Below are 57,671 nucleotides of genomic sequence, written 5' to 3' on the forward strand. Positions count from 1 at the left end.
GCGACCTTGGCCGGCACGCCGTCCTTGTCGTGGCGGCGGAAGTCGATCACCCGGTAGGCGCGCTTGTGTCCGCCGCCCTGGTGCCGGGTCGTGATCCGCCCGTGCGCGTTGCGTCCGCCCTTGTTGTGCAGCGGGCGGACGAGCGACTTCTCCGGCGTCGAGCGTGTGATCTCGGAGAAAACGGCGACGCTCGAGCCGCGGCGGCCCGGTGTCGTCGGCTTGTACTTACGGATTGCCATGAGTCTTGAAGTCCTTACCTTCTACGAGTTCCGGTGGGGTGAGCCGCGGCTCAGCCGACCGGCCCTCCGAAGATCTCGATGGGCTTGCTGTCGTCGGACAGCGTCACGAAGGCGCGCTTCGTGTTCTTGCGCCGGCCGTAGCCGAGGCGTGACCGCTTGCGCTTGCCCTGACGGTTGGCGGTGTTCACCGACGTGACCTTGACACCGAAGACCTTTTCCACGGCGATCTTGATCTGCGTCTTGTTGGCGTCCGGGCGCACCAGGAACGTGTAGACACCGTCCTCCATGAGCCCGTAGGACTTCTCCGAGACCACCGGTGCGACCAGGATGTCTCGCGGGTCGGACTTGATCTCCGCGATGCTCATGCCGAGACCTCCTTCGCTGCCGAGCTGCGGGCGGTCACGAAGCTCTCGAGCGCCGCGACGGAAAAGACGATGTCGTCGCTGCGCAGAACGTCGTGGGTGTTGAGTTGATCCGGTGCGATCAGGTGCGCGCCCTCGATGTTGCGCACGCTCTGCCACGTCACGACGTCCTCGCGCGGGACCACGACGAGGAACTTCGCGCGGTCGCTGAGGCGGCCGAGGAAGCCGAGCGCCTTCTTGGTGGACGGCACCTGGCCCTCGACCAGCTCGGAGACCACGTGGACGCGGTCGCTGCGCAGCCGGTCGGTCAGCGCGCCGCGCAGTGCGGCGGCCTTCATCTTCTTCGGGGTCCGCTGCGCGTAGTCGCGCGGCTGCGGGCCGTGCACGGTACCGCCGCCGGTGAACTGGGGTGCGCGGATGGAACCCTGGCGCGCGCGGCCGGTGCCCTTCTGGCGGTACGGCTTGCGGCCGCCTCCTCGGACCTCGCCGCGCGTCTTCACCTTGTGGGTGCCCTGGCGCGCCGCCGCGAGCTGCGCGGTGACGACCTGGTGCATCAGCGGGATGTTGGGCTCGACGTCGAAGATGTCGGCCGGCAGCTCCACGGAACCGTCGGTTCCGCCGGCCGGGACGTGGACGTCGAGGGTCAGCTTGACGGTGTTCTCGGCGCTCATGCCTGCGCACCACCCTTCACTGCGGTCTTGACGATCACGACGCCGCCCTTGCGGCCCGGGATCGCACCCTTGATCAACAGCAGACCGGCCTCGGTGTCCACCTTGTGGACGGTCAGGTTCTGCGTGGTCACGCGGTCGTTGCCCATCCGGCCGGCCATGCGCATGCCCTTGAACACGCGGCCCGGCGTGGCGCAGCCGCCGATCGAGCCGGGGCGACGATGCACGGCCTGTGTGCCGTGGCTGGCGCCCTGGCCGGCGAAGCCGTGGCGCTTCATCGTGCCGGCGAAGCCCTTGCCACGGCTGGTGCCGGTGACGTCGACGAGCGTGCCGTCGGAGAAGGCCTCGGCGGTGAGCTCCTGGCCCACCTCGTACTGGGAGGCGTCCGGCACCCGCAGCTCCACGATGTGGCGCCGCGGGGTGACCCCCGCCTTGGCGTAGTGGCCCGCGACCGGCTTGTTCACCTTGCGCGGGTCGATGGCGCCGAAGGCCAGCTGGACGGCGCTGTAGCCGTCGCGCTCCTCGGTGCGCACCTGGGTGACAACGCACGGACCGGCCTTGACGACGGTCACCGGGACGACCCGGTTGTTCTCGTCGAAGACCTGCGTCATGCCGAGCTTGTTGCCCAGAATGCCTTTGATCTCGGTATCAGTCATTGAATGTTCTCCGCTGCGTCTTCCCGGGCTCACTGAATGTTGACGTCGACGCTGGCAGGCAGGTCGATACGCATGAGCGCGTCGACGGTCTTGGGCGTCGGGTCGAGGATGTCGATGAGGCGCTTGTGGGTACGCATCTCGAAGTGCTCGCGCGAATCCTTGTACTTGTGCGGCGAACGGATGACGCAGTAGACGTTCTTCTCGGTGGGCAACGGCACCGGACCGACGACGCGGGCGCCGGTGCGGGTCACCGTCTCGACGATCTTGCGCGCAGACGCGTCAATCGCCTCATGGTCATAGGCCTTGAGCCTGATGCGGATCTTTTGTCCCGCCACGCTTGTAGTCCTTTGCTTGCCGTGTCGCGACGCCCGGGAGGCGCCGCTTCGTTCATTACCGGACCGATGGCAGCGGAATGTGGTCGAGTGGGGCCGGCCGCACACCTGTGATCGACGATCTCTCGTGATCGGCACCGCCGACTGCGATCAGCACCAGGGCTCATCGTCGCCGCTGTTCATCTGTCATGGTCCACCGGTACACGCGGTCGGGCGTGTCGCCCGTTCGCTTCTCACGCGACGCATTCCCCGGACACCGCCCCGGTGGGACGGATCCGCGCATCGCCGCGGAGAACGCACCGGTCGCGCCCGCCGGGCGGACGCTTTCAGGTACGTCGTACACAGGCCTTGATCGGCCGGGCGACCACTCTATCGGAACGGCCGCACCCGCCCGCACGCACCCCTGCCGACAGTCGGACGACCCCGACGGGACCGCCGCCACCGGCGCAGGACGCACTCAAGGCAACCCCGACAGTATGCCCGACTCGCCCGACCCTGCCAAATCGTGTCCGATCACACCCGCGGATGGCCCCCGTCGCAGCAGGCGGACGGGTCGCCATCGCTCGTCGCCGGAGGCGGACCGGGCATTTCGGCGGGATTCGCCGCGTCGGCCTGCCGGGATCGGGGCGACGGCTTATGCTCCTGGGATTGCGGCACCTTGAAATGGACGTCCGTTTCCGCGGCCCCGGCCGAGAACGCTCGGATTCCGCAGTGTCGTCGCACCGGGACGCCGGGCCTGGCGGACTCACTGTATACGCAGCACAAACCGTCGAAGGAATCACCTCGGCGGCCCCGATCACTGAATGGAGAAGACGATGAACCTCACCCGTTTCGGCCGCAACGCGGCCATCGCGGCCGTCTCCGCGGCGGCCGTCGCGGTCGGCGCCACCACCACTGCGGCCGCCGCCCCCGCGCCGGAGCCGGCGCAGACCCAACCGGTGGGAGACAGCGTCATCCTCGACGCCGGCGCGTTCTCCTTCACCTCCGGCGACGGCACCGTCGACGTCCGCGACGGCGCGGGCAACGTGGTCGAGTCGATTCCGCTCACGCTTCCGGGCACGGATATCGCCGCACCGATCGACACGGCCATCGGCGGGGGCGGCAAGACGCTCACCCTCCACCGCGTGGAGGCCGACGCGGTGGGGCAGTTCAACAAGCTCGTCGGCGAATGGCTCTGGGGCGTGCAGAACGGCGGGGCGTTCGGCGCCGCCATCGGCTCGGTCGTCGGCTGCTGGCTGCTGGTGTTCGGCTGCATCCCGGGACTGATCATCGGCGGCGCCATGGGCTCGCCCAACGCCGGCCAGATCCAGCAGACGTTCATGGACATGCTCGCCAACCGCTGACGAGCCCTCGTCCGGCCCGCAGGGCCGGACCCGGCACCGCCGCGCCCGCAGAACCCCGGGGCACGGCGGTGCCGTGCTGTGTGGACCGGCACACCCATATTACTTTCGAGTAAGGTTAGCTCGCGGCCTTCCGCAATGCCGCCTCCGTCGCCGCCTGGTCCACCGGCGGCGCGCCACACCACCTGCAGAGAGGGAAACCATGACCGCTCTCCCCGTCGACGGACCGACTCCTGTCGGCCCCACCTACGCCCTGCGCAAACGGCTGCCGTCGGGCCGGCTGGGCGACGCCCTGTTCTCCGTCGGCCTGTGCGCGCGGGTGCCGTACTTCGCCACGGTGCTGCCGACGGTGAAGGTCATGGAGCCGGGGCGCTGCGAGGTGACCGCGCCGAAGTGGTGGGGCATCCACAACCACCTGGGCACCTTCCACGCGATCGCCGCCTGCAACCTCGCAGAGATCGCGATGGGGATGTTGTGCGAGGCGACTGTGCCCACGACGCACCGGTGGATCCCGAAGTCCATGGAGGTCGAGTACCTGGCCAAGGCGACGACGGGCCTGCGGGCGATAGCCGAGCTCGCAACCGCTCCGGCAGTCGCCGGCCCCGGCCCGGAATCCGACACCGTCCCCGACTTCGACGCGATCGCCGAGGGCACGGAGATGGCGGTGCCCGTCCGCATTCTCGACCGCAGCGGCAAGCTCGTCGTGCGGGCGCGGATCACCACCTGGGTCACCGCCCGCTAGCCTGTCGACCGCCACTGCTGGCGGTGACCTGCTGCAACAGGTCCTGGCCCGTGGGGATCAGCCACGGATCGTCGGCCATCGGCGGGCCCACGGGCGTGCCGGCACGTGTCGCATTCCGCAGTCCCAGGTCATCGGGCCGCGGGGCGTTGCGTGAACCCCGCTGGGCCAGGTCCTCGCCGGGCGGGCAGTACAGGTCCAGGCTCGCGGGCCTGGCCGACGTGTCGCCGACCGCCCGCCGGGGCGTGTCGTAATAGCACACCGGCCCCTGCGTGGCGACGAGCACGAAATCGGCGCGCCCGTCGTGCAGCACGGACGTCAGCTGGTCGAGGGTCTCGGGGAACGCCGTCAGCCCTGCGCTCAGGGCGGCGTCCCTGTCTCCGAGGATCGCGCTGATCGTGTCGCCCGCGGCCGCCAATCCGGTGATGTCCGCCCGCGTGCCGGTCAGCAGGTCGCCCACTTTCTGCAGCGGGGCGGGCGAGTCCGACAGCAGGTGCGTCAGCGTGCCCCGGCGCTCGACGAGCTGACGGGTGATGCGGCGGGCGGCCGCCACCGCCTCGGGGAAGCCGCCGCCCGATTCGGCCAGGGCGTCGACGATCGGCAGCGTCCCCTCCACGAGTCCGGCGATCGTCGCGGCGTGCGCGTCGATCGCGGCCGTGAAGCGATCGGTGTCGTCGATCATCCGGCGCAGCACCGGCCCGGTGCCCTCGAACGCGGTGCTCAGGGTCGCGCCCAGGCTGTGCAACGACTCCGGATCGAGCGTGCCGAGCAATGCGGAGGCGTCGGCCAGCAGCGCGCCCAGCTGCTCGGGCCGGTCCTCCGCCGGCGCCGACACCGTGTCGCCGTCACGCAGGTAGGGGCCCTCATCCGTGTCGGCTGCGAGGTCCACCGAGCGGATTCCCAGCGCGCTCGCGCCCACCACGCGCGCCGTCGCGGACGCGGGTATCCGGACGCCGGGGTCCAGATCGGCCGCGATGGCCACCGCGCCGCCCGTCGGCTTGTCGTCGCCGGCTTCGTCGCCGGGCCCCGCCCCGCCGCCGATCGTGACCGAGGTAACGCGGCCTATCGGCACGCCCCGGTAGGTGACGGAGGCGCCCGCCCCCACCCCGGACGCCCCGTCCGCGGTGATCGTCACGCTGATGGCGCCACCGAAGCTCTGCGGCCCCGCGACGTACCGCACGCCGAACACGGTGGCGACCACCCCGATCACCACGAACAGGACCAGTTGGACGGCGACCCGGCGCCTCATCGCGGTCCCCCCGGCGCCGGCGGCGGTGGTGAGGGCGCGGCGGGCAAGCGCTCCCCCGCCCACAGCTCGAACAACGATCGGGGGATGTCCAGTGCGCCGTCGAAGAGCAGGTAGTCGCCGCGAATCGCCGACGTGAAGCCCGCGATGAACGCGTTGGCGCTGCGCAGCGTCTCGGTGTCGGTCGCATTGAACCGGCTCAGCGCCTCGAGGATCCGCGACACCTGGTCGATCTCCGCACCGATCCGCCCGGACGAGGTCGACAGCAGCGCGTCAGCGTGCGAGGCGATGTCCGCGCCGGAGTCGACGAGAGCTGCGATCCGGTCGTCCTGCGCGGCGAGCAACGCCGCCATCGGCGCGGCCTGTTCGAGCGCCCCGTCGATGTCGTCCTGGTGACGGGCCAGAGTGCCGGTCAGCGAGTCCATCGCCGCCAGCGTGCGGTCGATCTCCACGCGCTGCGAGTCGACGTCGCCGAGCAGCGCGTTCGCGTCGTCGATCAGCCCGCGGACCTGCGTGCCGCGCCCGCCGTACGCGGCGTCGAGCTCGGTCATCACCGTCTCCAATTGGTCGAGCCCGCTGCCGTTGAGCAGGAGGCCGAGGGTGGCCAGGCTCGACTCCAGTTCGGGCCCCACCCTCGTCCGCGCCAGCGGTATCGTGTCGCCGTCCGCGAGCATGCGTCCGCCCCCCACCGCAGGGCCATCCTCAACAGGCCCGTCCCCCGGAGACCGATCGGGTTCGATGCGCACGAACGGGTTGCCCAATGCGGAGGGCACCTCGATGACGGCGGCGGCGTCCGCGGGGATATCGACGTCGCTGCGCAGGCTCAGCCGCAGGTCCGCGCGGCGGCCGTCGGTGGAGAGGTCGTGGACCCGGCCCACCGTCAGCTGACCGATCCGCACAGGCGCGCCCGGCACCACACGGTCGGCGTGGTCGAACACGGCTGTCACGCTGTAGGAGTCCCCCTCCGCTTCATGCCCGACGGGAAGGTCCTGCAGCCCCGGCCCGCCGCATGCCGTCACCGCCATGGCCGTGCCGGCGGCCACCGCGGCGAACGTGCCGCGCAGCCGCACACCGCGGAGGCGGGAAGGCGTGTGCGCGGTCATCGGCCGTCCTCCCCGAATCGCTCCACCAGCGGGCCGAAGGGATCCGACCGGCTCAGCGGAATGGGCACGGGATTGGTGAGCCCCGGCGCGGAACACAGCGGGCCCGGGTGCTTTTCACAGATCCGCTGCGTCGTAACGAACTGGTCGCCACTGGACGAGATGTCGAGGCGCAGCCGGGCGCGCTCATCGGATCCGATGGCGCGGTCGATGTTCTGCATTGCCAGCGGGGTCAGATCGAGGAACTCGGCGAGGTTCGCAGGCTTGGACGCAAGGAGCCCGGTAACGGCGCGGGCATCGGCGATGGCCTCGGCCACGTCGCCGGACCGCGACTCGAGCAGCGCGCCGACCCTGTCGAACAGGCTGTTCAACTGTGCGAGGGGTGTGGCCACGTCGAGGTTCTGCCGCCGCAGCTCGTCGCCCAGCGCCGCGAGTGAGCGGACGGTGTCGGCGATCCGGCCCTGCCTGGCGCCGAAGGCGCCGGCGATGCGGTCGAGGTCGTCGAGCAACGCGCCGATCTGGTCTGCGCGCGCCCCCACGAGCGACGTGGCGGAGCCCACCTGCTCGATCGCCCTGTGCAGCGCGCCGCCCAACCCATCGGTGGCCTGGGCGGCCTGTTCGATCAGCGCGCCGACATCGCCGCCGTCCGGGCCGAGCGCGTTCGCGATCGTGTCGAAGCTGCCGAGCAGCTCGTCCCAATTGATCGGTGCGTGGGTCCGCGCCACCGGGATGACGTCGCCGTCGGCGTAGCGGGCACCGCCCCGGTAGACCGGACCCAGTTCGATGAATCGCGCGCTGATCACCGAGGGGTTCATCACGTAGGCGTTCACATCGGCGGACAGCACGATGTCGTCGCGCAGCGTCATCGTGACGCGCACCATGCCACCGCGCGGCCGCACCGATTCGACGTGGCCCAGCGGCACGCCGAGCACGTCCACCTTGCTGCCCGGGTGGACGCCCTCGACGTGCGTGAAGTCGGCGACGACCCGGCGCGTGTCCGCGCCGCGGAGGAACACGAACCACACCGCCGTCGCCGCCAGCGCCAGCACGCACAGCAGCGCCGCGGCGACGCGCCACGGGCGCCGCAAACCGGGGGTCACCGGCAGCCCTCCATCACGCCGAAAACGCACAGAAGCGTGTCGGGGATGGGCCCCGCCGGAGCCGACACGTCCACCCAGTTGCCGTTCCCGCTCGCGTCGACCACCGCACGGACCTCGGCCGGCAGCCGGTCGACGATCTCGCCGATGCGCGCCGAGTCGCCTTCCAGGGTGTCGAGTACGGAGTGCAGGTCGCCCACGAGCCGGTCGAGTCCGCCGGCCCCGTCCGGCCCGGCCGCATCCGCAGACGCCAGAACCGAGTCGGCCGCGCGGAGGATGGTGCGGAGGTCGTCGGTGAGCCCGCTGAGCGCCTTCCGTCGCGCGGCGAGCGACCCGAGCAGCGTCTGCGCCTCGGCGGAGACGGTGTCGAGCGACTGGTCTTGCCGCACCAACAGCCCGGTGAGCGTCTTCCCTGCGTCGAGCAGCGCTCCGAGCTGCGCGGAGTTCTCATTCATGGCCTCCGCCGCCGCGGACACGCCCGTGACCGCCCTGCGCAGGGTGTCCGGATTCTGCGGCAGCGCATCGCGCAACGCGTCGACCATGTCCTCCACCGCACCGACGTCGATGCCTTTCGCGGTGTCCATGGCCGACCGTGACGCCGCGTCGAGACTGTAGGGGACGGTGGTGCGCGCGAGCGGGATCGTGCTGTCCGGCCCCACCGCGCCGCCGCCGGCCGGGTCTACCGCCAGGTACCGCTTGCCGAGTATCGTCGCGAGTTGCACCGAGGCCGTCGTCCCCCCGCCCAGCGGCCGGCCTTCGTCCAGCCGGAACCGCACCTCCACGTGGTCCCCCGCGAAGTCGATCGATTCCACCTGGCCCGTGGGCACGCCCGCGACCAGTACCGGATCGCCGGTCTCGAGTCCCGCGGCATTGGCGAGTTCGGCCGTGTAGGGGTCGGTGCGCAGAAGATACCGTCCGTGCGGCAGCGCCACCGCCGCCAGCAGCACCAGGACCGCTGCGACGATCCCCGCGGCGCCGACGAGGACGAGTGCGCGCGAGCGTGCACGCTCCGATCCGCGGCCCGCGAACGCTGCGGCGCCGGCATGCCGGGCGCGCTCCGCCCACCGCCGCGCGGATCCGGCGCGGCTCATCGGCACACCTCGCTGTGCTCCGGGCCCAGGAGGTTGGCTTCGAGACCGCCCACCTTCGCGGTGAGCGTGCACGGATACAGCTGCAGCCAACCGCCATAGTCGGTGATCCGGCCGACGGATCGGGTGAAGGGGACGAGCAGCTCCATCGTCCGGTTGAACTCGTCGGTGTTGTCCACCCACGAGTCGGCCGTCTCGCCGAGCCGCTGCAGGGCCTCCGCGAGTGTGTCGACGCGGCCCTCCAGAAGCGCCGCCGCCGCACCGGCGGCCCGGGCGCCGTCGTCGAGTATGCCGATGAGCTCGTCGTTGCGGTGCGCCATCGTGCCGGAGATCCGCGCAAGGCCGTCGATGAGTCCGGTGATCTCGGTGCCGCGCCGACCGGCCGCCTGCGCCAGGCCGCCGAGGTTGTCGACCACGCGGGCAATCGTCTCGCGGTGGCCTGCCAGGTTCTCCGTCACGTCGGCGACCCTGCCCACCAGTACTTGCACCCCGCCTGTTCCGCCGCCGAACGCGTCGACGATCGACCGTGCCAACGCGTTCACCTGCGCGGGGTCGAGCGCGTCGAACAGCGGCTTGAAGCCGTCGAAGACGGCCGTCAGGTCCAGCGGCGGGCTCGTTCGCCCGAGCGGTATGCGGGCCCCCGCCGGCAACCGCGTCCCCGATTCCGCAGGCGGTGCCGTCAGGGCAAGGTAGCGCACGCCGAGCATGTCGCCATAGCGGACGGCCGCGTGCACCTGCGCATCGAGCGGGACATCGTCGCGCACGGTGAACACGACCACGGCGTGCGCGCCCCCGTCGGCGGTGTCGGAGCGGGTCACCGATGCGACGCGGCCCACCCGCACGCCCGCCGCGGTCACCGCGTCCCCGGGAGCCAGCCCCGGCACCGAAGTGAATGCCGCGGAGTAGTCCCGGGTGCCGCCGGGCACGGGCACCGTGAGGGTGTTGGCCACGACGACGACCGCCGCGACCCCCAGCGTGACGAACACGGCGACGACGACGAGCGGCCCGCGCAGCCCGCCCCTGCGGCGCACGCCCGGCCGGAGACTACTAAGAAGCCTTGCGGACGCCGTCATCAGTCGCCTCCCCCGCCGCAATTCGCACCCGCGAGCCCGCCGTAGCGCGGGCAGTCCGCCGCCGTGTACGGCGTCGGGTCGCTGAAGCTCGGCACCGCAGTGATGTCGAAGACCCCGGTGTCGAAGGCGGCGACGCCCTTGTCGGTGAACCGCCGGAGCGCGTCGAACGTGCCCGGCAGGCCCTGGCGCCCGGCGTCGACGGCCGCGAGCGCCGGGCCCGCCTGGTCGACGATCCGCCGGAGGGCGCCGGTGGTGTCGCCGGCGATCGCGGCGGTGGACGACGCGGCGGCCCCCGCGGTGCGGAGGAACGCGGCCAGGCTGTCGGGCCTGTCCGTGACCGCCTGCGAAAGCGCCGTGAGGTCGCGCAGCACGCCCAGCCCGTCGGCTGCGGCCGCGTCGGCGGATTCCGCCGCGGCCGCGAATTGCGGGGCGTGGGAGATAAGGCGCCGGGTGGTGGGCACGAGCGTGTCTGCGGTTCGCGAGAGCCGGTCCAGCGATCGGCCGAGGTCGGCGCCGCGCCCCCGCAACGCATCGGCCATCGCTGTGAGCGCCGTCTGCAGGTGCTGCGGCTGCAGACGATTCATCGTCTCCACGGCGCTCTCGTAGACGTCGTAAAGGCGGACCGCCTCCGGCGACGTGTCGGCGCGCAGAACGTCTCCACCCTGCAGGGCGCGTCCGGTCGCGGCCCGTGCGGGGTCGGGGACCAGTTGCAGGACCACGTCGCCGAACAGTGTCTTCGGCGCTACGCGCACCTTGACCGCCGCCGGAATGCGCCCGATCGCGTCGGGGGCGATGCGCAGGTGCACCGTCGATTCGGCCGTGCCCGCGTCGATGTCCGTCACCTCGCCCACCGGCACGCCCCGGAACTGCACGCCCACAGAACCGGTGAGCAGCCCCGCCTCTGCCGGTAGGTCGACGGTGACCTCCGGGTGCCCGGCGAGCGCCCCGTTGCCGAAGGCGACGAACGCGGTCACACCGACGACGACGAGGACGGCCGCCAAGCCCCGCAGCGCAAGGACCGCCTTCGACGGTGTGCGCCGCCGCGGCGCGGCGCCGCCGCGGGGGCGCGGCACGTGCCCGCGCGGCGCACCGAAGCCGCTCACGAGAGCCCCAGACCGGGTACCGAGGGCTCGATGCCCCACAGAGCGAACGTCATGGCCACGTCGACGATGCCGATGACGAGGATGCTCGTCCGCAGCGCGCGGCCCGCGGCGCGGCCCACCCCCTCGGGGCCGCCGGACGCATGGAAGCCGTAAGAGCAGTGCACCAGCGCGACGATCATCGCGAATACCAGCGCCTTGGCCAGCGACAGCCACAGGTCCGAGGCCCCCAGCCCCAGGTGGAAGTAATAGTCGTAGGTTCCGGCGGACTCGCCCGCCATGGTCACCACAGTGAACCGCGTCGCGATGTAGGCGGCGAGCAGCCCGACCATGTAGATCGGCACCACACACACGACCGCGGCGACGAGGCGTGTGCTGGCCAGGAACGGGATCGACCGCACCGCCATGGAGTCGAGGGCGTCGATCTCGTCGGAGATGCGCATCGCGCCGAGCTTGGCGGTGAAGCCCGTGCCCACCTTGGCCGCGAGCGCGATGCTCGCGACCACCGGCGCCAGCTCGCGCGTGTTGGCGATGGCCGAGAGCAGGCCGCTGAGCGAGGTCATCCCGATCAGCTCCAGGCCCCGGTGCGTCTCGACGCCGACCATGATCGCGGCGACGCCCGACATGGCGAACACGATCCCGATGGTGCCGCCGCCGGCGAGCAGCGACGCGCTGCCGAAGCTCACGTCGCCGATCTCACGCAGGATGTGCCGCCAGTATCTGCGCAGAGCGAAGGGGATGCCGGCGATGACGTGCACGAAGAACGTCACGTGCTCGCCGAACCGGGCGAATCCGTCGTAGGCGCGTCGCAGCGGGCGCCCGGCGCGGCGCACCCGGCCGACGGTCCCCGTCCCGATCATGCGTAGGCCCCCGGCATCGGGACGATCACCGAGTACAGCTGCGAGAGCACCGTGTTGACGACGAACACGACGACGAAAGCGAGCACGACGGTCTCGTTGACCGCGTCCGCCACCCCGCTCGGCCCGCCCTTGGCGTGGAGCCCCTTGAACGAGGCGATCAGCGCGGAGGTCAGCCCGAACGCGGCGGCCTTGATCATCGCGGTGGTGAAGTCGGACAGGCGCCCGTACTCCGCGAACGTCGACAGGAACGCTCCGGAGGACTGGTGCTGCACGTACACCTGGTAGAGCAGGCAGGTGAGCACCCCGGCCAGGGTCACCAGGGCGCACAGCAGCGCCGAGACCAGTACGGCCGCGACGACCCGGGGCACGACCAGGCGTTCGACGACGTCGATCCCCATGGTCTCGAGTGCTTCGATCTCCTCGCGGATGGTCCGCGAACCGAGATCCGCACAGATGGCGGAGCCGCCGACGCCGGCGAGCATGAGCGCGCACACCAGCGCCGCGGCCTGCCCGACCACGACGAACGCGGTGACCGCGCCCGAGTAGCCGCCCGCACCGAGCCGCGCGGCGAGGGACCCCACCGATACGGCGATGAGCACGCCGATCGGCAACATCAGCAGCAGCGCCGGGCCGCTGCACACCCGCGCGAGGAACGCCGTCTGCTCGACCGTCTCACGCAGCGGCAGCCGGCCGCGCGCCGCCGCACGCGGGCCGGCCGCCAGCACGCGCACGGAGAACGCGACGAGCCCCCCGAACTGCAGGGCGAGGTCGTGCAACGGCCCCCGCGCCGCGGGCAGGCTATACGTCACCGGGAGCCCCTCACCCCGTGTGCGCCGCCGGTGCGCTCTCCCGCAGCTCCCCCTTGACGACCTTGCCGCTGGCATTGCGCGGAAGCGCCTCGACCACGACGACGTCGTGCGGGTGCTTGTAGCGCGCGAGCCTGTCGCCCAGCCACCGGCCGAGCGCCGCCGCGTCGAGGTCCGGACCGTCGCCCTGCAGCGCGACGACGGCCACCGGGACCTCGCCCCACTTGGGGTCCGGCCTTCCGACCACCGCCGCCTCCCGGACGCGGGGATGCCCGTAGAGGACGTTCTCCACCTCGGCGCAGTAGATGTTCTCGCCACCGGAGATGATCATGTCCTTCTTGCGGTCGACCACGTAGATGAAGCCCTCGTCGTCCGCGCGGACCATGTCCCCCGAGTGGAACCAGCCACCGTCGAACGCCGCGTCGGTGGCTGAGCTGTCGTTCCAGTACCCCTGCATCAGGGTCGGCCCGCGGTAGACGATCTCCCCCACCTCACCCTGCGGGACGTCGTTCATGTCGTCGTCGACGATGCGCGCCTGGATGGTCGGTATCACCCGGCCGACGGAGCCGATCTTGCGCAAGGCGTCCGCGCCGTCGAGCACGCAGGTGATGGGCGACATCTCGGTCTGGCCGAACACGGCGACGTTGAGGGCGCCGGGGAAGGTCTCGGCCATCGCCTCGAGCACGGTGTCCGACGCGGGCGCCGCACCCCAGGAGATGGTGCGCAGGGCCAGGTCGCGGTCCTTGACCGTCGGATCGGCGCACACGGCCTGCCACTGCACCGGCACCATGAAGGTGGACGTGATGCGTTCGCGTTCCCAGGTGTCGAGGATGTCGGTGGTGCTGAACGCGCCCAGCGGGTGGATCACGGTGGTGGTGCCCAGCTGCAGCGCGGGCGCGATCGAGCCCAGCGCGGCCACGTGGAACGTCGGCGCCGCGAGCAGTCCCACGCCGTCCAACCCCATCTGCAGGGCCCGGATGCAGGTGAACGACTGGGCCGCCATGTTGGAGTAGGTGAGCACCGCACCCTTGGGCCGGCCGGTGGTGCCGGAGGTGTAGAGGATCAGGCACGGCGTGTCCTCCGGGACGTCCCGCGGAGCGTAGTGTTCGCCGTCCTCGGCGATGAGGTCCTCGAAGCCCTCGAACCCCTCGGCGACGGGGGCCGAGGAGTCCGCCGCACCCGCCCCGTCGGGCGCCATCGTGACCGCCAGGCTCAGCGCCGGGACCAGCGCCCGGACCGCCCTCACCAGGGGTTCGAGGGCCGGTTCGGTGACGACGGCCCGGGCGCCGCAGTTCTCCGCGATGTACGCGCACTCCGGCGGCGTGAGGCGGAAGTTCACCGGCACCGCGATGGCCCCCAGCGCATTCACCGCCAGGACCGCTTCGAAGAACTCGGTGCGGTTCAGGGTGAGCAGCAGGACTCTGTCGCCCTGGACCACCCCGCGGCGGGACAGCGCCGACGCCATCGCCTCCGCGCGTGCGTGCAGCACCGCCCAGGTCGTCGGCGTCCCCCGGTAGCGGAACGCCTCGGCGTCCGGCCGCATCACCGCGTGGCCGGCCACCCAGTTGTTCCAGGTGTTGCGGGTGAAGCGCCGGGGCGCCGCGGCGGCCCCCGCGCCCGGAACGTCCACTGCCATGTCGGTGCCCCTGTCGTCGCCGTCGGATTCCCGTCCCACACCAGGGCCGCAGCCCCGGCGGGTGTGGCGAGTATTACACAGGCAGTACCCGCGCAGGTGCGTTTTGTTAACGACGATTCCGCGTCGGCGGTGACGTCCGGCAGCCGCCTGATGACATCGCCGACGCCGTCTGTTCCACTGGTTGCATGCCGACTTCGCCCCGCAGCGGACGCCGCACCGCTCGCGCCGCTGCGGCGTTCGGCGGCGCCGTCGTCCTCCTGTGCGCCTCGGCGTGCAGCCTGTCCCTCGGCTCCCCGACAGACCCGATGCGCGAGTTCGTCAAAGCCGTCAACGACCACGACCTTGCGGCGGCCGCGGCCATGACCGACGACCCGGACACCGCCGAGCAGGCCCTCACCGCGACCTTCCGGGGCATGGGCAATGCCACCGCGCACCTGTCGACGCTCGAATCGCTGCGCGGCACGCTCACCACCCACATCGCCTGGAAGCTGCCCGACGGCAACAAGACCGAGACCACCGGCACCATCGGCCGCCTCGAGGACGGCAAGGTGCCGTGGTCGCCGCACATCATCGACTCACGGCTCCAGCCCGGCGGTCGGCTCGTCTACTCGCGGGACCTCGACCTCGAGAGCCCTGTGATCGACCGGAACCGCAACGACATCATGAAATGGCAGACGGTCACCGACGTCGCCATCGCGCTCGACGCGCCGCCCGGCGACGTCGCCGCGCTGGCGGACGTCCTGCACGGAATCGACCAGACCATCACCGCGGAGTCGATCGCCGCCGGGATCGCGGAGACGGAGCAGGAGTTGTCCGCGTCGACGCGCGACGCCGCTGCCGGAGTGCCTGCAACGCAAGCATCGGGCCGGTACGTGGTGATCACCCTGCGGCCGGCGGACGTCGACCCTCTGCGCGCAGACCTCGACGCCATCGCCTCCGTCGCGCTGCCCCAGCGCGGCCGATTGCTCACCGTGGACCCGGCGGTGCACTCCCCCGCCCTGGACGGTATCCCCGAGGTGTGGCGCGGCATCCTCGCCGAGTCGGCGGGGTGGTCCGTCGATATCGACAACCCCGGGCACGACGACGATGTTCGGGTGCAGGCGAAATCGCCCGAGGACGTCCAGAACATCCCCACCACGATGGATCTGGAAGCGCAGAAGGCCGCCCAGTTGGCCGTGGATTCCGCCACGCGACCGGCGGCGATCGTCGCGCTCACCCCGTCGAAAGGCGGGGTGCTCGCCGTGGCGCAGAACGCCGCCGCCTCTGCCCGCGGCCCCGTCGCGCTCAACGGGCTCTACGCCCCGGGCTCCGTTTTTTCCCTGGTGACTGCCTCCGCGGCGCTGGACAACGCGGACATCGGCCCCGACGACATCGTCGGCTGCCCCGCACAGGTCACCGTCGACGGCCGCACCGTGTTCAACCCCGATGACCTGGACCTGGGGCCCGTGACACTCACCCAGGCCTTCGCCGCTACGTGCCTCACCACGCTGGCGACCCTCACCGGCGCGTTGCCGGACGGCGCCCTCCCGGACACGGCCGAAGCGCTGGGCGTCGGAGCCGATTTCGACACGCCGGGGCTGACGACGCTCACCGGTTCAGTGCCGCCCACCGAGCCGGGCGCCGCACGGGTCGAGGCCGGCATCGGCCAGGGCCCGGTGGCAGCGAGCCCGTTCGGCATGGCCGTGGTGGCGGCGACGCTCGCCAACGGCGGCGACCGCATCGCGCCGATGCTCGTCGTCGGCAAGAAGGCCACCGCCGCCGACCCGCCGACCACCGTGTCCAAGGACACCGCCAACGCGGTGCGCCTGATGATGCACGAGGCCGTCGCCATGGGCAATGCGTCCGCGCTGCGCGACATCGACGGGCTCGCAGGCGTGGCGGGCACGGCCGAGGTGACGGACCGGCGCGCGCACGGCTGGTTCGTCGGAATCCTCGGCGACATGGCGTTCGCGGTGTTCGTCCAGGGCGCCGGGTCCTCACAGCCCGCCACCGACGTCACCCGCGTGTTCCTCGACGCCCTGGGCGCCACCCCCGACGACGGCTCCTGACGGCACCTTCTGATGTCGGCGGGTCGTGGCATCCCGCCGATACGACCCTGCAGCGCCGGAACTGAGGTTTACTTTCTAGCCATGTCGGCACAGGTGCGTCCCCGCGATCGCAGGCAACGGATAGCCGTCGTTGCGGCCGAGGCATTCGACGCGCACGGTTACCACGGGGCCGGTATGGATGAGATCGCTGCCGCAGTGGGAATATCCGGCCCCGCGCTCTACCGGCATTTCCCGAGCAAGTACGCGTTGTTCCTGCACTCCGTCGAGTCGTTGGTGTCCGCGCTCGACGCAGCGACAGACCTTCCGCCGGATCCGGCGGCGCCCCCTCGCGCCCGTCTCACCGCGCTCCTGGCATCGCTGGCCGCCACGTCGATCGAGCACCGGCGCAGCGGCGGGCTCTACCGGTGGGAGGCGCGGATGCTGCGCGACGAGGACCGGCGCCGGGTGGTGCGGACGATGCGCACCATCACGGCACGCCTGGCCGCCCCCGTGCGTGCGATGTATCCGGCGCTGACCGACGTGGAGGTGCAGATGCGCACCACTGCCGCGCTGAGCGTGCTCGGGAGCATCACCGGTCACCGCGCGCCTCTGGCGCGGCAGCGCATCGCATCGGTGCTCGTAGACGGCTGCCTCGCCGTCGTGGACTGCCCGCCCCCCGTGCCCGTGCGCACTGCGGACGCCGCAACGCAGCGGCCGGCACCGGCCGACCCGCGCGAGGCGTTGTTGACCGAATCGATCCGGCTTTTCGCGCGTCACGGATACCACGAAGCGAGCGTCGAGGAGATCGCCGAGGCCGCGGGAATGACGGCGTCGGGCGTCTACCGGCACTTCGGCGGCAAGCCGGCCCTGCTGGACGCGGCATTCCGCCGGATTGCGGAGGGGTTCGGTCCCGCCCAACATGCCGCGGCGGCGTCCGCGGCCGACCCGGCGGCGGCGCTGCGCATGCAGGCGGAGCTGTACATCCGCCGGTCTTTCCGGCACCCCGACCAGCTCACGCTGTACTTCGCCGAGGTGTCCAACCTGCCGCCGAGTCGACGGCGCATGCTTCGCGCAGCGCACCGGCGCCTGGCGGAGTGCTGGGCGGACACGCTGCTCCGATCGCACCCGGAGACGCCCCGGAACGAGGCCGTCTATCTGGCGCACGCGGCGTTCGCCCTGATCCTCGACGTGGGCCGGGCGGTACGGTTCACCGCGGACCCGGGCACGCAGGCGCAAATCGAGGAGATGGTGCTGGCGTTGCAGCCCGCCGGGTAGCGGAATGCCGCTCAGCCGTGTCGGCGCAGGACAGCGCTGAGGTGGTGCGTCATGGGGGTGTCGGCGTGCGCCATCCACAGCTCGTAGGAGAGCCCGTCGCCGTCCACCGTGAACCGCCTGCGCACGCAGTGCACCGGCTTGGCGCCGGGCGAACGGGCGATGTGCAGCTGTTCCGGGGCGAAGACGACGCTGCCGCCCTGCGCGGCGTCATCGGGCTCCACGGCGCCGCGGTGGAGCTCGGTGAACCCCGTCGGCTGGGTGACCAGAAGCTCCGCCTCCCCGCCACCGACGTTGCGCAGAAACCCGGTCTCCGTGTGCATAGGGCGGGAGCGACCGGGCGCCCACGTGCGCGACAGGTACGTCAGAAACGGCCGGCCGTCACCGGAGAACTCGATCTCCTCCTCGTAGGTGAAGTCGTCGATCGTCGGATAGTGCCCCTCGCCCCCGCCGACCCAGCGACCGGCGAATCCGGCCAGCGGCCCTAGGAGGTCGCGCGCGGCGTTCTCGTCGCTCATCGGTTCAGGTTCTCGTCGCTCATCGGTTCACGCTCGTGTCGCTCATGACCCCAGACTACGACGCGGGCCCCGGCGGGGCGGGAGCGTCCGCGATCGTGCCGGATGCGCCTGCCGCCGCCGGGACGACGCCGCGGAGCCTGCGCGCACGCCCGTGCGCCCGCTCCACTCCCAGGTCGCGCGGGCGGTAGCCGTCCGGGTAGCCCGGATACGTGCGGTTGCGCGGGTCGCGTGTGGTGCGTGAGACGCGGCGGCGCGGCAGGAACCGCACAGCGGCGCTGCGGGCGTGCAGCGCCGTCTCGATCAGCGCCCGCAGCCGCGGCGACCCCGCGGGGAATCCGAACGCGTCGGACATCCGCTGGTCCAGCATCGCGTACACCCCCCGGGCGACCAGCGGCCGCAGCGGTGCGGGGAACCAGGCGCAGTAGAGGTCGCGCGTGTAGCGGCCGATGGCGTTGTTGGTGTCCGCGTAGCGGAAGCGGTCGCGCTCGTATTCCAGTTTGAACCGGGCGAACGACTCGAAGTCGGCGGGGATGTCGCGGACCGCCATGTGCCGGCCGATCTCCACGTAGTAATGGTAGGCGGCCAGCCGCTCCACCGGGTCCAGGCGGCGCCACCCGTACCGGTCGATCCAGTCGATCGGGTCGTAAATGAAGGTGGACAGCACGTAGAGCATGTCGTCGTTGGCGATGTCGTACATCCCGTGCATGCGGTTGATGTTGCGCACCGACTCGTGTCCGCGTTCGGAGTCGACGCCGTGTTCCACCATTTCGGCCATGAGTATCGCGGTGTCGTCGTAGCGCTTCTGCGGTCGCCCGGCGAACTCCCCCGATTCCGCGAGCACCGCCGAGACGGACGGCACGCAGTACGTGCGGAACAGCGCGAACTCCAACGCCCGCTGGTAGTCGAACGGAAACTCGAATCCGGCGGTGAGCCGGTGGATCTCGTGCCGGTCCCCCAGCGGATCGAGCGTGCGGATGTACGGCAGCCAGCTGAACGTGCCGGGCGCAGTCCTGATCCTCATGGCGTACCCCTTTCGCGCATTCACCGGCCGTGCCGAAGCCGCAGCATGAGCCGGGCGATGCGCACGTCGCGCCGGCGCCGCCGCATCGTCATCAGTTTCAGCGGAGCGGCGAACCTCGTCACCGTCATGGATTTGACCGTCGCGAACTCCCGGAGTCCGTCGTCGCCGTGGATGCGGCCGAATCCGGAGTCGCCCGTGCCGCCGAACGGCAGCGCGGGCACGCCGGCGAACCCCAGGACGGAGTTCACCGTGACCACGCCGCAGTCGAGCCGTTCCGCGACCGCCCGGCCCGCGTCGGTGTCGGCGCTGAACACCGATGCGCCGAGCCCGTAGCGGGAGGCATCGGCCCGGCGCACGCCCTCGTCGAGATCCGCCACCGGCTCGATGACCAGCACAGGGCCGAAGGTCTCGTCGGTGACGGCCGTCGAATCGGGCGCGACACCGGTGAGCACGACCGGCTCGACGGTCCGGCCCCGCACTGAGTCCTCCCCACCGGCCAGCGCCCGCCCACCGCCGCGCAACGCGTCGGCGATCTGCGCGCGCACGATCTCCGCCTGTCCTGGCATCGTCATCGCGCCGTAGTCCACCCCCGCCCGCACCGCGCGCACACGGGCGGTCACCGCGGCGACGAACTCATCGAACACCCCCGCCGCGACGTAGATCCGCTCGACTCCCGCACAGGTCTGCCCGGCGTTGCCGAACCCGCCGAACACCGCGTACTCGGCGGCGGCATCGAGGTCGGCATCGGCCGCCACCAGCATTGCGTCTTTGCCCCCGCACTCCGCGACCAGGGGCGTCAGGCTCTCCGCGCAGGTGGCCATGACCCGCTTGGCGGTGGCCGTCGAGCCGGTGAAGGCGACCTTGTCCACGCCCGCGCGGCACAGCTCGGCCCCCACCGCACCGTCGCCCGTGATCACCTGGAGCACGGGCTGCGGCGGTGCCAGGCTCTGCCACGCCCGTGCCAGCCACTCACCGACGCCGGGCGTGAGCTCGCTGGGCTTGAAGACGACGGCGTTGCCGGAGGCCAGTGCGTAGGCGATGGAGCCCATCGGCGTGTAAAGCGGGTAATTCCACGGGCCGATCACCCCGACGACGCCGTACGGGCGGTAGCCGACCGACGCGGCCTGGTCGATACCCACCACCCCCGACGGCACCGACCGCCGGCGCAGCACCCGCTTGGCATTGCGCGACGCCCAGTCCAGGTGCTCGACGGCGAGCATAACCTCGAGCAGCGCGTCGTCGTCGGGCTTGCCGGTCTCACGCGCGATGACCCCGGCCAACTCGTCCGCACCGCGCGCAAGCACCCGGGCGAAGTCGCGGAGCCAGCCGCGCCTGCCCCGGAAGTCCTGCGCGTCCCACCATCGGGCGGCGGCGCGGGCGGCGGCGACGGCCGCGCCCACCTGCCCAACCGTTCCCACCTGTGCGGCCGTGTCGTCCGTCCTCTGCCCCTGTTCGGTCTGCGTCATGCCGACTCGCGCTCCTTCCACCCCGGTCGCTGCGTGTCCCCGTCACCGGCACCAGCGCCCTGGCCCTGGCCCGTCACCACAGTGCGCCCATGCCCGTCGACGCAGTATCGCATCACATATATTTGATCTGATCTACTGTGGTGGACACCACAGTATGCGTCGATCCGCGGCGCGACAAGGCGCGGGTACGACCGCAGTCAGCACTGCGCGGGAACGGCGCGACAACAGCGAGGAGGCCGCATGACGAAGGGGATCACCGACGTATCGACGGGGCTGCAGCCGGAGGCGATGGGTTTCACCGACGAGCAGGCCGCGTTCCAACGCGCCGTCGCCGACATGTGCCGGCGCGAGTGCGGCACCCGCGCGCAGCGGGACGCGCTGACCGAACAGGGCACGGTCCACCACAACACGTGGTTCTACGGCCGGATGGCGGAGCTCGGATGGCTGGGACTCACCGTGCCGGAGGAGTTCGGCGGCTCGGACGGTTCGATGGTGGACCTGTGCATCCTGCTCGAAGCCACTGCGCGTGGCATGGCACCCGTCGGCGGGATCGGGCCCACGCTGATCACGGGCGCCGCCTACAAGAAGTTCGGCACCGACGCGCAGAAGAAGGACGTCCTCGGCGGCGTCGTCGGCGGCCGCAGCTACTCCATCTCGATGTCCGAACCCGAGGCCGGATCCGACGTGGGCAACCTGTCCTGCAAGGCGGAGCGCACCGCAGACGGCTGGGTGATCAACGGCCAGAAGACCTGGTGCTCCAATGCCCACATCGCCGACGCGATCCTCCTCGTGGCGCGCACGTCCCGCGGCGAGGACAAGCACCGGGGCCTGACGATGTTCCACGTGCCGTCCGACACCCCGGGCCTGACCATCAAGGGCATTCCCACGATGGGCGGTAACGACGTCAACGACCTCTACTTCACCGACGTGCGTCTTCCGGTCGACGCAGTGATCGGCGAGGTCGACGCCGGCTGGGGCCAGCTCATGACGGGCCTGAACATCGAGCGGCTCATCCTCGGCGCGATGATGCTCGGCACCGCGCAGCGGGCATTCGCGGACGCAGTGGAGTTCATCAGCGAACGTCGGCAATTCGGCCGGCCCGTCGGCACGTTCCAAAGCCTGCGGCACCGCGTCGCTGACCTGGCCACGGAGATCGAGTGCACCCGCCTGCTGGTCTACGGGCTCGCGCGGATGGTCGACGACAACCCCGGCGCGCTGTTCCCCCGCGAGGCGTCGATGGTCAAGCTCAAGGCCACCGAAACCGCCAAGAAGGTCGCGCTCGAGGGCATGCAGATGATGGGCGGCTACGGGTACGCCACCGAGTTCGACATGGAACGCCACGTCCGCGCCACGCTGGTCTCGTCGATCTACGGCGGCACCAACGAGATCCAGCGCGACGTCGTCGGCAAGACCTACGGGCTGTGACTCCGTGACCGCCACCCCCGATACCGCCACTGGACCCGGCACCACCGCCTCCCGCGCGACGCAGCGGCGGCTTCGGCGACGCCCCCAACTCTCCGACGACGTCGCCGACCATGTGCGCGGCCGGATCATGTCCGGGCAGGTCCGCCCGGGTGCATTCATCCGCCTCGACGAGACGGCTGCGGATCTGGGCGTCAGCGTCACTCCCGTGCGCGAGGCGCTGTCGAAGCTCCGCGGCGAGGGGCTGGTCGAGTCGGTCCCCCACCGCGGTTACGTAGTCAACCCGCTCAGCCGCGAGGACGTCGTCGACATCTTCTGGCTGCAAGGGAGGATCGCCGTGGAGTTGTCGGCCCGCGCGGCCCGCCGCGCCACCGACACCGATCTCGCCGACCTGACCGCGCACTGCGATGCGCTCGAGTCCTCCCTCGCCGGGGCGGACGTGGAGACCGTCGCGCTGCGCGAGTTCGAGTTCCACCGCAGACTCAACCGGATCGCCGCTTCCGACAAGCTGGCATGGTTTCTGCACAACGCCGTCCGCTACACCCCGTATGCGCTGTACGCCGCGGACCCGGACTGGGGCGCCACCGCGGTGGCGGGCCACCGCCGGCTGATCGAGGCGCTGCGCACCCGCGACCGTGCGGCGGTCGAGGAGGAGACCCGACTGCAGTTCACCGACGGCGCCCGGCGGCTCGTCGCCCACCTCGACGCGGTGCACATGTGGGACGACTCCAATGAGGACGACCCCTTGGGAGACGACCGCTGACGATCTACGCGCGACCCGACGGAAGTCACCCGCGGATCAGCGGTACCAGGAGCGCAGTGGCGAACGCGCGGAACTCCTCGTCGTCGTCGAGCTGCGGCGGGCCGTCCGTCGTGAGCAGCAGCGACTGCGTGAGCCGGGCCAGCACGGCCGACAGCGCCTCGACGTCGCCAAGGCGCGCATCGCCCCCTTCTGCGCCCGCGTCCCGCGCGCGCAGAGTCCTGATCTTGTCGGCGAGAAAAGCGGTCGCGAGGGTGAGCACGTCGCCCGCACCGACGGTGAGCGACCGCAGCGTCTCATCGCGGTCCACGCGCAACATCCGCTCGAGCAGTGGGTTCCCGCGGACCGCACGGACGGTGACCGTGAAGAAGGTGACGACGTACTCCTCCAGCTCGTCGATGCCCGCCACCGCACGTTCGATGTGCGCGAGCACCCGCGCCGCCTCGTAGAGGTACGCCGCACGCACCACGTCGTCCTTGGTGCCGAGCCTGCGGTAGAGCGTCGCCCGGTTCACGCCTGCCCGGTGCGCGATGTCGTCGGTGCTGGTTTTGCGGACCCCGGTGAGGGCGAACTGCTCGAGCGCGGCCTCGAGGATCCGCGCGTCCGCCTCCGCAACACCTGCGCCCGCCCCCATCAGCGCTCGCACACCGTCATCCGTCACGCCCACAGGTTAACCACGCTTGCGGAGCCGACGGCCACATGCAACAGTTAGAGTCACATTGTTGCATCGGCGCACGCCCGCATCGGACGCAACCGGCAACGGAAACGCCCTGCAACGGCGACGGCACGGATCGGAGACGGCATGGCACGGACCGGACACGGCGCGGCACCGCACGCGACGGACCTGGCGACGGAGGCCGACGGCGCACCGACGGTGGGTGTGGCGGACTACGTCGACGAGGCGTACGTGTTCCTGGGTGCCGGAGCCGCCATCCTGCTGCAGCTGGCGATGCCCGGCGTGGGTCACGGCGTGGCCGATCACAGCGACGTCCTGCATCACCCGCTCAGTCGCCTGCGCACCACCATGAGCTACATCTACGCCGTCGCACTGGGCACGGACGACGAGCGCCGCGAGATCGTGCGCATGGTCAACAAGGCGCACGTGCCCGTGCGATCGGAGACCTACAACGCGTTCGACCCGGATTTGCAGCTCTGGGTTGCTGCCACGCTCTATCACGGCGGGGTCGACCTGCACCGACGGTTCCGCGGCCCGCTGAGGCCTGTGTCGGCCGAGCGCGTCTACCGCGAGTCGATGGCCTACGGCACGGCACTGCAGGTGCACCCTGAGATGTGGCCGGACACCGTCGCAGGATTCGACCGCTACTGGGCCCGCACCATGGACACGCTCAGCGTCGACGATCAGGTGCGCGCATTCACTCACACGCTTCTGGCGACCCGGAGCGCCCCCTGGTTCCTGCGGCCGCTGATGCCGCTGAACCGGTTCGTCACGAAGGGGCTGCTGCCGCAGCAGGCGCGCGACGCCTTCGCGCTGCCGTGGAGCGCCCGGCATCAGCGGGCGTTCGATCTGCTCTTCCGCATCCTGCCGCTCGTCTACGGCGTGGTGCCGCGGTTCCTGCGCACGATGCCGGCGCGGCTCTACCTGGCGGACATGCGCCGACGGTTGCGGTCCGGCCGCGGGCTGGCGCACTGACCCAGGCGCCGGGACCCTTGCTCACACGCGGGCCCGACGGGCGGCCTCACCAGCGGGCCGGCGCGTCGCGGCTCCAACCGCGGCGCTGCGGGTCCGAACCCAGCAGGTGGTCGTCCTGGGCGGCGCTGCGGCTGCGGTAGACGATGTACGGGCGGAACAGGTACCACACCGGGGCGCTGAACACGTGCACGAGACGGGTCAGCGGCCAGATGGCGAACAGCACCAGTGCGATCGCCACGTGCACCTGGAACTGGACGGGGGCCGCGGCCATGAGGCTGCCGTCCGGCTGGAGACTCCAGAAGTCGCGAAACCACGGCGAGACGGTCTCGCGGTAGTTCGCGTCCGGCGCCCGGCCCGACGGGGTCATGCCGATGACCGTGGTGGACAGCCCTGCCACCAGCGTCGCGACGAGGAGCACGTACATCCACTTGTCGTTCCACGTGGTGGCGATGAACACGGGCCCCGTGCGGCGCCGCCGGTAGATGAGGATGCTGACGCCGACGAGCGTGGCCAGGCCCGCGATGCCGCCCGCGCCCAGCGCAACCCAGTGGTAGGCGGCCTCGGAGATGCCGATCGCGTCGGTCCAGCTCTGCGGGATCACCAACCCGATGATGTGCCCGAGGAACACGACGATGATGCCGTAGTGGAACAGGGGGCTGCCGATACGCAGGAGCCGGGACTCGTAGAGCTGAGAGGACCGGGTGGTCCACCCGAACTTGTCGTAACGGTACCGCCAGATGAGTCCGACGATCATCATCGCCAGCGACACGTACGGGATCACATCCCAGAAAACCTCCAGCGCGCCATTGCTGCTGTTCATCGGGATCCTCCCACCGTGCGGAGCGACGCGGCCAGCGCATCCACCGGCACTGTCACCGAATAGGGGTCCAGGCCCACCGATTCGCTCGGCGGCCCCTCCTGCGCGATCCGCTGCGCCTCACGCCGGGTCTGCTCGGGGTCCGGTTCCGGCACCGTCGCCAGTACCGCCTCCACAGCCCCGGCGTACGGGGACCCCATCTGCCCGAGCGCGTCCTGCAGCAGCGCGAGCGGCGCACGGTACCGCCTGAGCAGCGCCATGCCCGCCTTGAACTCCACGGTGGCGCCGAACTCGAGCACCACGGCCAGGTGGTCGGGCAGCTCGCCGTCCGGCGGCTCCACCCCGGCCTCGCGGTACGCGTCCGCGAACTGCAGCATGGCGTTCCCCCGGTTGCGGGTGTCGCCGTCGGTCCAGTAAGTGAGGAACAGCGACCGTCGCCGGCGCAGGTCGAAGGTCTCGACATACCGCTGCGCCGCCTCGTGCACCTCAGACCCGGTCAGCCCGTCGACGCAACTCCGCAGCGGCCCGGCCACCGATGGCGGCAGATCGTCGATCACGCCCTCCACCAGCGCGAGCCGGTCGGCGTAGCCGGGCATGCCCTCCGCATCGTTCTCCGGGTAGGCGAGCAGCAGCGACACTGACTGCCACACCAGGCGGCGGTGGCTGTCGGCGATGCCGGTGGTACGTCGGAAGAGCCTCATCACACGTCCTTTCCGACCGCTCCGCCTTCTTCGGCGTTTCCGCCCTCCCCGTGGTCCACGGCCCCCGACGGGAACAGTCCGGGCGGGCTGCCCAGTCCGTCCCAGTTGAGCAGGTTCACGCGGCTGCCTGCCGTGTGTTCGCTGGTCTGCCGCTGTTTGAGTGCGTTGAACGTCTCCACCGCGACCGGGGCCGGCGTGCCGGAGGTCTCGCCGAACGGCCCCGAGCCCGCCATGTACATCCCGGGCCCGCCCTCGAAGTCGAGCGGGCACTCGGTGGCCGTCTCCTCCAGTTTGTGGCCCTCGTTCTGGTACGCGGTGGGGATGACGTACCGCTCGTCGTACTTGGCCAGCGCGAGCAGCCGGTACATCTCGTACATCTCCTCCTCGCCCATGCCGACGGCGGCGGGGATGTGCGCCTGCGGATCACGCCCCAAGTTGATGTCGCGCATGTACGAGCGCATGGCGGCGAGCTTGTGCAGCACATCGTCGATGACGTCGGTGTCGCCGGCGGTGAACAGCCCCGCCAGGTACTCCTTGGGGATGCGCAGCGCGTCGATGGCGCCGAACAGGTTGCCGACGTCCTCCGCGTCGTGTCCGTCGCGCGCGACCGCGTCGACCACGGGCGACAGCGGCGGGATGTACCAGACCATGGGCATGGTCCGGTATTCCGGGTGCAGCGGCAGCGCCACCTTGTACTTCTTGATCAGCGAGTAGATCGGTGATCGCTGCGCGCCCTCGATCCAGTCGTCGGAGATGCCCGCCGCGCGCGCGCCGGCGATCACTTCGGGGTCGTTGGGGTCAAGCAGCACCCGCATCTGCGATGCGTAAAGATCCTGCGGGTCCTCGGTGCTGGCGGCCTCGAGTACGGCGTCCGCGTCGTACAGCATCAGTCCGATGTACCGCAGGCGGCCCACGCAGGTCTCCGCGCACACCGTCGGCAGGCCCACCTCCACGCGCGGATAGCAGAACGTGCACTTCTCCGCCTTGCCCGTGCGGTGGTTGAAGTAGACCTTCTTGTACGGGCAGCCGGAGACGCACATGCGCCAGCCGCGGCACTTGTCCTGGTCAACCAGCACGATGCCGTCCTCGGAGCGCTTGTAGATGGCGCCCGAGGGGCACGACGCCGCGCACGACGGGTTGAGACAGTGCTCGCAGATGCGCGGCAGGTAGAACATGAAGGTCTGCTCCAGCTGCAGCTTGACCTCCTCGCTGACCTGGCTGAGGATCGGGTCACCGGGGACGATCTCCGGGGATCCGCCCAGGTCGTCGTCCCAGTTGGACGACCACGTGACCTTCATCGGCTCACCGGTGAGCAGGCTGCGCGGTGCGGCGACGGGGATGTGCTCGCCGGCCGGCGCCGTCGTCAGGTTCTCGTAGTCGTATGTCCAGGGCTCGTAGTAGTCCTGGATCGACGGCAGCTTGGGGTTGGAGAAGATGTTGACGAGCTTCTTGACGCGGCCGCCGGCCCGCAGCCGCAGCCGCCCCTTGCGGTCGAGAACCCAGCCGCCCTGCCACTTGTCCTGATCCTCGTAGGTGCGTGGGTACCCCTGGCCGGGCCGGGTCTCGACGTTGTTGAACCAGACGTACTCCATGCCCGCCCGGTTGGTCCACGCCTGCTTGCACGTGACCGAGCAGGTGTGGCACCCGATGCACTTGTCGAGGTTCATCACCATGCCCATCTGAGCCATGACGCGCATCAGTAGGTCACCTCCTGGGAGCGGCGACGGACGAACGTGACCTCGTCACGCTGGTTGCCCGTGGGGCCGAGATAGTTGAACGCATAACTGTTCTGGCCGTAGCCGCCGGCCAGGTGCGAAGGTTTTACCAGCAACCGGGTGATCGAGTTGTGAATGCCGCCGCGCCGGCCGGTGGTCTCCGAGAGCGGGGTGTCGATGGTGCGCTCCTGGACGTGGTAGACGAACACCACCCCCTTGGGGATCCGGTGCGAGACGATGGCCCGGCACACGAACACGCCGTTGCGGTTGACCGCCTCCACCCACTCGTTGTCGGCGGCCCCGATGGTGGCCGCGTCGTCCGGCGACATCCACATGGTGGGGCCGCCGCGGGAGAGCGAAAGCATGAACAGGTTGTCCTGGTACTCCGAGTGGATCGACCATTTGGAGTGCGGGGTCAGGTAGCGCACGGCCAGTCCCAGCTCGCCGGTCTCCCCCAGCTTCGGTTCGCCGTAGAGCGCGTGCAGGTTCATCGGCGGACGGTAGACGGGCATCTGCTCGCCGATCTCCTCGAGCCAGTCGTGGTCGAGGAAGAAGTGCATGCGGCCGGTGACGGTGTGGAACGGCTTGAGGTGCTCGATGTTCTGTGTGAACGGCGCATAGCGACGGCCGCCGGTCTCGCTGCCGGACCATTCCGGGCTGGTGATCACCGGCACCGGGTGCGCCTGGGTGTCCTGGAAGGTGATGTGCCGTTCTTCGGACCCCTCGGCGAGTTGCGCCATGCGCTGCCCCGTCTGACGTTCGAGATCCTTGAACCCCTGCACCGACAGTCGGCCGTTGGTGGTGCCGGACAGGCGCAGCACCGCCTCGCACATCTTCACCGCGGTGTCGATCGCCGGCCGCCCGGCACCGGCCCCGCGATCCATCACCCCGTGCAGGGCGGCGAGCTGCGCGACCTCCTCGTCCGGATGGAAGGTGACGCCCTTGGTCGTCATCCCGAGCGTGTCCACCAGCGGGCCCAGCGTGGCCCACTTGTCCGCGATGGCGCCGTAGTCGCGTTCGACCAGCGTGATGGGGCCCATCGTCTTGCCCGGGACCGGCGTGGCCCCCGTCTCCAGCCAGTTGTCCTCGGCCCCGCGCGGGTAGGCGGTCTCGCCCGGGGTGTCGTGCTGCAGCGTGCCCAGCACGACGTCCTTGCGCACCCCCAGGTGTTCGGCCGCGAGCCTGCTGAACACCTTCGCAATCGTCTGAAATGCCTCGAAGTCCGAGCGCGACTCCCACGGGTGGTCGATCGCGGGGCTGAAGGCGTGCACGTAGGGGTGCATGTCGGTACTGGACAGGTCATGCTTCTCATACCAAGTGGCCGCGGGCAGCACGACGTCTGAGAGCAGCGTGGTCGAGGTCATGCGGAAGTCGATCGACATGACCATGTCGAGCTTGCCCTCGGGCACCTCGGCGCTGCCGTCCTCGCGTGTGGGCACCCGCACCGACACCGGCCGCACGTCCTCCGGCATCGGCTCGGCGCTCATGTTGGACGACGTGCCCAGCAGGTGCCGCAGGAAGTATTCGTTGCCCTTGGACGACGATCCCAGCAGGTTGGAACGCCAGACGCTGAGCACGCGCGGCCAGTTCTCCGGCGCGTCGGGATCGGTCACCGCCAGCGTGAGGTCGCCGGAGGCGAGCCGGTCCGCCACGTAGCCGGGCACGTCGTCGCCGCGACCTGCGGCCACGGCTTCGTCGGCGACGTCCAGGCTCGAGCGGCCGAACTGCGGGTAGAACGGCGACCAGCCCATCGCGGTCGCCGCCGAGACCACGTCCATCGTGTGCTTGCCCGCGAAGCGCCCACGCCCCAGCGGGGTGGACAGGGCATCGGCCCGGTAGTTGTCGTAGCTCCACTGGTTGGTGTGCGCGTACCAATAGGTCGTGCCTGCCATCACGCGCGGCGGACGCGACCAGTCCAGTCCCATCGCCAGTGTCGAGTACCCGGTGAGGGGCCGCACCTTCTCCTGGCCCACGTAGTGCGCCCAGCCGCCGCCATTGCGGCCCATCGCGCCGGTGAGCAGCAGCAGCGACAGGACGGCGCGGTAAGTAGCGTCGCCGTGGAACCACTGGCAGATTCCGGCGCCCATGATGATCATGGTCCGGCCGCCGGACTCGATGGAGTTCTCGGCCATCTGCCGGGCCACGCGCACGGCCTGCTCGGCGCTCACGCCGGTGATCGGCTCCTGCCACGCGGGCGTGCACGGAACCGACGGGTCCTCGTAGCCGGTGGGCCACTGTCCCGGCAGCCCCGGTCGCGACACCCCGTACTGGGCGAGCATCAAGTCCAGCACCGTGCACACCAGGTGGCCGCCCACCCGCCGCACCGGCACCCCGCGACTGTGCACCTCCGCCCGGCCCTCCACGGTTTCGAACCCGGTGATCAGCACCTCGACGGACTCGGGCGCGTCGCCGGCCCACGAGTGCCCGCCGCCCGGTGCGTCCTCGCGGCCCACGGTGAGCAGGGGGGAGATGTCGCCGAGGTCGAGGTTCCACGCGCCCTCGTCCGACTTGGCGTAGCGGTGGCCGAGGCTGCCCCGCGGCACCGCGTGACTGTCGGTGACCGCGTCGAGCAGCACCGGCTTGAATTCGGCGAGCTCCTGGTCCGCCTCCGGGCCGGGCAGGTCGGCGGCCACCAGGCGCTTGCCCGCGATGTAGGCGCCGTCGCGTTCCTCGAGCCTGATCAAGTAGGGCAGGTCGGTGAAGCGCTTCGCGAAGTCGCTGAAAAACGGAGTAGAACGGTCCACATAGTGCTCGCGCAGCATCACGTGCCCCATCGCCATCGCGAGCGCGCCGTCGGTGCCGGCAGCGCAGGGCATCCACTCGTCGGCGAACTTGGTGTTGTCGGTGTAGTCGGGGCTGATCGAGACGACCTTGGTGCCGCGGTAGCGGACCTCGGTCATCCAGTGAGCGTCGGGCGTGCGCGTGATCGGCACGTTCGATCCCCACATCAGCAGGTACGATGCGTCCCACCAGTCGCCGGATTCGGGCACGTCGGTCTGGTCGCCGAACACCTGCGGCGACGCGACGGGAAGATCCGCGTACCAGTCGTAGAACGAGGTCATGACTCCGCCGAGCAGTTCGATGAACCGCGCCCCCACCGCATGCGAGATCATCGACATCGCGGGGATCGGCGAGAAGCCGGCGACCCGGTCCGGCCCGTACTCCTTGATGGTGTGCACGTGGGCCGCCGCGACCATCTCCGCCGCCTCGTCCCACGAGATGCGCACCAGCCCGCCCTTGCCGCGGGCCTGCTGGTAGCGGCGCCGGCGCTCCGGGTCGGCCTGGATGTCCGCCCAGGCCAGCACCGGGTCGCCCAGGCGCGCCTTGGCCTCGCGGTACATCTGCACGAGCACTCCGCGACCGTAGGGGTAACGCACCCGCGTGGGCGAATAGGTGTACCAGGAGAACGCCGCGCCCCGGGGGCAGCCGCGGGGCTCGTACTCGGGACGGTCCGGCCCCACCGAGGGGTAGTCGGTCTCCTGCGTCTCCCAGGTGATGATCCCGTCCTTGACGTAGATCTTCCACGAGCACGAGCCGGTGCAATTCACCCCGTGCGTGGAGCGGACCACCTTGTCGTGGCTCCAGCGGTCGCGGTAGAAAACGTCGCCCTCGCGCCCGCCGGCGAGGCTGACGGTGCGCTTGTCCGCGGAGAACTCGGCGCCGCGGCGGAAGAACCTGCCGGTGTCCAGCAGCACCTCCGCCAACGGCCCGTCGGTCTGCGGCCTGCCGTGTCGCGGAGCGCCGGTCCGAGGAATGTCGGTGGAAGTCACGCCGGTCTCCTTGTTGTCGTCGGTGCGGTGGGTATGGCTGCTGCAGCAGTGCCGGTCACGGCCTCGCCTCTTCCTTCGGCAGGGAGCCGGGTCTGCTCACGCGGCGCGTCGGATCGGCGGCCGGCACGAGCATCGCCGTATACACCAGGATGATCACCGCGGTGATCACCAGCAGTGTCAGTCCGAGGTGGTAATTGTTGCCGGCCGAGTCGAACGTGGCGCCCATGATCAGCGGCGGGAAGTAGCCGCCCAGGCCGCCGGCCGCGCTGACGATGCCGGTGACGCTGCCCACGCGATGCGTAGGGGCCAGCTGGGACAGCCACGCGAACACGCCGCCCGCGCCGATGCCGAGGAAGAAGGCGAGACCGCCGAACACCAGGCCCGCCTGCCACTCCGGCTTGGGCTGCATGTTCACCAGCGCCGCGAACACCGCAGTGCCCGCCACGGAGACCAGCACGACGTTCTTCGGCGGGACACGGTCGGAGAGCATGCCGCCGATGGGCCGTGCGATCACCGCCGCGATCGCGAACGCCGCGGTGCGGCTTCCCGCCTGGATGGGGTCGAAGTCGTAGACGTCGATCGTGGCGATATAGGTGGGCAGATAGCTGGAGAACGCGACGAAGCCGCCGAAGACCAGGCCATAGAGTACGCACATGTTCCAGGTGACGGGCAGTTTCATCGCCGCCCACGTCTTGGGGACGAACGGCTCCTTCTGCGGCTTCCACTGCGGCGCGTCCGAGGCGCACAGGAACACGATCACGGCCGTGCCGGCGAGGACGGCCGCCAGGATGACGTGCGTCTGCATGCCGCCGAACCAATTGTCGAAGCGCGGCGTGAAGAACGCGGCCACAGCGGTGCCCACCATGCCCGCGCCGAAGACGCCGGTGGCGAAACCCTTGCGCTCCGGCGGGAACCAGGCGCTGACGAACGGGATGCCGACGGCGAACACCGTGCCCGCCACGCCGAGCAGCAGTGCCGACGCCAGCAGCGCGCCGTAGCTGCCCGAAGAACCGAAGTATCCGACGAGCAGGATCGGGATGATCGACGCGATGGTGACCACCAGCAGCATCCGCCTGCCGCCGTACCTGTCGGTGAGGGCGCCGACGGGGATGCGGCCGAGCGAGCCGACGAGCACCGGCATCGCGACCATGATCGCGCTCTGCGACGACGACAGCGCCATCGACTCGGAGTACCGCGAGGACAGCGGGCCGAGGTCGTTCCAGACCCAGAAGTCGATCATCGACACGAACGTGGCCAGCAACAGGTTGCCGCGTGCACCCAATCGAATGATCACGGGCCTTCTCCCCATCGCGTCGGCTGCGCTGCGGGCCCGGCCGTTCCCGTCGTGCGCATGCCACCGAATACTGCCTCGTTCGTCCACAACGTAGCCCAACGGCCGGCCCCTCGTCAGCGATCCGCACTAGTCCGATCGGGCTAATAGCCGGAATCCGGGCAGGCGCCCCGCGGACGCGCGCCCACCGCTATTACGACACAGCGTCGTAGCTGATTTCCGGGCACGTGCGGACACCCTTCGGCCCCCTGACCGTGTCGAACGCGGCCAAGCGCTTGCTAGGCTACGCAGAATCGTGTCGTTGGACACATGCCCTGGAGAACCCGAGAGAAACCGTGGTGATCGCACAGTGAACCCCAATCGGAACACGCCCGCCGACCCCGCCGAAACAGCTGGCCGGAGAGGCCCGCTGCACGGGGTGCGCGTGGTCGAGCTCGCGGGCATCGGCCCCGGCCCGCACGCGGCGATGCTCCTGGCCGACCTCGGCGCCGACGTCGTCCGCGTCGACCGCGCCGGCACGTCCCCCTCCGTCGACCATCTGCAACGGGGCCGGCGCGCCGTGGCCGCGAACCTCAAGGACCCCGCCGACGTCGAGAAGGTCCTGCGGCTGGTGGCGCGGGCGGACGTGCTCATCGAGGGCTTCCGCCCCGGCGTCACCGAGCGGATGGGCCTGGGCCCCGACGAATGCCTGACCCGCAACCCGCGGCTCGTCTACGGGCGGATGACCGGCTGGGGCCAGGACGGCCCGATGGCGGAGCGCGCCGGACACGACATGAACTACATCAGCCTCACCGGCGTCCTGCACGCGATCGGCCGCCCGGGCGAGCGTCCGGTGCCCCCCCTCAACCTGGTGGGAGACTTCGGCGGCGGATCGATGTTCCTCGTCTTCGGCATCCTCGCCGCGATGCACGAAGCCACCGTCTCCGGCCGCGGGCAGGTGGTGGACGCGGCGATGATCGACGGGTCGACGCTGCTGGCGCAGATGATGTGGTCGTGGCGCGGCCGCGGCATGTGGAGCGACGAGCGCGGCGCGAACCTGCTCGACGGCGGAGCCCCCTTCTACGACACCTACGAATGCGCGGACGGCGGCTACTTCGCGGTGGGCGCCATCGAGCCCCAGTTCTTCGCCCAGCTGCTCGACGGCCTCGGCATCGACGCCGAGTCGGTACCTGCGCAACAGGACCGGAAGCGCTGGCCGGAACTGCGTGCGGCGCTCGTCGGCGCCTTCGCCACGAAGACCCGTGATGAGTGGGCCACGGTGTTCGAAGGCACCGACGCCTGCGCGACCCCGGTCCTCAGCTTCGGCGAGGCCGCCGGCGATCCGCACGTCGCCGCCCGCGGGATCCTCACCGAGCTCGACGGCGTCGTCCAGCCCATGCCCGCCCCCCGGTTCTCGCGCACGCCTGCACCGGCCCCGTCCACGCCTCCGCGCGAGCACACCGACATCGACTCCGTCTGGGACTGACAGGCACCGTCCGGGCCCGGCCCGGACGGCGGACCGTCGCACCACCCGTACCGATCTCCCGTCCGCCGTACGATGAAGGGGAAGCGCGCCCGCCGCGGCGTCACCGTCGCGAGGGTCGGCACCATCGCGAGAGTCGTCATCACGAGGGGACGGACACTATGGCTACACCGGCTTCCGCAGCTCCCGCACCACAATCCGGCGATGCGGGTGCCAAGAGCGGCCCACGCCCCCTGGCCGCCGCCCCGCAGGCGGGCTCCGCGTCGACGCAACTGGTGACCGACCAGGGCCGCACCATCCTCACCGACACGGTCGTCTCCAAGATCGCGGGTACCGCGACCCGGCAGGTGGACGGCGTGCACGCGCTGGACGGCGGCACCGCGCGCGCGGTCGAGGCGCTGCGCGGGCGGATCCCCGGCGCCCGCGTCAACCATTCGCAGGGCGTGGCCGTCGAGGTGGGCGAACGGCAAACCGCCATCGACATCGGCATCGTCGCGGACTACGGGGTGCCCATTTACGACCTCGGCGCCGCCATCCGGCGCAACGTCATCGACGCCGTCGAACGGATGACCGGGCTCGAGGTCGTCGAAGTCAACGTCACCGTCTACGACGTGCACATCCCGGGGGACGACGAGGGGCTCGAGGCCACGCCGTCCTCGCGTGTCCAGTAGAGCGATGGCGTCTGCTGACAGCGCGCCTGCCGACACCGACAGCGCCGGCATCGGATCCGCATCGGCGATGCCCGACGTGCGTGCCGCTGCCGCCGAGCACCTGGGATTGGCGCTGCCGAAGGTGGTGGTCACCATCGCCGACCTCGCCCACCGCCGGCCGCCGCCGGTCGCACAAACACAGGAGCGATCATGAGCACCGCAGCAGTCGGCCTGATAGCGGGCCTCCTCCTGGCCATCGCCGCCACCACCGGCGGGATCGTCGGGTTCATCGTCGCGGTGATCCTGGGCGCGATCGGGCTGGCTGTCGGCGCGCATCACGACGGGGCCATCGACATCACGGCCGTCTGGCGGGGCCGCGGCCGTGGCTGAGGCCGCCCCGCAGGCCGCCCGCCCGCGCTCCGGGGCCGCCGGCTGTGAGGCACAGGCGGGCGGTCGCACCCCGCCGGAAGAACGGGGCACGCTGACGATCCGAAACCGCGTGGTCACCCGGATCGCGTGCGCGGCGGCGGGCGAGGTCGCCGGGGTGTCCCCGGGCTCCGCCGACACCGGCCGGCGCAGCGGAGGCGGCATGCCGCGCGCCATCGCCGCGGTCAGGAACGGCAGCGCAGTGGTGGGCATCCGCATCGCCGTTCACCGGGCCGAGTCGCTGCCCGATGTCACCCGGGCGGTCCAACAACGCGTCACCGAGCGCATCCGCGAATTGACCGCCCTTGTTCCGATCCGCGTCGACGTCACCGTCGGCCGGCTGTCCGCCGCGTCGGGAGCCGGGGCGGCGCACACCCGGCCGTCGGAGCCTTCCGGCTCCGGGGGCCGTTCCGGGGGCGCGATGACGGGGCGCAGGGTTTCCGCCCGCGAGCCGCGCGCGGCCCCCGCGTCCGCCGCTGTTTTCGTCGTCATCGGTTTCGCACTGTTCGCGATCGGTGCGCTGTGCGTGCGCGAGGCGCTCCTGTATTACGAGGTGATCGCAGGCGACCCGTGGCTGGCGAACACCGTCGCGTGGGTGGCCCGGCTGACCTGGCGCGATTGGATGCGATATGCGGCGCCGGCGTGTGTGGCGATCGGAATCGCCCTGCTCTGGAGCGCGCTACGCCCCCGTCGCCGCACCCACCTGCGGCTGCACGCCGACGTCCCCGTCTGGCTCACGCCCACAAACGTGGCACGCGCCTGCAGCGCGCGCGCCAAGGACGCCCTGCCGCATTGCAGAGTCGCGACCATCGCATCGCGCAGGAAGATCACCGTCACGGTCTCCATGCCCTCCGAAATGCGCGCGGAAGCGGAATCCGCCTCCGCGGATCAGAAAACTCCGATGCCGGATCTCGAGCGGAGCGTGCGCGACGCGGTCCTGCCGTTGGTCGGCGACTTGACCCCCCGGCCGCGCGTCAATGTGCGCACCGCCCTCCTGCCGGACGGCCCCCGACAGAGGGTGCGATGAACGTCGGTCGCGGACTCGGCGGGGTCGGCCGTGTGGTCGTCGCTGCTGTCGGCCTCGCTTTGATCGCGGTCGGGGGCTTCGCCATCGCGTTCTGGGCGGGGACCAACCTGTCCGAGCGTTGGTCGATCTACCCTGACCGGCAGTGGATCTACGCCGTCCCGTCAGCCCCGGCGTGGCACTGGGGTCTGATCGGCGCGGCCGTGGTGCTCACTATCCTGGGGGCGGCGGTCGTCGGCGCGCATCTCCGTCCGCGCCGGGCACCGGACTCGCGCTGGGAACACGCCGCCCTCGGCCGCATTTCCGTCGCCCCGTCGGCGATCGGCGATGCCGCAGCGCAGGAGATCGCATCGCTGCCGGCGGTGGACGACGTCCGCGCCCGCACCCGCACGGTGCGCGGGCGACCCACCCTGACGTTGACCGTACGCACGACTACGGATGCGGACCTCGATGCTCTGCGGGCCCGCCTGTCGCACGTCATCGCGGATTTGGCGGACACCGCCGGCGGGCACCTCCCGGATGTGCGGGTTCTCCTGGAGCTGCGCCACCCGGACCGCCCCTCGCGGCGGGTGGAATAAGGACGACCCCCGCCCCCCGGCCCGCACCTGTGCGCATGCGGACCGGGCACGCCCGGGATGAGACAATCACCCCTATGCCGATCACCGAACTCAACGGAATCCGTCTGAGCTACGCCGAGCAGGGTTCCGGCCCGCTGGTCGTCATGGTCATGGGCACGGGGAGCCCAGGCCGTGTGTGGGGCGCGCACCAGGTTCCGGCGCTGACAAAGGCCGGGTATCGGGTGGTCACGGTGGACAACCGCGGCATCGCCCCCACAGACGAGTGTGCCGAGGGGTTCTCGCTCGACGACATGGTCGGTGATATCGCCGCGTTGATCGAGCACCTCGGCGGGCCGGCGCGCGTGGTGGGCACGTCACTGGGAGCCCGCGTCACCCAGGAGCTTGCACTCGCGCGCCCCGATCTGGTATCGCGGGCCGTCATGCTCGCCACGTACGGGCGGCAGAGCGCCTTCCAGGCGCGCTTGGGGGCCGGCGAGCGCGCGTTGGCGGACCAGAACGTGCAGTTGCCCGCGGAATACCGCTCGGCGGTCACGGCGGCACTGAACCTGTCCCCCGCCACGCTCGCGGAACCGTCCGCCGCCCGCGACTGGCTCGACATCTTCGAGTTCTCCGCCCCCGAGCAGACGCCGGGCCTGCGCGCGCAGATGGAGGTGGACCGCGGGGAGGACCGCACCGCGCACTACCGGCGCATCAGCGTGCCGTGCATGGTGGTGGGATTCGCAGACGACCGCATGGTGCCGACGGACTTGTGCCGCGAGGTGGCCGATGCGATCCCGGGCGCCCGCTACGAAGAAGTGCCGGACGCCGGCCACTACGGCTACCTGGAGCGCCCCGACGCGGTCAACGAGCTGCTCATCGACTTCCTGCAGCAGTGACCGCGGCTGCTCCCCGGGAGGCTCAGGACCCTCGGTTGCGCTCGTCCTCTTCCATCGCCTTGATCAGGCTGTTCGGACGCATGTCCGTCCAGTTGGCCTCGATGTACTCGACGCAGGCCTCCCGGCTGTCCTCACCGAAGACAACCTTCCAGCCCGCTGGGACGTCCGCGAACACCGGCCAGAGCGAGTGCTGTCCCTCGTCGTTGACCAGCACCTTGAACTTGGCGTCAGCGTCGTCAAACGGATTGCCCACTGCTTCGTTCTCCTTCACTTACCCGCGTTGGGGTGAGTATGTGTGTCCGGCGGGCCCGCGGCCCTGCGCGCAGCCCGCGCCGCCAGCCCATGATGCTACCTGCCGAGCGCCGCTCGCTCAGTATCGCCCGAACCGGTATGCCCCCGCGACCACGGTTGTTCGCCGCACCCGGGCCACCCGCGCCACATCGGTGCGCTGCCGGGTAACCTTCAGGCCCGGTCGGGCGATGTCCACACACGTGCGCCGGAACCGAACGATCTGCTGCAGGCGGCCCGCAGCATGAGAGACTGGCGGCTACACACCGCCGGGCGGCCAGGCTTCTGCCGCCCCGGCGGATTCCCGACAACCACCGACGACGCAGCGGAGCACCCATGACCGAACCCGACGCGGGCGTACTCGTCGAGGACATCACCAAGTCCTTCGGCGATGTACACGCGTTGCGCGGCATCAGCTTCCGCGCGGAGCGCGGCGAAGTCCTGGGGGTTCTGGGTCCCAACGGCGCCGGCAAGTCCACCGCCGTGAACGTGCTGTCGACGCTGATCAAGCCGACGAGCGGCCGCGCCGTCGTCGCAGGCCACGATGTGGTGTCCGATGCCGCCGGGGTGCGCCGTTCGATCATGCTCACGGGCCAGTCGGCGGCGTTGGACAACCGGCTCACCGCCCGCGAGAACCTCATGCTGTTCGGGCGCCTCATGGGGCTGGACAAGAAGTCCGCGGTCCGCAGGGCGAACGCGCTGCTCGAGGAGTTCGATCTGGTTTACGCGGCCAATCGACGCGTGGGGCAGTATTCCGGCGGGATGCGTCGGCGCATCGATATCGCCTGCGGGCTGGTGGTGCGCCCGGAAGTCGTGTTCCTCGACGAGCCGACCACCGGCCTGGACCCGCGCAGCCGGCAGGCGGTGTGGGATCTGGTGAGCCGTTTGCGCGATCAAGGCATCACCACGATCCTCACGACGCAGTACCTCGAAGAGGCCGATGTGCTCAGCGACAACATCATCGTGATCGACAAGGGCACGGTGATCGCGGAGGGAACGGCGGACGAGCTCAAAGCCCGCACCGGCAGCAGCTACTGCGAGGTGGTCCCCTTGCATCCGGACGATGTCCCTCGGGTGATCGAGGTTCTTGACGACTTTCTGCCTCCGCAATCGCGGCCGAATGGCGAGGACGCGCCGACGGCCGTCGCGGTGCCGGCTCCGAAGGGCGCGCAGACATTGGCCGAGGTCCTGAGGCGACTGGATCTGGCGAGCATCGAACTCAATGACATCGCGCTGCGGCGCCCGTCGCTGGACGAGGTTTTCCTCAATCTCACCAAACGCATTCCGGAAACCGCGGAGTCCGACGCTACGGGCCTCGGCGGCGAGGCGGCATCATGACGATCGTCGCCCCCACCGATCCGCCGCGCAGCATCGACCGCGGTTACGTGGGCCGTCGCCGGCGGCCCACCCCCGACTCCCTGCAGCAGTGGTGGGCACTGAGCTTGCGGCTGATCAAACCTGCACTGCGCAACGGCGAGATCATTTCGGCGATCATCAGTCCCATCGTCTTCACTGTCGGCTTCTACTTGCCGCTGAAGTTCGTCATGAGTTTCCAGGGCGTCGATTACGCCCAGTTCCTCATGCCTATCATCGCGCTGCAGGCACTGTCGTTCACCGCACTGTCTGCTGCGATGAATGCCGCGTTGGACCGCACCGAGGGAATCACCGACCGGTTCAAGACGATGCCGATCCGTTCCGGCGTACCACTGGCCGCTCGCATGTCGGCGAACCTGTTCCGCCTGGTGGTCTCGTTATCGGTCGCCATTGCGTGCGGATACGTCATCGGATTCCGGTTCCACCTGGGATGGACCAACTCCGTCGGCTTCTGCGCGCTGGCACTGCTGGTGGGTTTCGCACTGACAATGGGCGGGGACGCTATCGGCACGTTGTCGAAGACCCCAGAGGCCACCACACAGGCCCTGACGCTGCCCCAACTGATCCTGGGCATGCTCTCGACGGGGTTCGTCCCCATCACCGGCTTCCCTGAATGGATACAGCCCTTTGTACGCAACCAGCCGATCTCCGTGATCGCGACAGCCATGCGCGATATGACCTCCGACGGCGTGGACTGGCCCACTCTTTGGCCGGCCTTGGCATGGTCGTTCGGGGCCCTGCTGGTCTTCGCCCCCATCACGATCTGGGCGAACGGGAGGCGACAGTGAGCACGGAACCCGTCATGGTGAACAGGCGCGCCCGCCACGCCGCCACCGGTCCGGCTGCGCCTGCGGTTGTGCCGACCGGCAACGGGCCCGAACCACCGGCGCGCCCGGCTGCAGACGACGCCTCCGGTGCGCGCGAACGCGTACTGACGTTCATCGAGCCCGCCCACGCACGTTCCGAGCGTTCGATGAAGGCCTTGGCACTGCACAGCCTGCTGCACGCGCAGCGGCTGCTGATCCGGTGGTCCCGCGATCCGCTCACCACAGTCCAGGTGCTGTTGTATCCGGGCCTCATGCTGGTGATGTTCAAGATCGTGCTGGGCGATTCGATCGGGGACGCCACCGGGCAGTCTGCGATCTACGGCCAGGTGGCGATGATGGCGCTGGTCGCTTCCATGGTCGGCTCCATGGCGGGCGCGATGGGCCTGCAGCTCGAGAGGCGCGAAGGTCTGCTTTCACGGTTCTGGGTGCTGCCCGTGCACCGCGCCGCCAGCCTCGTGGGCCGCCTGCTTGCGGAGACCTGCCGGATCCTGATCACCACCGCCGTGATCATCGCCGTGGGGTTCGGCCTGGGATTCCGGTTCCAGAACGGTGTGGGCGCAGCGATAGGAATGTTCTTCGTCCCGCTGCTATACGGGATAGGGTTCGCGGTCGCGGTCACGGCCGCGGCCGTGTACGGCGGTCGCGCGAAGCTGATCGAATTCATCTCGCTGGTCACATCGCTACTGATGTTCTTCAACACTGGATTCGTGCCGCTCGTGGCCTATCCGCAGTGGTTGCAGACGGTCGTGGAATACCAGCCGATGAGCTGTGCGGTCGAAGCGATGCGCTCCCTTGCCCTGGGCACCGAGATGGGCAACAACTTCTGGTACGCGCTGGGCTGGGCGGGCGCGCTGATTTTACTCTTCACGTTCCCTGCCATCCGCGGTTACCGCCGCGCCGCGCAGCCGGGCGGGTAAACAGTTCCATTGGCGGGGGATTTCGGGCTGAATGTGTGAGGTCGGGCGTCGATGAGAATGATCTGCAACAGCCGGTCCGCCCGATTTAACGTCTCTTCAACATTCTGCGTGCGTTGATGCGTTCGATGAGTCGGCCGTAGCGCAGCAGTGGGTCTCCCCTCGTATCGTGGAGGTATCGCCTTTGAGGAGATGAACGGCGATGACGAGGAAGTACCTGAAACTCGAAAACAGGCTGGTCAAGGCCGTCAAGCGGTCTGCTTGCGGCTTCCGGAACACGGAGAACTCCCGCCGCCGGATACGATTCCACTGCACCCGTCGACAGCGGGCTGCCGCACACCAGTTCTAATACTGATAGCCCGCTCAACCTCGAAGAGCCCCCATACTCCCATAGATGTAACATAGCGAACCTGGGGCGCGGCAGGCTCCACAGCGTGCCGCACGGCCGCAGCCTTGACGGTTTTTATGCACAACATCAGGAGTAGCGCGTGCAGCAACTCGACCCCACCGATGCCGCGTACGTCCACCTGGAGCACGGGGCTCTACCGCTGCAGATCGTCGCCGTGTTCGTATTCGAGTCCGCGCGGGCAGAGACGGACGACGCAGCGGCGACACGTGCGCTGACGGCCCGCCTCGCACACCGGGCGGCGATCATGCCGCAGCTACGTCGCCGGCTCCGCCGCGTCCCGTTTGACCTGGACTACCCGTACTGGATCGAAGACCAATCCTTCCGGCCGGCGCGGCACATCCACGCGCGCAATGCGGGCGGCGCAGACTGGGAGTATCTGCGTCACCGTCTCGAACGCCTTGCCACCACGCAATTGGACCTCGACGCCCCGCCATGGGAGCTCCATGTGGATACGGGACTTCACAACATCGACGGCGCGGAGTATGCCACCGCCATCACGCTGAAGATGCATCACGCGCTGGGCGACGGCTTGTTCAGTGTCTCAGTGCTACGCGACTTGTTGGGAACAGCCGGCCCGGACGGAGCGGGGGACGCACCTCGCACTGACTCTTCCAGCACTAACGCTTCACGCCGTCACCTCCTGCGGTCCGCACTGCGCCGTCAGCCGGAGCAATTGGCACGACTGGCCCGCGGGGCGAAAGACATCGCCGCGGCATCACGCACTGTTGCACGCCTCGATGCCGAGGGGGCAATCACCCTCCCCCAGCACAAACGCCCGCGCACACGCTTCAACCACAAGCCTCGGCCCACCCGCATGTTCGACGCGCTCTCCGTCTCCGTACTCCAGATCCGCGCAGCAAAGGCGGCGGTACCGGACGTCACCGTCAACGATTTTCTGCTGACCATGATCTCGCGCGCGATGGAGCTGTATCTCTCCGATCACGGCGAACCGATTCCTTCGAACCTCGCCGCACTGGTACCCATGTCTACCCGCGGGAAGATCGACAAGGCCTCGGCCAACCAGTTCGACGCGCTCGTCGTCGATCTCCATAACGACGAACCCGATCTGCATCGGCGTTGCATCGCCATCAGCAACAGTGTCCGCACTGACAAGTGCCGGGACCTCAATGCGGCGGTTCAGCGCTCACGATCGCTACTGCAATACCTCCCGTCCACCATGCTGGCGGTCACTTCGCTGATAAATCGACACTGGCCGGACATCGGAACGCAAGTAGGCTTATCGAATACGATGATCACAAACGTGCGGCGCGGTGCCGATGATTTGACCCTCGACGGCGGCCGGGTCGTGTCGAGCTATGGACTGCCGGCGTTGGATTCGAACACCGCCCTTAGCCACGGGATCTACACAATCGGCGACTCCCTCACCATATGTTTCGTCGCCGACCGCGACGCCGTGCCCGACGCTGCCGCCTACAAGTCCTCTCTCCAATACGCCTACGAAGAGACAACTCGGGCGTTGACGCACGTCGGTTCCTGACCGATCCACCTCGATACAATCGCCCTCCTGCTCATACCGTCAACACGGAGTCACCAATGACCGCAGAGACCTTCACCGTCAATGTTTTAGACCGTCCCGATCACGAGGCTGCGGCAGAATTTTCGTGGGGCGATAAGATCTACACGATCGAGACGAGCGCAAACGTCACGCTTCGCAACACTGCGACCGCATGGCTGCCCCCGGCCACGATCATGGCGATGAAAAAAGATCTTCCGCTGCACATTGACTCGACTGTCGACCCTAAAACACTCAAGGGCGCCAACGAAGCACAACAGCTACTCCACAGTTGGTGGCCAGAGGAATTGCATGAAATTAATATCGACGCAACAGCCAATACGCCGTCCCCCAAAAGCAGCCGCGGGATCGGCTGCTTTTTCAGCGGAGGACTCGATTCCTTCTATTCGGCAATAACAAACGCGCCAAAGATTACGCACCTAATCTTCGTGCACGGATTTGATATTTTCCTAAACAGTACAGAACATTACAATTCCGCATTGGACGCCATGCGCGCTACAGCGGAGGAAATGGGTAAGACCCTGATCGAAGTCAGGACAAATATCGTCCACACGGTTGGGCACGGTCGCGATTGGATGTTGGCACATGGCGCCGCCATGGCGCATGTGGCACTACTTCTGTCCGACCACCTGAACAGCGCAATAATACCGGCATCACATTACGTAGATAATATCGTCCCCCATGGTTCGCATCCAGATCTTGACCCACTTTGGTCAAGCACGTCTTTGAGCTTTGTATACGATGGAATCGAAGCAAACCGCGCAGAAAAGGCATTACGCGCGTCTACGAGCCGCACCGCGCTCAAACATTTGAGAGTTTGCTTCTGGAATCGCAGCGACATTCAGAATTGCGGCGAGTGCGAAAAATGTGTTCGCACGGCTGTGAATATGCGAATAGCCGGCGCTTCCGACAAGTTTACGGCTATCCCGACAACGGATTTGATAAAATCGATTTCTCGCGTAGAATTCAAACGCGACAACGAAAAATACTTCCTGGCAGAGAACATTCGCGCCCTGGAACAGTCCGATCGCGCAGATCCCGATCTCTTAAACGCTCTTGTGACGGCAAGCAGTCGATCCACAAGTCAAAAGGCACGGGCACTTCTATGGTCGAACTATATTTACGCGAAAATGACCTGCATTCTAATCGGGCAAAAATCACGGGGCAGCCTTTCAGGTCTTCATCAACGGCTAGGCAAAGTCCAATAATACATCACACGGAGAAGCAATGAACCAGCGCACGATAGTCACCCCCCTGGAATGCCAGTCTGGCTCTGCTGCCGCTCACTTCGACTGCCCCGACGGAGAGTTCACCGTCAACGTTTCTGCAAACGTCGAGCTCGCCGGCGATGCGACAGCTTGGCTGCCTCCTGCGATTTTTCTATCTATGAAGACCTGCACTCCCCTATATGTTTCCGGGCCATTAGATGAGCAGATCTGGCGGAACGCAAAGGACGCGCAACATGTTATCAATTCATGGTGGCCTCACTCCATGCAGACTGTGGATGTAGATTCGGCATCTACGGCGACTCCAACCCCGGGACACGATCGTGGAGTCGGCTGTTTTTTCAGTGGCGGACTCGACTCATTTTATTCAGCGGTCAAAAATAGTCCGGCGATTACGCATCTGATATTTGTTCACGGTTTTGACATATTCCTGAACAGCCACAGCAAACGGCATTACGATAAGACAATATTCGAGATACGACACGCTGCCGCTACCATGGGAAAGCAGCTGATCGAAGTGCGTACGGATTTAAGAACGAAGTTTCATCGCCTCGGTCGATGGGATGTCGGCTACGGGCTCGCGCACGTCGCGCTGTTGCTTTCGGAGCATCTGCACACGGTATACATACCTGCTTCCGCACACTGCGGAGACGCGCCCCCGCGAGCAACGCATCACGAGTTGGATTATTTGTGGTCCAGTGGCGCGGTCCAGATAATTCATGATGGCCTTGAGGCAGACCGCGTACAGAAGGCTGAGACCGTAAAGAGCAGCCCAGCGGCCATGGAGAGCATTCGGGTGTGCTTCTGGAACCGCGCCGACCGACTCAACTGCGGAGAATGCGAGAAATGCGTTCGTACAGCGATCAATTTACGGATTGCAGGTGCTCTACCACTCTGTACCGCCCTGCCCCCGATTAACCCAATACGAGCGCTAACAAGAATCCCCGCCGATGACCCAAGCACCGTATATTTCCTTAAGGAGAACCTCGGAGCACTACAAAATTCCGACCGCGACGATCCCGAACTCGAGAGCGCGCTCGAATCGGCGCTGCACCGCTCGGCTCTGCAGAAGGCGACGGCACGCTCGTGGTACATCTTTACCGTGGTCAAAGTCCTGGGGCTGACGCTACGGGAGAAGGCCTACCAAGCCATCATTGCCCGAAGGGGCGATACCGATTGATCCCATCGCGCCCGGCCTGCCGCAAGCCACACAGCAGCAAGCGGGCCAGGCCGGGCGCTCAGGCTCAACCATCTACTTTTGTGACAGCTGCCCGGTGCCCATTTTCCAAAGAAAGCCGGCGAACTGAGGTGCCAAGCCGGCCAACTGGCGAGCATGGAAGATCTGGTTCTGCCACGTGGGCCTGTCGATCGCGTCGCGTAACGCACGTTCCATCTCGGCGTCCCGGTATCCGAAATCGTCCATCGCCTTCAGATTCTCCACTGCACCGTGCTTTCCCGGCTTATTGATATACATCCGGTTGTACACATCATATGGAATATCAGCAGGCAGGGTTGCGCACTTTCCCTCTGCACCCGCAATCTTGATGTTCATCATCGTGCGAATGCACTTCTCACAGTGCCCGCAGTTGTAATCATTGTCTTTGTTCCACCAGCAGACTCGGAGGTTGTTCATCGCCGGCTCGCTGTCGGCGAACGCCGCGACCTTCATCGGCCTGTTCGCCTCGTTGCCATCGTGCTCGATCTCGAGACCGCGGGACCCCCAATGCTTGTCGAGATCCGGGTGCGTGGCATACGGCTCCAGCTCGCCCTCGATGCGGTTCGACGGAAGATACAACTTGCCAATATGGTCCGTTAGCAGAAGCGCGACATGCGCGAGGAGCGACCCGTGCGAATGCGATTCCCAATCAAGCCCCAGCAGCGCATGAACCTGCCGCAGATTCGTTCGGACCTCAATGAGGGGTTTTCCCAGATCCTCAGCCGCCTTGCGGAGGGTGCGCAGCGTGCGCTCGGCCAAGTCTTCATTGTCCAGCGGAATATCGAACCCGTGGATGAATATGAGGTGCGTGATCTCGTCGATGTGTTTGACGGTGGAATAGAACGAATCGACCCCGCCTGAGAAGAAGCATCCGACCCCTCTGCCACCGGCGAGGGTCTCATTCGTGGTTTCTTGTTGCAGAATGGCAGTGGCGTGCATCTGTGCCGGATACCAGTCGCTCATGATCCGCTGGACCTCCTCGGCACCGGTGAGCGCCACTGAGTCCAGGGGCCCGTCGATGTCCAGAGCGGCATTCTGGCGCATCGCCGCCAACAGCCCCGGCGCAAGCCACGGCGTCGCGCCGGAGGCGAGTGAGACGTTCGCCGACGTGCGAACCGTGAAGCTCTTCTTACCTACTGAGAAACGTGCCGATACCTCGTTCCCCGAAGGCGGGTTCACGCGGACGGCGAGTGTGGAGGACATGGGTTCGTCCTAACTCGGCGTGCAAACACCCGGTGAACTCAGCCCGGGGTGGTCACGCCGTATGTGCGTACAGCTTCTTCCGACACTGTAAGCGTGAGCGACGCACTCCGCGCATACGGGCGAGCAGGCGATGCACGACGACACCTGCGTGCCGTTAGTCTCCGGCGATCGTCAGTGTCATCTCAGCCACACGAAGTCCGGATTCGGCCGCCGGCCGCGTTGACGTGCGCGGCGGGCTGCTATGCGCTGCGTAAATCGTTCCGCCATGCGGATCATCCATCCGGACAGGGGGCGTCCGGACACCTGGTAGCAGCCGAGGTAGTCTGTGATCTCCCGGCTGAAGGATTTCTTGAACTTGCCGATCCGGTGGAACGGGTGCGTCGGATCGTGAATGTGTGCGGTGGATGGTGTGACGTCCATGTCGTACCGCGTACAGCCCCTCTCATGCGCCCACTTCATGCACTCCCACTGCAGTGCGTATCCGGCTCCGGACGTGCCCAGCCCCGGATGCTCCGCGTCCCCCGGCGCCTTGCGGACCGATCCCCCCACCATGCACATGGCGTTCTCGCCGAATACGACCGCGAAAGCGGCCGCCACGACCCGCCCCCCATGCCACGCCATGAACATCTGCCCTGCACCGTCCGCCGAGAGTGTGCGGTAGATATCGGTCAGCACATGGTCCGGCGGTGTGCTGAAACGTTCATGCCGCGTCTGCTCGACCAGGCGGTTCATCGTCACGCAGTTCTCGGACGTCGGCTCGACCCGGCGCACCTGCACGCCCTCGCGCACCGAACGGCGCAGCGCATGCCGCGTCTGCTTTTTGAACCGCGCATAGACCTGCTGCTGTGTGCCGGAGAGATCCACCACGGCGATATGGTCCGACAGCCACGACGGCACCCGCACCAGACCGCTGTCACGCAGGAATCGGGCGGCTCCTTCATCCTCGCGCAGCTGGGGGCGGACCCGAACCGCCGAGACCCCGTGCTCGGCCGCGAAATCAGCAATCGCACACGCCGCATCGACCAGCTCCACCGCATCCGACGCGGGTGGGCCTATGAGCATCCACATCGCACCGAGCGGCCGTACGTCGACGCGGAACCCCGTCACAGCGTGTCCGCCGACGATGAGACGGACCGCCTGATACCCCTGCAACGCCATGCATGCGATGTTGACGCTGCCCCGGTATGCGTTGCCTTCATCCGGCGCGGCCAATAGTAGGTCATCCCACCGTGCAACCTCGTCCGAATCAGCGAAGCGGACCTGCACCGGCGGGCCGGGCGACTCCTTCGCGCCAAGGCGATGTGCACGCGCCCTCCACAGCGATCCCGCCACGGCCCCTCCCTTCCGACTCACAGCACACCCCGTGCCAGTCAGCGGGTTCACACAACGATGACTGGACGCGTGTCCGAAGCACCCTCGGTACCGTAACCGATCAAGTGTCGGCAACCAGCGCTCGGCGGCCCGGCTCGGCGTCGCACGCCATCTCACCCGACTCCACGCACCCAAGTTACGAAGGCCACAGACACCCCAAGCAGGGCGTCCGCGTTGGTACTATACGTCTGAAACAGGTCGGATTCAGTTTTCAACCGCATGACACGTTCTCCCGGGCGGGAGCATCCGCACCGACGCACGGGCTGCAGGGACGCGGAGGGCACGGAAAGGCGATAGACTGGCGATGGCTTCACACCAGGAGCAGCGGTTTGGGGAGGCCGGTCATGAGCAAAGACCGTCCATGGCGGGATTCTAAGCGTTATCTGTGGCCGCTGTCGCTGGTCGCGCCGGCCGGTCCGTTTTTCGCGTGGCTGCTTGCGCATCACGTATCCGGGTTGTTGTGGGGGTTCGGCGCCTATCTCGTACTCGTCGCCGTGCCCCTGATCGACGTGGTGTGCGGTCCCGACCGCTCCAGCCCACCGGACGGCGCCGTGCGTGCACTCGCCGCCGACCGGTACTACCGATGGTGCACGTACCTGTTCGTGCCCGTGCAGTACGCAGGGTTCGTCTTCGGCGCCTGGTGCCTGGCGAATGAGCCGATGACCACCGGCGAACGCGGCGGCCTGGCGATCACCATGGGCATCAGCGCAGCCGTCGGCATCAACGCTGCACACGAACTGGGCCACAAAAACACACGGTCGGAGAAGTCGTTCGCCAAGCTGGCTCTGGCTCCGTCGTTCTACGGCCACTTCTTCGTCGAACACAATGTGGGGCATCACGTCCGCGTCGCCACGCCTGCCGATCCGGCGAGCGCCCGGCTCGGGGAGTCCCTGTGGGTCTTCTACCCCCGCGCACTGGTCGGAGGGTTCCTGTCCGGCGTGCGCTCGCAGGCCGGACGCCTCCGCCGCCAGGGCCACGGATTCTGGCACCCGAGCAACGACATCCTCCAATCATGGACGATCAGTGTGGTCCTGTTCGCCGCCGTCATCGGCGCATTCGGCTGGGAGGTGGCACCATGGCTCGCGCTGCAGGCCGTGATCGGGATGCTCGTGCTCGAGGCGGTCAACTACATCGAGCACTACGGTCTGCTGCGCGCACGGGAGCCGGACGGCAGACTCGGGCGCGTCCGCCCGGAGCACAGCTGGAACGGCGATCACCCGGGCAGCAATGTACTGCTGCTCAACCTCCAACGGCACTCGGATCACCATGCGCATGGCAGCCGGCGTTATCAAGCCCTGCGCAGCTGCAAAGAGGCCCCGCAACTGCCCGCCGGGTACGCACTGATGGTGCTCACGGCATTGGTGACACCGCTATGGCGCGTACTGATGGACCCGCGCGTGGTCGCCCATTACGACGGCGACGTCACCCGGGCGAACCTTCAACCGTCGAAGGCTGCGAAGCTGATCCACCGCTACAGCCCCGGCGTCCACCGCGATGGCACGGTGCATCACCCCGCGCTCCGGCCTGACGGGCCCGATGAAAACCTCACCAGAGGCAAGGCTGAACGTCGGCTGGACTCCGCCGACTCCGCGTAATCTTTCGCGCTCACCCGCACGATTCCGTGCGTGTCTCCAGCGCCCCGACGGCGCCGACGGCCGCACTTCCGAGCGCCTCACGGACGATGTCAACCGCGACCTCATGCGTGCACAGCTGCATGTGGTCGACCTGAGCGGACGGATCGATGTCCTGCACCCAGATATTGCGCACTCGCGCCCCCTCCCCCGCGGCGAGGAACGTGCGCTCCGGCGGGGTGGAAACCTGATCATCCCTGCTGGCGACCACCGTGTACTGCACCCCGGGGACGGTGTCGCCGCCTTCGTTGAGGCGGTCGAGGAAGGACGACCCCACCATCTGCTGGGCCAGCGACCGCCCCAACGCGGCATCACTGAGAGCGCCCAGCGGAAGACCCAGCCTCTCCGCGGCCATGCCGATCAGCTGCATCGTCCCGAATGTGATGCCGTGGTTCGTCGCACCGAGCATGACGAGCCGGCCGACCTTGTTGTTCTCCGGCGCGGCCGGGTCGGCCCCGCCGGAGAACCGCAGGTATTGGCGCGCTACCACCCCGCCCATCGAGTGGGCGACGATGTCGACACGCTCCGCGCCCGTCGCGCGCCTGACGCTCTCGACGAACCCGGACAACTCGATCGCCGAATCCGCGATATCCCCGCCCCCCGGTCGATCGGTCAGGTTCCCATCGAACAGACCGCGCCGCCGACCATGCTCGACCGCGAAGACCCGATATCCGTCGGCCACGAGGGCGGCTGCGATCACATCCCACGTATCCCGCACACCGACGCCGGTGCCGTGCACCAGCACCACCGGGCGCGGACGCTGCGCCGAGAGCGGAGCCGTCCAGTCGTTGACACCGTCGATGGGCGACGGTGGAAATGGATCGTGATTCCGGCGCCGCACTGCAGAGGCCGCCGCAACGGCACCATCGACGGCGAACTCGAACGCCGCGCGTTGCCATGCACCCATGCCGGACCACATCCTCACGTCGATCGACATCGCATCGCCAACGATACGCATCACCCGCAGCGCCGTCACCCGGCCTGAGCCCAAACCACAGGCGCCACAGCAGAAACTTGAGCAACAGGGTAATGTGCGTTCCGGCGCATGATCGGCCACTGCTCGAGGGCAGGGGTCCATCGGCACCTTGCGCGCAGACCTCCACCGCCGCAATCCGCGTGCCCACCGACGGGCACGCCCCGCAGACGCCCGCATACAACAGCCCCGGGAGAGGCCAGCATGACCGGTATTCGCACGACCATGGCCGCGCTCGCGTCCGCTCTCACCCTCGTCGGCGCCCCCGCTATCCTCACGGCCGGCGCGGCGCAGGCCATACCGCTCATCCCGGCTTCCGCCTCCCAAGCGCTGCCCCGCGTCAATGATTGGGGATGCGTCCCGTCGGCCGAGCACCCGCGTCCCGTGATCCTCGTGCACGGCACCTGGTCGGACGCCGAGACCACGTGGTCGACGCTCGGGCCGCAACTCGCCGACGAGGGATATTGCGTCTTCGCACCCGATTACGGCAATGACGGCAATGCCCTCGACGGCAACCTGCTGGGTCTCGGCGGCGGGGCGAACATCGACTGGTCCGCGGCCCAGCTGTCCGCATTCGTCGACCGGGTCCTGCAGGAGACCGGGGCCCGTCAAGTCGATATGGTCGGGCATTCCCAAGGCGGGCTGGTCGCACGCCAGTACCTGCGGTTCCACGGCGGCGCGGATCCCGACGCCCCCGCGGACAACAAGGTGCGCAACCTGGTCACCCTGGGTGCTACCAACCATGGCTCCACGTTCGGCGACGTCGTCGCGATCTCCCGCGCGCTCACGCGCGTCGGCGTCCCTGTGCAGAAAATCCTCGCCCGTACCGTGGGCCCCTCCTACGCGGAGCAGATGGTCGGCAGCGAATTCCTCGATCGCCTCAACGCCGGCGGAGACACCGTGCCCGGCGTGCACTACACGGTGATCGCCTCGCACAGCGACCGCATCTCGACTCCCCCCTCGAACACGTTCCTCACCGCGGGGCCCGGTGCCACCGTGGACAACGTCTGGGTCCAGAACGGCTGCAAAGAGAACACGACAAGTCACGAACAGCTGGTGAGCAACCCCCGCTCGGTCTATCTGGTCCAGTCCGCGCTCGATCCGGCCTACGCGCAGACCTACGAAGCCCCCTGCGCCGGCTGAGCACCGCACATCCCGACGCCCCCCGCGAGCGACAGCCCCTCTGGTCCGGACCGGGAGCCACCCGTACGGCCGCGCGCAGGATGGGCCTGCGATGCGAACGGCGTTTACCATGAGACCTGTTCAGTGAACGGGATCGCCGACGCGCGTACCGCCCACCTTCTGGAGAGGAGCCCTCGCCGTGTGCGCGATTCTCGGCTGTTTCGACCTGCCCACCGGAGACGACCTGGCCGCACTGCGCCAACGCGCCGTCGGAATGTCGAGCAGGCAGCGGCATCGCGGCCCCGACTGGAGCGGCGTCGCCGTACGCGACGGAGCGGTGCTTGCGCACGAGCGCCTCGCCATCGTCGATCCCGGCAGCGGCGCACAGCCCATGACCTCGCGCGACGGCACACTGACGCTCGCCGTCAACGGCGAAATCTACAACCACCGCTCGCTGCGTGAGCGCCTGGACTACGAGTTCACCACCGCATCGGACAGCGAGGTGATCAATGCTCTCTACGCTGCGTGCCGCGACACGTCTTTCGTCGGCCGGCTCAACGGCCTCTTCGCGTTCGCCCTCTGGGATTCCGAGGCCGGACGCGCGCTGATCGCCCGCGATCCAATGGGCGTCTGCCCGCTGTATTGGGGGCGCGACTCCGTGGGCCGTCTCTGGACCGCCTCGGAGATGAAGGCGCTGGTAGGCGTTTGCGACGACGTGGAGGTCTTCCCACCGGGGCACGTCTACGACAGTGAGATCGGCCTGGTCCGGTTCTACGCACCGGAATGGCGCGATTACGACGCCGTCGCGGGCTCGGATACCGTGCCGACGGATCTGCGCTCGGGCTTCGAAGCCGCCGTGCACCGCCAGCTCATGACGGACGTCCCCTACGGGGTCCTCCTCTCCGGCGGGCTCGACTCCTCACTCGTGGCCGCGTGTGCGGCCAAGTTCGCTCGCGACCGCATCGAGGATGACGACCGCAGCCGCGCCTGGTGGCCGCGACTGCATTCTTTCGCCATCGGGCTCACCGGGTCGCCGGACCTCGCCGCCGCCCGCGTCGCGGCCGAGGCGATCGACACCGAACATCACGAATTCACCTACACCTTCGACGAAGGGCTCGACGCACTGCCGGAAGTGATCCGACACATAGAGACCTACGATGTGACGACCATCCGCGCATCGACCCCCATGTTCCTTCTGGCCCGCCGCATCAAGGCGATGGGCGTGAAGATGGTTCTCTCCGGAGAGGGCTCGGACGAGATCTTCGGCGGCTACCTGTACTTCCACAAGGCGCCGTCCACACGCGAGTTCCACGAGGAGACCGTCCGCAAGCTCGACGCCCTGCACAATTACGACTGCCTCCGCGCGAACAAGGCGATGATGGCCTGGGGTGTCGAAGCACGCGTGCCGTTTCTGGACCTCGAGTTCCTCGACACGGCGATGAGTATGGATCCTTCCCGCAAGACCATCGCCGACGGGCGCATGGAGAAACACGCCTTGCGTGAGGCTTTCGACGGCGCGCTGCCGGACTCCATCCTGTGGCGGCAGAAGGAGCAGTTCTCCGACGGGGTCGGATACGGCTGGATCGACGGACTCAAGGACCACGCGGAGAAAGCGGTCTCCGATGCCGACTTCGCCGCCGCGGCAACGCGGTTCCCCCACAACCCGCCGCGGTCGAAAGAGGCGTATCTGTACCGCGAGATCTTCGAGCGACATTTTCCGGGCGCCGCCTGCGCCCGCACGGTGCCGGGCGGCGAGTCCATCGCCTGCTCCACCCCGGAGGCGCTGGCGTGGGATCCGGCCTTTGCCGACGCCGCGGACCCGTCCGGGCGTGCCGTGCTCGGCGTCCACGGCGGCTACACCCACGCCGGCAGAGTCCCGGGCTGAGACCCCGCCAGATCACTGCGCCCGGCGCAGCCTCCGGCGCACGATGTGCATGACGTGCCAGGTCTCCGGCAGCCACGACAAGTACATGAACGTATGGAACCCACCGCGGTATTCATGCACGCGCACGTCGACGTCCAGCCGCCGTGCCAGTTCGCTCAGACGCCGGCAGTCCGCGATGAACACCTCGTGCGTACCGATGAACACGTCGACGGGAGGGAGCCCCAGCAAGTCTCCGTCGATAGGACTCGCCCCCACCCCGCACCGCCCCGCAGAGGCCGTCCACTCGCGCCCCAGGTGGCGCAGCACTTCCACGTCCAGAATCGGATCCTTGCCGGCCACGTCCTTGATCTCGGGGTTGTCCAGCTCGAGATCCAGCCACGGGGAGAACAGCAGCAGGTTCGCGGGCGCGGCGATCCCACCGTCGCGGATCGCTTGCGCCAGGGCGTAGGCCATGCCCCCGCCCGACGATTCCCCCGCCAGCACCACATCCGCCGCGTCGCAGTCCTCGAGCACGCGTCGGTACAACTGCAGCATCCGCTCCAGTGCCTCCGGATGCGTACCACTCGGAGCAAGCGTGTACGTAGGCACCAGCACCCGAACGTCCCCGTTGCGCGCCAGCGCGGACACCAGCATCCACTGCTGCGGCTGCAGCGGCGTGGTGAATCCGCCGCCATGCAGGAAAATCACCGTCCGCGCAGGGGACGTGCGCCCCCGCACCGTCACGGTGTACACGGGAAGCCCGCCCCATTGCTCCATGTCCACGCGGCAGCGCCGAAGCGTCGAGCGCGGCGGTGGCGCGCCTCCCCTGGCCTGCGCCTCGTCGCGCCTGCGCAACGCCTCATCCAGGGTCAATGCCCGGTCGGCTCGCCGCAGCCACCAGGTGGACAGACGCATCGGCACGCTCGGCCACCGCGCAGCCCACACCTTGCGCGCGCCGGAGCCGACCACACCGTCCGGGACGTCCGCCCGCTCCGCATTCACCGGGCGCCGGCCTCCGCGATCGCCGAAAGCGCCTGCTGCCACAGGCCGAGCAGCTCACCGGCCTCGCTCTCATCGAGTACCCCGGGGGCCACCGACACGTAAGCGAGGTACTCGGGACCCTCCGCGGTTTCGGCGATCATCGACTGGATGTCCACTACCGCCTGCGCCGGCATCCGGCTGGGGTTGTCCACCCCGAGATCGTTGTCCTCGAAATCCGGAAGCCAGCCCAGGCCGCGCACCTCCTCTGGAATCTCCGAGGATTCCACGCTGCCGATGTAGTTGAAAACCACCTGAGGCTCACCATGCTGCTGAAGCTCCGGAGCCGTGCGGGGGTTGAGATACCGCAAAAGCCCATACCCGATACCTGACCCCGGCACACACTCGAGTTGCTCGGCGGTCTTCTCGACCAACTTCACCGTGGCGTCGGCCTTGCGTCCCGTACTGCCGGAGAAGACCTCGTCCACGTCCACCTCGGACAGGTCGACGCGGGCCGGGTACATCGCCGTGAACCATCCGACCGTTCGGGACAGATCCGCACCCGGCACAGCCGCCTCGTCACGCCCATGCCCCTCCAGCGTCATCAATGCGGAAGGTTCTTCTATACCGCGGTGGCGACGCCACTGCACAAGCGCAGCAGACAGTGCGGCCGTCGCCAGCCGCCCCGGGTCGGTCCCGAACACGTTCCGCGCCGAATCGAGCAGCCCGCGAGTGACAGCAGTACTCAGGCGCACTTCAGTACGCTGCAACGATTCGACCAGGTCGCGGCTCAGATCCAACGGCCGCCGACCCAGCAAGGGATCCGCGCCCGCGAGGGTGCGACGCCAGAACTCCAGTTCCCGTTCGCGCTCCGGGTCCTGCGCCGCCTCGACGAGCCGGTGCGACCAGGCGCGCATCGAGGTGCCGACCGGCTGCAACTCCGCCGCCTGCCCGTGCGCGACCTGCGCGCCTGCTATGGCGAAATCCTGAACAAGGATCCGCCACGATACGGAATCGACGAGTAGATGGTGCGGGACGATGACGAGCCGGCCCGCCGTTTCCGGGTCGTCGGGCACCAACCACACGCACTGCAGCAGCGTTCCAGCAGCCGTGTCCAACCGGTTCAGTGCGCGTGTGAACTCATCCCCGGCCACCCGTGCGTAACCGGCGCTGCCCGGATACTGCCTACCGGTCAACTCGACCTTGCGGAGGACATCCCGGACATCGAGCCCCCCGACGGGCCGCACGTACAGGGAGGGGTCGCCGTCCTCATCGAGGAGTACCGCGCGCAGCATGTCGTGCGTGTCGACCACGGCCTGCAGGGTCTCGACCACGTGCGTCTCGCTGATCCCTGCCGGAAGCGTGAGCACCATCGGCATGGTGAAACGATCGAAGTCGCCGCCCCGCTCGACCATCTTCGCCACCACGGGCACCAGCGGAGCCGCGCCGACTCCGCCGCCGGGCAATTCTTCGGCGACACCGATATCCCGACTGGTTGCAGCCGCCACGGAGGCGAGACCCGCGACGGTCCTGCGCTCGAACACGTCGCGCGCAGTGAAGTGCACGCCCGCAGCACGCGCCCGCGAGACGAGCCGGATCGACACGATGCTGTCGCCGCCGAGGTCGAAGAAGGAATCGTCGACACCGATCTCGTCTGTGCCGAGAACCTCTGCGAACACGGCCGCGATCGCGCGCTCGGTGTCGGTGGACGGCGCCCGGTACTCCGCGCCCGCAGCGAACACGGGTTTGGGCAGCGCACGCCGGTCGACCTTGCCGCTGGTGTTCAGCGGAAGGTACGGCAGCGTCATCACCAGCGCGGGGACCATGTATTCCGGCAGCTCGCGCGCCGCGAATTCCCGCAGCTCCCGCTCGTCCACAGTTGCGTCGCCGACGGACACGTATGCGACCAGCCGTGTGGCGGCGGCGCCCTCGGCACCGTCCGAGCCGCCGCCCTCGTGGGCGACGGCCGCCGCTTGGCCCACGCGCGGGTGCGAGGCGAGCACGGCCTCGATCTCACCGAGCTCGACGCGCTGACCGCGCACCTTGACCTGGAAATCGGCACGCCCGAGGTACTCCAACGATCCGGCACGGGTCCACCGCACCAGGTCCCCGGTGCGGTACATTCGCGCACCCGCCCCGGCGAACGGATCGGCGACGAAACGCTCGGCGGTCAGATCGGCCCGGGCGGCATAGCCGCGGGCCAATTGCCCACCGGCGAGATACAACTCGCCCACCGCCCCGATAGGCGCCGGCTCGAGCCGGCCGTCGAGCACGTACGCCCGCGTGTTCCACACCGGCTCGCCGATCGGCGCGGTGTTGCCCGCCGTATCGGCGGGCGCGGTCGCGGTCACCGAGTTGATCGTGACCTCCGTGGGGCCGTACAGGTTGACCACGCTCGCCGCACTGACGGCCCGCACCCTCTCGACCAGCGCCGAGGTCAGTGCCTCGCCGCCGGCGAAGACCACCCGGAGCGTGGCGAGGGCGTCGGCGTCGGCCTCGTCGAGGAACAGCGCCAACAGCGAAGGAACGAACTGCACCGCCGTCACCGATTCACGGGCCACCACGGCCGCCATCCCGGCCGGGTCGCGGTGCCCGTCGTGCTCGAGCACGACCAAGCGCGCACCGACCACCGGCGGCAGCAGCAGCTCCCACACTGACGCGTCGAAGGTCGCCGGCGTCTTGTGCAACAGCACGTCGTCCGCAGAGAAGCCGTGCTCGCTTTCCATCCACGACAGTTGGTTGACGATCGCCCGGTGCTCGATCGCGACGCCCTTCGGACGCCCCGTCGACCCGGATGTGAACAGCACGTATGCGGCGTCCTGCGCCATGAGCGGACGGGAACGCTCGTCCGGCCGGATCGGATCGGCGGACAGCCCGCCCAGCTCGAGCTCGTCGAGCCGTACGGTCTGCGCACCGGCCTGCTCGAAGACGCTCGCGTCCGCGGAAGTCGTCA

The 57,671-nt window shown here is 68.8% G+C and carries 52 protein-coding genes (2 of these 52 running past the window's edge); 23 read left to right on the forward strand and 29 right to left on the reverse strand.

Going from position 1 to position 57,671, the window contains the following annotated elements; translation table 11 throughout:
• The 5 genes in view from rplB to rpsJ are tightly spaced (at most 50 nt apart) and all read right to left on the reverse strand, a layout consistent with a single transcriptional unit that may run on beyond the window.
• Positions 1-239: the 5' portion of a 50S ribosomal protein L2 gene (gene rplB, locus JJ683_RS01710; protein ID WP_200170945.1), read on the reverse strand. 601 nt of this gene lie to the left of the window's left edge; the window shows 239 of its 840 coding nt (coding positions 1-239); the start codon lies at positions 237-239; the stop codon falls past the left edge of the window.
• Positions 240-289: 50 nt separating this feature from the next.
• Positions 290-604, reverse strand: coding sequence for a 50S ribosomal protein L23 (gene rplW, locus JJ683_RS01715; protein WP_182347917.1), 315 nt, complete (start codon positions 602-604; stop codon positions 290-292).
• Positions 601-1,272, reverse strand: a complete 672-nt coding sequence (rplD, locus tag JJ683_RS01720; RefSeq protein ID WP_200170946.1) for a 50S ribosomal protein L4 — start codon at positions 1,270-1,272, stop codon at positions 601-603. The genes rplW and rplD overlap by 4 nt, the downstream gene beginning before the upstream one ends.
• Complete coding sequence (rplC, locus tag JJ683_RS01725; RefSeq protein WP_182347919.1) at positions 1,269-1,925, reverse strand: 50S ribosomal protein L3; 657 nt, start codon at positions 1,923-1,925, stop codon at positions 1,269-1,271. Before rplC ends, rplD begins: the two co-directional genes overlap by 4 nt.
• Positions 1,926-1,954: 29 nt before the next feature.
• A complete protein-coding gene (rpsJ, locus tag JJ683_RS01730) occupies positions 1,955-2,260 on the reverse strand; it encodes a 30S ribosomal protein S10 (RefSeq protein WP_003938093.1) in 306 nt (101 codons plus the stop codon).
• Positions 2,261-3,072: 812 nt separating this feature from the next.
• Here rpsJ and JJ683_RS01735 point away from each other — a divergent pair.
• Together JJ683_RS01735 and JJ683_RS01740 are read left to right on the forward strand one after the other, a co-directional pair.
• On the forward strand, positions 3,073-3,600 hold the full coding sequence (locus tag JJ683_RS01735; protein WP_200170947.1) for a DUF8020 domain-containing protein: 528 nt from the start codon (positions 3,073-3,075) through the stop codon (positions 3,598-3,600).
• 199 nt (positions 3,601-3,799) lie between these two features.
• Positions 3,800-4,339, forward strand: a complete 540-nt coding sequence (locus JJ683_RS01740; protein ID WP_200170948.1) for a hotdog fold domain-containing protein — start codon at positions 3,800-3,802, stop codon at positions 4,337-4,339.
• Here the strand turns inward: JJ683_RS01740 and JJ683_RS01745 are convergent.
• The 9 genes from JJ683_RS01745 to JJ683_RS01785 are packed head-to-tail and all read right to left on the reverse strand — an operon-like array spanning position 4,326 to position 14,342.
• A complete protein-coding gene (locus JJ683_RS01745; RefSeq protein WP_200170949.1) occupies positions 4,326-5,585 on the reverse strand; it encodes an MlaD family protein in 1,260 nt (419 codons plus the stop codon). The genes JJ683_RS01740 and JJ683_RS01745 overlap by 14 nt on opposite strands.
• Positions 5,582-6,685, reverse strand: a complete 1,104-nt coding sequence (locus JJ683_RS01750) for an MCE family protein (protein ID WP_200170950.1) — start codon at positions 6,683-6,685, stop codon at positions 5,582-5,584. The genes JJ683_RS01745 and JJ683_RS01750 overlap by 4 nt, the downstream gene beginning before the upstream one ends.
• Positions 6,682-7,782, reverse strand: a complete 1,101-nt coding sequence (locus tag JJ683_RS01755; RefSeq protein ID WP_307810624.1) for an MCE family protein — start codon at positions 7,780-7,782, stop codon at positions 6,682-6,684. Before JJ683_RS01755 ends, JJ683_RS01750 begins: the two co-directional genes overlap by 4 nt.
• Positions 7,779-8,870, reverse strand: coding sequence for an MCE family protein (locus JJ683_RS01760; RefSeq protein ID WP_200170951.1), 1,092 nt, complete (start codon positions 8,868-8,870; stop codon positions 7,779-7,781). Before JJ683_RS01760 ends, JJ683_RS01755 begins: the two co-directional genes overlap by 4 nt.
• On the reverse strand, positions 8,867-9,940 hold the full coding sequence (locus JJ683_RS01765) for an MCE family protein (RefSeq protein WP_200170952.1): 1,074 nt from the start codon (positions 9,938-9,940) through the stop codon (positions 8,867-8,869). The genes JJ683_RS01760 and JJ683_RS01765 overlap by 4 nt, the downstream gene beginning before the upstream one ends.
• Positions 9,940-11,043: an MlaD family protein gene (locus JJ683_RS01770; RefSeq protein WP_200170953.1), complete on the reverse strand. Its 1,104-nt coding sequence runs from the start codon at positions 11,041-11,043 to the stop codon at positions 9,940-9,942. Before JJ683_RS01770 ends, JJ683_RS01765 begins: the two co-directional genes overlap by 1 nt.
• Positions 11,040-11,900: an MlaE family ABC transporter permease gene (locus JJ683_RS01775; RefSeq protein ID WP_200170954.1), complete on the reverse strand. Its 861-nt coding sequence runs from the start codon at positions 11,898-11,900 to the stop codon at positions 11,040-11,042. Before JJ683_RS01775 ends, JJ683_RS01770 begins: the two co-directional genes overlap by 4 nt.
• Positions 11,897-12,709, reverse strand: coding sequence for an MlaE family ABC transporter permease (locus JJ683_RS01780; RefSeq protein WP_200170955.1), 813 nt, complete (start codon positions 12,707-12,709; stop codon positions 11,897-11,899). The genes JJ683_RS01775 and JJ683_RS01780 overlap by 4 nt, the downstream gene beginning before the upstream one ends.
• Positions 12,710-12,719: 10 nt before the next feature.
• On the reverse strand, positions 12,720-14,342 hold the full coding sequence (locus tag JJ683_RS01785) for a long-chain-fatty-acid--CoA ligase (RefSeq protein ID WP_200171030.1): 1,623 nt from the start codon (positions 14,340-14,342) through the stop codon (positions 12,720-12,722).
• Between the two features lie 185 nt (positions 14,343-14,527).
• On the opposite strand from JJ683_RS01785, the gene JJ683_RS01790 reads away from it, so the two are divergent.
• Both JJ683_RS01790 and JJ683_RS01795 read left to right on the forward strand, forming a co-directional pair.
• Positions 14,528-16,390 carry a penicillin-binding transpeptidase domain-containing protein gene (locus JJ683_RS01790; protein ID WP_200170956.1) on the forward strand — a complete coding sequence of 621 codons (1,863 nt, stop codon included), beginning with the start codon at positions 14,528-14,530 and terminating at the stop codon, positions 16,388-16,390.
• An 81-nt stretch (positions 16,391-16,471) separates the two neighbouring features.
• Positions 16,472-17,644: a TetR/AcrR family transcriptional regulator gene (locus JJ683_RS01795; RefSeq protein ID WP_200170957.1), complete on the forward strand. Its 1,173-nt coding sequence runs from the start codon at positions 16,472-16,474 to the stop codon at positions 17,642-17,644.
• A gap of 11 nt (positions 17,645-17,655) precedes the next feature.
• On the opposite strand, the gene JJ683_RS01800 is transcribed toward JJ683_RS01795, so the two are convergent.
• From JJ683_RS01800 to JJ683_RS01810, 3 genes are read right to left on the reverse strand one after another with little or no spacing between them, the layout of a single operon-like run.
• Entirely contained in the window at positions 17,656-18,159 is a 504-nt protein-coding gene (locus JJ683_RS01800) for a heme-binding beta-barrel domain-containing protein (RefSeq protein ID WP_200170958.1), read from the reverse strand.
• Between the two features lie 55 nt (positions 18,160-18,214).
• Positions 18,215-19,180 carry an oxygenase MpaB family protein gene (locus JJ683_RS01805; RefSeq protein ID WP_200170959.1) on the reverse strand — a complete coding sequence of 322 codons (966 nt, stop codon included), beginning with the start codon at positions 19,178-19,180 and terminating at the stop codon, positions 18,215-18,217.
• 20 nt (positions 19,181-19,200) lie between these two features.
• Complete coding sequence (locus tag JJ683_RS01810) at positions 19,201-20,646, reverse strand: aldehyde dehydrogenase family protein (protein ID WP_200170960.1); 1,446 nt, start codon at positions 20,644-20,646, stop codon at positions 19,201-19,203.
• Between the two features lie 288 nt (positions 20,647-20,934).
• Between JJ683_RS01810 and JJ683_RS01815 the strand changes: the two genes are divergently transcribed.
• Positions 20,935-22,071: an acyl-CoA dehydrogenase family protein gene (locus JJ683_RS01815; RefSeq protein WP_200171031.1), complete on the forward strand. Its 1,137-nt coding sequence runs from the start codon at positions 20,935-20,937 to the stop codon at positions 22,069-22,071.
• Between the two features lie 4 nt (positions 22,072-22,075).
• On the forward strand, positions 22,076-22,831 hold the full coding sequence (locus JJ683_RS01820) for a GntR family transcriptional regulator (protein WP_307810625.1): 756 nt from the start codon (positions 22,076-22,078) through the stop codon (positions 22,829-22,831).
• A 25-nt stretch (positions 22,832-22,856) separates the two neighbouring features.
• On the opposite strand, the gene JJ683_RS01825 is transcribed toward JJ683_RS01820, so the two are convergent.
• Complete coding sequence (locus tag JJ683_RS01825) at positions 22,857-23,489, reverse strand: TetR/AcrR family transcriptional regulator (RefSeq protein WP_307810626.1); 633 nt, start codon at positions 23,487-23,489, stop codon at positions 22,857-22,859.
• A gap of 141 nt (positions 23,490-23,630) precedes the next feature.
• On the opposite strand from JJ683_RS01825, the gene JJ683_RS01830 reads away from it, so the two are divergent.
• Positions 23,631-24,479 carry an oxygenase MpaB family protein gene (locus JJ683_RS01830; RefSeq protein ID WP_200170961.1) on the forward strand — a complete coding sequence of 283 codons (849 nt, stop codon included), beginning with the start codon at positions 23,631-23,633 and terminating at the stop codon, positions 24,477-24,479.
• 46 nt (positions 24,480-24,525) lie between these two features.
• On the opposite strand, the gene narI is transcribed toward JJ683_RS01830, so the two are convergent.
• Genes narI through JJ683_RS01855 form a run of 5 tightly spaced genes read right to left on the reverse strand, consistent with a single transcriptional unit; the run spans position 24,526 to position 32,776 of the window.
• Entirely contained in the window at positions 24,526-25,299 is a 774-nt protein-coding gene (gene narI, locus JJ683_RS01835; protein ID WP_200170962.1) for a respiratory nitrate reductase subunit gamma, read from the reverse strand.
• A complete protein-coding gene (narJ, locus tag JJ683_RS01840) occupies positions 25,296-25,997 on the reverse strand; it encodes a nitrate reductase molybdenum cofactor assembly chaperone (RefSeq protein ID WP_200170963.1) in 702 nt (233 codons plus the stop codon). The genes narI and narJ overlap by 4 nt, the downstream gene beginning before the upstream one ends.
• Positions 25,997-27,694, reverse strand: a complete 1,698-nt coding sequence (narH, locus tag JJ683_RS01845) for a nitrate reductase subunit beta (RefSeq protein ID WP_200170964.1) — start codon at positions 27,692-27,694, stop codon at positions 25,997-25,999. The genes narJ and narH overlap by 1 nt, the downstream gene beginning before the upstream one ends.
• A complete protein-coding gene (locus JJ683_RS01850) occupies positions 27,694-31,482 on the reverse strand; it encodes a nitrate reductase subunit alpha (protein WP_307810627.1) in 3,789 nt (1,262 codons plus the stop codon). The genes narH and JJ683_RS01850 overlap by 1 nt, the downstream gene beginning before the upstream one ends.
• A 55-nt stretch (positions 31,483-31,537) precedes the next feature.
• Positions 31,538-32,776, reverse strand: a complete 1,239-nt coding sequence (locus JJ683_RS01855) for an MFS transporter (RefSeq protein WP_307810628.1) — start codon at positions 32,774-32,776, stop codon at positions 31,538-31,540.
• Positions 32,777-33,122: 346 nt separating this feature from the next.
• Here JJ683_RS01855 and JJ683_RS01860 point away from each other — a divergent pair, with 346 nt between their 5' ends.
• The 7 genes from JJ683_RS01860 (at position 33,123) to JJ683_RS01890 (ending at position 37,788) form a co-directional block, all read left to right on the forward strand.
• Positions 33,123-34,238 carry a CaiB/BaiF CoA transferase family protein gene (locus JJ683_RS01860; protein ID WP_200170966.1) on the forward strand — a complete coding sequence of 372 codons (1,116 nt, stop codon included), beginning with the start codon at positions 33,123-33,125 and terminating at the stop codon, positions 34,236-34,238.
• Between the two features lie 158 nt (positions 34,239-34,396).
• Positions 34,397-34,906, forward strand: coding sequence for an Asp23/Gls24 family envelope stress response protein (locus tag JJ683_RS01865; RefSeq protein WP_200170967.1), 510 nt, complete (start codon positions 34,397-34,399; stop codon positions 34,904-34,906).
• Between the two features lie 4 nt (positions 34,907-34,910).
• Positions 34,911-35,099 carry a hypothetical protein gene (locus JJ683_RS01870; protein WP_200170968.1) on the forward strand — a complete coding sequence of 63 codons (189 nt, stop codon included), beginning with the start codon at positions 34,911-34,913 and terminating at the stop codon, positions 35,097-35,099.
• Positions 35,096-35,275 carry a DUF2273 domain-containing protein gene (locus JJ683_RS01875; protein WP_200170969.1) on the forward strand — a complete coding sequence of 60 codons (180 nt, stop codon included), beginning with the start codon at positions 35,096-35,098 and terminating at the stop codon, positions 35,273-35,275. Before JJ683_RS01870 ends, JJ683_RS01875 begins: the two co-directional genes overlap by 4 nt.
• A gap of 109 nt (positions 35,276-35,384) precedes the next feature.
• The gene (locus tag JJ683_RS01880) at positions 35,385-36,338 is read left to right on the forward strand and encodes an Asp23/Gls24 family envelope stress response protein (RefSeq protein WP_200170970.1); all 954 of its coding nucleotides are present in this window, start codon (positions 35,385-35,387) and stop codon (positions 36,336-36,338) included.
• Positions 36,335-36,913 (forward strand): Asp23/Gls24 family envelope stress response protein, encoded by a 579-nt coding sequence (locus JJ683_RS01885; protein ID WP_200170971.1) that lies wholly within the window; start codon positions 36,335-36,337, stop codon positions 36,911-36,913. Before JJ683_RS01880 ends, JJ683_RS01885 begins: the two co-directional genes overlap by 4 nt.
• A gap of 74 nt (positions 36,914-36,987) precedes the next feature.
• Positions 36,988-37,788 carry an alpha/beta fold hydrolase gene (locus JJ683_RS01890; RefSeq protein WP_200170972.1) on the forward strand — a complete coding sequence of 267 codons (801 nt, stop codon included), beginning with the start codon at positions 36,988-36,990 and terminating at the stop codon, positions 37,786-37,788.
• Positions 37,789-37,810: 22 nt separating this feature from the next.
• Here JJ683_RS01890 and JJ683_RS01895 read toward each other — a convergent pair whose 3' ends face one another.
• The gene (locus tag JJ683_RS01895) at positions 37,811-38,041 is read right to left on the reverse strand and encodes an MbtH family protein (RefSeq protein WP_182359167.1); all 231 of its coding nucleotides are present in this window, start codon (positions 38,039-38,041) and stop codon (positions 37,811-37,813) included.
• Positions 38,042-38,412: 371 nt separating this feature from the next.
• On the opposite strand from JJ683_RS01895, the gene JJ683_RS01900 reads away from it, so the two are divergent.
• From JJ683_RS01900 to JJ683_RS01925, 6 genes are all read left to right on the forward strand, one after another.
• The gene (locus JJ683_RS01900; protein WP_200170973.1) at positions 38,413-39,414 is read left to right on the forward strand and encodes an ATP-binding cassette domain-containing protein; all 1,002 of its coding nucleotides are present in this window, start codon (positions 38,413-38,415) and stop codon (positions 39,412-39,414) included.
• The gene (locus tag JJ683_RS01905; RefSeq protein WP_200170974.1) at positions 39,411-40,238 is read left to right on the forward strand and encodes an ABC transporter permease; all 828 of its coding nucleotides are present in this window, start codon (positions 39,411-39,413) and stop codon (positions 40,236-40,238) included. The genes JJ683_RS01900 and JJ683_RS01905 overlap by 4 nt, the downstream gene beginning before the upstream one ends.
• Positions 40,235-41,194, forward strand: a complete 960-nt coding sequence (locus JJ683_RS01910; RefSeq protein WP_307810630.1) for an ABC transporter permease — start codon at positions 40,235-40,237, stop codon at positions 41,192-41,194. Before JJ683_RS01905 ends, JJ683_RS01910 begins: the two co-directional genes overlap by 4 nt.
• A gap of 485 nt (positions 41,195-41,679) precedes the next feature.
• Complete coding sequence (locus JJ683_RS19550) at positions 41,680-43,098, forward strand: wax ester/triacylglycerol synthase domain-containing protein (protein ID WP_200170975.1); 1,419 nt, start codon at positions 41,680-41,682, stop codon at positions 43,096-43,098.
• Positions 43,099-43,154: 56 nt separating this feature from the next.
• Positions 43,155-44,342 carry a hypothetical protein gene (locus tag JJ683_RS01920; RefSeq protein WP_200170976.1) on the forward strand — a complete coding sequence of 396 codons (1,188 nt, stop codon included), beginning with the start codon at positions 43,155-43,157 and terminating at the stop codon, positions 44,340-44,342.
• Positions 44,343-44,361: 19 nt separating this feature from the next.
• Positions 44,362-45,540, forward strand: coding sequence for a hypothetical protein (locus JJ683_RS01925; protein ID WP_200170977.1), 1,179 nt, complete (start codon positions 44,362-44,364; stop codon positions 45,538-45,540).
• A gap of 72 nt (positions 45,541-45,612) precedes the next feature.
• Here the strand turns inward: JJ683_RS01925 and JJ683_RS01930 are convergent, their stop codons facing one another.
• Together JJ683_RS01930 and JJ683_RS01935 are read right to left on the reverse strand one after the other, a co-directional pair.
• Positions 45,613-46,779, reverse strand: a complete 1,167-nt coding sequence (locus JJ683_RS01930; RefSeq protein ID WP_200170978.1) for an adenine nucleotide alpha hydrolase family protein — start codon at positions 46,777-46,779, stop codon at positions 45,613-45,615.
• Positions 46,780-46,956: 177 nt separating this feature from the next.
• Positions 46,957-47,937 carry a lipid II:glycine glycyltransferase FemX gene (locus JJ683_RS01935; protein WP_200170979.1) on the reverse strand — a complete coding sequence of 327 codons (981 nt, stop codon included), beginning with the start codon at positions 47,935-47,937 and terminating at the stop codon, positions 46,957-46,959.
• A 557-nt stretch (positions 47,938-48,494) separates the two neighbouring features.
• Between JJ683_RS01935 and JJ683_RS01940 the strand changes: the two genes are divergently transcribed.
• On the forward strand, positions 48,495-49,745 hold the full coding sequence (locus JJ683_RS01940; protein ID WP_200170980.1) for an alkane 1-monooxygenase: 1,251 nt from the start codon (positions 48,495-48,497) through the stop codon (positions 49,743-49,745).
• A gap of 10 nt (positions 49,746-49,755) precedes the next feature.
• Here the strand turns inward: JJ683_RS01940 and JJ683_RS01945 are convergent, their stop codons facing one another.
• Entirely contained in the window at positions 49,756-50,718 is a 963-nt protein-coding gene (locus JJ683_RS01945) for an esterase/lipase family protein (RefSeq protein ID WP_200170981.1), read from the reverse strand.
• A 240-nt stretch (positions 50,719-50,958) separates the two neighbouring features.
• Here JJ683_RS01945 and JJ683_RS01950 point away from each other — a divergent pair, with 240 nt between their 5' ends.
• Together JJ683_RS01950 and asnB are read left to right on the forward strand one after the other, a co-directional pair.
• On the forward strand, positions 50,959-51,897 hold the full coding sequence (locus JJ683_RS01950; RefSeq protein ID WP_242474312.1) for an esterase/lipase family protein: 939 nt from the start codon (positions 50,959-50,961) through the stop codon (positions 51,895-51,897).
• A 178-nt stretch (positions 51,898-52,075) separates the two neighbouring features.
• Positions 52,076-53,761 carry an asparagine synthase B gene (asnB, locus tag JJ683_RS01955; RefSeq protein WP_200170982.1) on the forward strand — a complete coding sequence of 562 codons (1,686 nt, stop codon included), beginning with the start codon at positions 52,076-52,078 and terminating at the stop codon, positions 53,759-53,761.
• Positions 53,762-53,773: 12 nt separating this feature from the next.
• Here the strand turns inward: asnB and JJ683_RS18815 are convergent, their stop codons facing one another.
• The gene (locus JJ683_RS18815; protein WP_200170983.1) at positions 53,774-54,742 is read right to left on the reverse strand and encodes an alpha/beta hydrolase; all 969 of its coding nucleotides are present in this window, start codon (positions 54,740-54,742) and stop codon (positions 53,774-53,776) included.
• Positions 54,739-57,671, reverse strand: partial view of a non-ribosomal peptide synthase/polyketide synthase gene (locus tag JJ683_RS01965; RefSeq protein WP_200170984.1) — the end only. 30,832 nt of this gene lie beyond the right edge of the window; 2,933 of the gene's 33,765 nt are visible here — the last part of the coding sequence; the start codon falls outside the window, past its right edge; the stop codon is at positions 54,739-54,741. The genes JJ683_RS18815 and JJ683_RS01965 overlap by 4 nt, the downstream gene beginning before the upstream one ends.

Source organism: Tomitella cavernea (assembly GCF_016599145.1).
GTDB lineage: Bacteria > Actinomycetota > Actinomycetes > Mycobacteriales > Mycobacteriaceae > Tomitella > Tomitella cavernae.

Coding starts and splice junctions, on each gene's coding strand:
- rplW (WP_182347917.1), bottom strand. CDS start 604: ATGAGCATCGCGGAGATCAAGTCCGACCCGCGAGACATCCTGGTCGCA.
- rplD (WP_200170946.1), bottom strand. CDS start 1,272: ATGAGCGCCGAGAACACCGTCAAGCTGACCCTCGACGTCCACGTCCCG.
- rplC (WP_182347919.1), bottom strand. CDS start 1,925: ATGACTGATACCGAGATCAAAGGCATTCTGGGCAACAAGCTCGGCATG.
- JJ683_RS01735 (WP_200170947.1), top strand. CDS start 3,073: ATGAACCTCACCCGTTTCGGCCGCAACGCGGCCATCGCGGCCGTCTCC.
- JJ683_RS01740 (WP_200170948.1), top strand. CDS start 3,800: ATGACCGCTCTCCCCGTCGACGGACCGACTCCTGTCGGCCCCACCTAC.
- JJ683_RS01745 (WP_200170949.1), bottom strand. CDS start 5,585: ATGAGGCGCCGGGTCGCCGTCCAACTGGTCCTGTTCGTGGTGATCGGG.
- JJ683_RS01750 (WP_200170950.1), bottom strand. CDS start 6,685: ATGACCGCGCACACGCCTTCCCGCCTCCGCGGTGTGCGGCTGCGCGGC.
- JJ683_RS01760 (WP_200170951.1), bottom strand. CDS start 8,870: ATGAGCCGCGCCGGATCCGCGCGGCGGTGGGCGGAGCGCGCCCGGCAT.
- JJ683_RS01765 (WP_200170952.1), bottom strand. CDS start 9,940: ATGACGGCGTCCGCAAGGCTTCTTAGTAGTCTCCGGCCGGGCGTGCGC.
- JJ683_RS01775 (WP_200170954.1), bottom strand. CDS start 11,900: ATGATCGGGACGGGGACCGTCGGCCGGGTGCGCCGCGCCGGGCGCCCG.
- JJ683_RS01785 (WP_200171030.1), bottom strand. CDS start 14,342: ATGGCAGTGGACGTTCCGGGCGCGGGGGCCGCCGCGGCGCCCCGGCGC.
- JJ683_RS01790 (WP_200170956.1), top strand. CDS start 14,528: ATGCCGACTTCGCCCCGCAGCGGACGCCGCACCGCTCGCGCCGCTGCG.
- JJ683_RS01795 (WP_200170957.1), top strand. CDS start 16,472: ATGTCGGCACAGGTGCGTCCCCGCGATCGCAGGCAACGGATAGCCGTC.
- JJ683_RS01800 (WP_200170958.1), bottom strand. CDS start 18,159: ATGAGCGACGAGAACGCCGCGCGCGACCTCCTAGGGCCGCTGGCCGGA.
- JJ683_RS01805 (WP_200170959.1), bottom strand. CDS start 19,180: ATGAGGATCAGGACTGCGCCCGGCACGTTCAGCTGGCTGCCGTACATC.
- JJ683_RS01810 (WP_200170960.1), bottom strand. CDS start 20,646: ATGACGCAGACCGAACAGGGGCAGAGGACGGACGACACGGCCGCACAG.
- JJ683_RS01815 (WP_200171031.1), top strand. CDS start 20,935: ATGGGTTTCACCGACGAGCAGGCCGCGTTCCAACGCGCCGTCGCCGAC.
- JJ683_RS01830 (WP_200170961.1), top strand. CDS start 23,631: ATGGCACGGACCGGACACGGCGCGGCACCGCACGCGACGGACCTGGCG.
- narI (WP_200170962.1), bottom strand. CDS start 25,299: ATGAACAGCAGCAATGGCGCGCTGGAGGTTTTCTGGGATGTGATCCCG.
- narJ (WP_200170963.1), bottom strand. CDS start 25,997: ATGAGGCTCTTCCGACGTACCACCGGCATCGCCGACAGCCACCGCCGC.
- narH (WP_200170964.1), bottom strand. CDS start 27,694: ATGCGCGTCATGGCTCAGATGGGCATGGTGATGAACCTCGACAAGTGC.
- JJ683_RS01865 (WP_200170967.1), top strand. CDS start 34,397: ATGGCTACACCGGCTTCCGCAGCTCCCGCACCACAATCCGGCGATGCG.
- JJ683_RS01870 (WP_200170968.1), top strand. CDS start 34,911: ATGGCGTCTGCTGACAGCGCGCCTGCCGACACCGACAGCGCCGGCATC.
- JJ683_RS01875 (WP_200170969.1), top strand. CDS start 35,096: ATGAGCACCGCAGCAGTCGGCCTGATAGCGGGCCTCCTCCTGGCCATC.
- JJ683_RS01885 (WP_200170971.1), top strand. CDS start 36,335: ATGAACGTCGGTCGCGGACTCGGCGGGGTCGGCCGTGTGGTCGTCGCT.
- JJ683_RS01890 (WP_200170972.1), top strand. CDS start 36,988: ATGCCGATCACCGAACTCAACGGAATCCGTCTGAGCTACGCCGAGCAG.
- JJ683_RS01900 (WP_200170973.1), top strand. CDS start 38,413: ATGACCGAACCCGACGCGGGCGTACTCGTCGAGGACATCACCAAGTCC.
- JJ683_RS01905 (WP_200170974.1), top strand. CDS start 39,411: ATGACGATCGTCGCCCCCACCGATCCGCCGCGCAGCATCGACCGCGGT.
- JJ683_RS01920 (WP_200170976.1), top strand. CDS start 43,155: ATGACCGCAGAGACCTTCACCGTCAATGTTTTAGACCGTCCCGATCAC.
- JJ683_RS01925 (WP_200170977.1), top strand. CDS start 44,362: ATGAACCAGCGCACGATAGTCACCCCCCTGGAATGCCAGTCTGGCTCT.
- JJ683_RS01930 (WP_200170978.1), bottom strand. CDS start 46,779: ATGTCCTCCACACTCGCCGTCCGCGTGAACCCGCCTTCGGGGAACGAG.
- JJ683_RS01935 (WP_200170979.1), bottom strand. CDS start 47,937: ATGGCGTTGCAGGGGTATCAGGCGGTCCGTCTCATCGTCGGCGGACAC.
- JJ683_RS01940 (WP_200170980.1), top strand. CDS start 48,495: ATGAGCAAAGACCGTCCATGGCGGGATTCTAAGCGTTATCTGTGGCCG.
- JJ683_RS01945 (WP_200170981.1), bottom strand. CDS start 50,718: ATGTCGATCGACGTGAGGATGTGGTCCGGCATGGGTGCATGGCAACGC.
- JJ683_RS01950 (WP_242474312.1), top strand. CDS start 50,959: ATGACCGGTATTCGCACGACCATGGCCGCGCTCGCGTCCGCTCTCACC.